Raw genomic sequence first — 57,671 nt, 5'->3', positions numbered from 1 at the left:
CCGCAGTCTCGCCGACGGCTACACCTTCCCCGGCTACCAGAAGCCCTGGCTGCTGGCCCTGGGCGGCAAGGGGATCGCGGTCAACATGGTGCTGGAGCTGAAGGCGTACGGCAGCGCCACCACCGGGGCCCAGACGTTCACCGTCGACGGGGTGACCTGGACGGTGCCGGCCCCGGCGATGACCATCCAGCAGCGTCCGGGCACGACCTGGCCGAAGGCGTACGGCTACGGCCAGGTGCTCGCCGGCCAGTGCGACGGGCTGCTCGCGCGGGCCCTGTCGCAGTACCGGACGATGGGCTTCGGGGTGAACATCCAGCTCGCCGCCGAACTGGACACCGACCACGAGTTCGGCACCACCGAGTCCGGGGTGCCGTACACCTGGGCGGAGTCGGACGCCCGGTCGGTGCAGGCGATGACGTACGTCGTCAACTGGTTCAGGGCGCGTGGACTGCCGGCCGGCACCACCTTCTCGGTCGGCTCGGGTGGTTTCGACCGGGCCTGCTACCAGCGCACCCACCCGGAGGCGCTGATGTCCAGGCTGGACTTCCTCCAGTGGAACGTCTACGCCACCGACCCCGCGGACACCGCGTTGGGCCGGTTCCGCCGGACGAGGGACTGGGCGGTGGCCGACCTCGGGCCGGTGGCCCTCTCCCGTCCGGTGATCGTCGCCGAGTGGGGGGTGCGGGTCGCCGAGTTCCCCGACCAGGCCGCCTGGATCGCCACCGTGCCGCCGGCCATCGCCCAGCTCAACGCCGAGCGGGGACCCCGGATCGTGCGGACGAACTACTTCAACTCCGGCTGGGGCACGCTGTCGCCGAAGGCGACCGGGCTGGCCGCGCTCCGCGCCGCGTACCGGACCCGGCCGTACGGGTGACGGCGTGGGGCCGGGCGTCGGCCCCTCACCGACGCCCGGCCCTCCCGGTGCCGGACCCCTCCCCGGCCCCGGACCGCGCGCTGACCGTGCACCCCGCCCGGGTCCGTCAGCGGCGGTTCCCGGCCCGCCGGCCGAGGGGGCGCGGCTGCCCACCGGCCGTCCGGAGGAGACGGTGACCGGCGGGCGACCGGTCAGTAGGCCAGCTCCACCGGCCGACCGAGCAGCCGCGCGCCGTTGCTGGCCAGCCAGCCCTCGGCCGCCGCCGCGTGCTGGGCGAAGGTGTGGATGTCACGGAACCGGCGCTGGAGCACCGACGAGTCCCGGGCCGCCCCGCCGCCGGCGGCCCGGTAGCAGGTGTCCACCGCCGCCGCGCAGACCTCGGTCACCCAGGGCAGCGCGGCGGAGACCGTGGGGTGCAGGTCGGGGATCGCCGCCGGGTCGTCGGCGCAGGCGGCCCAGAGGTCGTCGGCGAGCGCGTGCAGCAGCGCCCGGGCCGCCCGGACGTTCAGGTCGGCCCGGCCGAGCCGTTCCCGCACGGCCGGCGAGTCGGCCAGCGGGGTACGGGCGTAGAGGCGCTGCCGACCGTCGGCCAGCAGGGCGGTGGTGTCGTCCAGGGCGCCTCGGGCGATGCCCACCGCGACCGCGCCCAGGTGCAGGACGAAGTGGACCAGCGGTGCGACGAACCCCGGCCCCGGCACGCACGGGGTCCCGGTGAACAGGTCGAAGCTCTGCTCCGCCGGGCAGAAGGCGTCGTCGACCAGCACGTCGTGGCTGCCGGTGCCGCGCAGGCCCAGCACCTGCCAGGTGTCCAGCACGGTCACCCGGGAGGCCGGGAAGAGCATCGACCGGGTCGCCGGGGGACGGCCGTCCTCGCCGGGCAGCGGTTGCCCGTCGACGGTCAGCAGGCAGTTGCCGAAGATCCAGTCGGCGTGCCGGGAACCGCTGGCGAACGCCCACCGCCCGTTGACCCGGTAGCCGCCGTCGGCCGGCTCGGCCCGTCCCTGCGGGGCGAAACCGCCGGCCACCACCACGTCCGGGCCGTCGGCGTAGAGCTTGTCGAAGCGCTCGCGGGGCAGCAGGGCCAGCAGGTGCGGGGTCTCCGCGCCGATCATCACGGTCCACCCGGTGGACCCGTCGGCCCGGGCCAGCGTCTCCAGCACCGTCAGGCCGGTACGCAGGTCCGCGTCGTACCCGCCGTGCTCCCGTGGGACGAACATCCGGAAGCAGCCGGCGGCGCGCAGCGCGTCGAGCAGGTCGGCGGGGATCTCCCGGGCCTGCTCGATCTCGCCAGCCCGAGCGGTCAGCTCCGGCGCCAGCCGGCGTACGGCGTGGAGCAGGTCGGCGCGCTGCCGGTCGTCCATCGGGCCTCCTCGGTCACGGTGTCGGTTCACCCTGGACGACGGGGTGTCCCGACCGCCAGGGACATCGGCACCGACCGGCCGGGACATCGCGCCGGGTCCGGGTCACTCCTGGTCGAGCTGGCGTCCCCGGGTGTCCAGGTGGGTGGTCCACATCCGCCGGTACGGCTCCAGCCAGCCGTCCACCGCGCGGAACGCGCGGACGTCGAGACGGTAGATGCGGTGCTGCGCCGCCGGCCGGCAGGCGACGAAACCGGCCTCGCGGAGCACCCTGAGGTGCTTGGAGACGGCCGGTTGGCTCACCCCCAGCGCGTCGACCAGCTCACTGACGCTGCGCTCGGCGTGCCGGAGCGTGTCGAGGATCTGGCGGCGGGTCGGGTCGGCCAGGACGGTGAAGGCGTCGACGGGCACCACCGCAATATGCTCCTCAGGGGATAATTCTGTCAAAGAGTACGTCAGGAGTTGGCACCGGGCGCGGGCCGCCGGCCGGCTCCCTATGCTCGGGGCATGGAACTGCGGATCTTCACCGAACCCCAGCAGGGCGCCAGCTACGAGGAGCTGCTCGCCGTGGCCCGCACCGCCGAGGACGCCGGCTACGGGGCGTTCTTCCGGTCCGACCACTACCTGGCGATGGGTGCGGTGTCCGGTGAGCCCGGCCCGACCGACGCCTGGACCACCCTGGCCGGGCTGGCCCGGGAGACCTCCCGGATCCGGCTCGGCACGCTGATGACCGCCGCCACCTTCCGGCTGCCCGGCCCGCTCGCCATCACCGTCGCGCAGGTCGACCAGATGAGCGGCGGCCGGATCGAGCTGGGCATCGGCGCCGGCTGGTACGCCGACGAGCACACCGCGTACGGCATCCCGTTCCCGTCGGTGGGGGAGCGTTTCGACCGGCTGGAGGAGCAGCTCGCCGTCGTCACCGGGCTGTGGGAGACGCCGGCCGGCAAGACCTTCGACCACGCCGGGCGGTACTACCCGGTCAGCAACTCCCCGGCGTTGCCCAAGCCGGTGCAGCAGCCCCGCCCGCCGATCCTGCTCGGCGGCATGGGCCCCCGGCGTACCCCACGGCTGGCCGCCCGGTACGCCGACGAGTTCAACGTCCCCTTCGCCTCGGTCGAGGACACCGTGACGCAGTTCGACCGGGTCCGCGCGGCCTGCGCGGCGGTCGGCCGCGACCCGGGCACCATGCGCTGGTCCAACGCGCTGGTGCTCTGCTGCGGCCGGGACGACGCCGAGCTGGCCCGGCGGGCCGCCGCGATCGGCCGGGAACCCGCCGAGCTGCGGGAGAACGGCCTCGCCGGCACCCCGGCCGAAGTGGTCGACACGATCGGCCGGTACGCCGCCGCCGGCAGCGAGCGGATCTACCTCCAGGTGCTCGACCTGGCCGACCTGGACCACCTGGAGCTGGTCGCCGCCGAGGTGATGCCCCGGCTGTGACGGTGGCCGGCGCGGTCAGCGGACCCGATCCGTGCCGCCCGGCTCAGGCAGCACCGTGTCCGGGCGGCCGTCCCGGTCACTGTCCGGCATGGTCGGCTCCGGGTACGCCGCCGGTGGGTCGCTCGCCGGCTCCAGGCCGACCCCCGTCGGGTCGATCTCCTCTTCCGACGGGTAGACGTCACCGTGCAGGATGGGGTCGCGGTAGCTGCTCATCGAGCCATGATTCCCCGGGGAATCCGACGTCAACCGTGCCGGACGGCGCAGCGGACCGCTCTCACGGACGGGGGAGACGACGTGGAGCTGCATCGGGAACCGGGGCGGCAGGTGCTGCCGGCGGTCTGCGTCCTCGCCGGGGTCGTCCTGCTCGCGGTCGGCGGCGGGCTGCTGCGCACGCTGGTCGCGGTCGGCGGCATCGCGCTCGGGGTCGTCGGCCTGGTCGGCACCCTGCGACCGTTCCGGTTCGTCATCGACGCGGAGGGCCTGACCGTCCGCTCGCGCGGCCTGCGCCGCAGGTTCGGCTGGGCCGAGCTGGACCTGGTGGTGCTGGACCGTCCGCCGCCCGGCACCGGAGCGCCCCGGCTGCTCGCGGTGCCCGCTCCCGGCACCACCGCCGGGCTGCCGTTGGGTGCCCGGTTCGACGGCCGGCCGGCGATCGAACTGCTCGACCTGGCCCACGTCCGGGAGAGCCCGGAGAAGATCGCGGCGGCGCTGGCCGGGCACGCGGGCGGCCGGTTCCGCGACGCGCGACGCGACGACGGATTCCCGGTCCCCGACTTCACCACCGTGCTGCGCGGGTACAGTCCCGACGTGGTGAGACCGCTGGTGGACCGCGCCCGGGCGGCACTCGACTCGGGCGACCCGGCGCAGCGCCGGGCGGCCCGTGCCGAGCTGACCGAGGCCCGCGCGACCGGCCTGCCGGTCGCCCTGCGCGGCTACGACGTGGTGCAGGTGGACGAGACGCTGACGGCCCTGCACGCGGCGCTGGCCGCCGAACCGACCGACCGGGCCGTGTCGTGACCGCCGCACCGGCCGACCGGGCCACCTCGTGACCGCTGTCGCGCGGCGCAACTGGGCCGGCAACGTCCGCTACGCCGCCCGCGCCTTCTACCGCCCGACCTCGGTGGACGAGTTGCGCCGGCTGGTCGCCGGCAGCGACCGGCTCCGGGCGGTCGGCAGCGGCCACTCCTTCAACCGGCTCGGCGACACCACCGGTGACCTGGTCTCGCTGGCCGGGCTGCCGCCCACCGTCGAGATCGACCGGGAACGCGGCACGGTCACCGTCGCCGCCGCGCTGCGCTACGGGGACGTGGCGACCCGGCTGCACGCCGAGGGGCTGGCCCTGGCGAACCTCGCCTCGCTGCCGCACATCTCGGTCGCCGGGGCGGTGGCCACCGGCACCCACGGCTCCGGGGACGGTAACCGTAACCTGGCCGCCGCGGTGGCCGGACTGGAACTGGTCACCGCCGACGGTGACCTGCGCACCGTGGGCCGGGCCGACGGCGACCGGTTCGCCGGCATGGTGGTGTCCCTCGGCGCGCTCGGCGTCGTCACCCGGGTCACCCTGGAAGTGGTGCCGACCTTCGCCGTCCGGCAGTACGTCCGGCAGGACCTGCCCGCCGCGTCCCTGGACGCGGCGTTCGCCTCGGCGTACAGCGTCAGCGGCTTCACCTCCTGGCGGTCGTCCCGGATCGACCAGGTGTGGCGCAAGCAACTCGCCGACCGGCCGCCGCCGGAACAGGACTGGCTCGGCACCACCCCGGCCGACCGGCCGGCGCATCCGGTGCCCGGCATGGACCCGGTCAACTGCACGCCGCAGCTCGGTGAGCCCGGCCCCTGGCACGAGCGGCTGCCGCACTTCCGGCTGGGCTTCACCCCGAGCAGCGGCGACGAGTTGCAGTCCGAGTACCACCTGCCCCGCGCGGCGGCGGCCGGAGCGCTGGCCGCGCTGGACGGCATCCGGGACCGGATCGCCACCGTGCTCCAGGTCTGCGAGCTGCGCACCGTCGCCGCCGACGAGCTGTGGCTCAGCCCCAACCAGGGGCGGGACACGCTAGCCGTCCACTTCACCTGGACCGACGACGCGGCGGCGGTGGAGCGGGTGGTCGCCGAGGTGGAGGCGCGGCTCGCCCCGTTCGCCCCCCGCCCGCACTGGGGCAAGGTCTTCACCCTCGACCCGGCCACGGTGGCCGCCGCCTACCCCCGGTACGCCGACTTCACCGCCCTGCTGACCGAGTGGGATCCGACCGGCACGTTCCGCACCGAGCGGTTGGACCGCTACTTCCCCCGCGCCTGACCCACCCACCGCAGCATCCCCGGCCCGGTCACCCCGACCGCAGCGGGCACCGGAAGTCGGGTCTGGCCGTTCCCGGCTGCCTAGCGTGGAGTACGCAAACAGGAAGGAGACCAGGTGCTGGAACGGCTGAACGACGCCCTGGCGCACGTCGAGCGCCACCTCGACGAACCGGTCGAAGTGGCCGACCTGGCGCGGATCGCGCTCACCTCGGAGTACCACCTGCGGCGGCTCTTCTCGGCGCTGGCCGGGATGCCGCTGTCGGAGTACGTCCGCCGGCGGCGGCTCACCGTCGCCGCGGCCGAGGTGCTGGCCGGCGAGCGGACGCTGCTCGACGTCGCCGTCCGCCACGGGTACGGCTCCACCGAGGCGTTCACCCGGGCGTTCCGGGCGATGCACGGGGTCGGACCGGGCGAGGCGCGGCGCACCGGGGCCGCGCTGAACTCCCAGCAACGGTTGTCCTTCCGGCTCGTCGTCGAAGGGAGTGGCAGTATGCGATACCGGATGGTGGAGAAGCCGGCGTTCCGGCTGGTCGGCCGGCGGGCCCGGGTGCCCCTGGTGCACCAGGGGATGAACCCGGCGATCGTGGAGTTCGTCCGCAGCGTCGACCAGGAGACGGCGGCCCGGATCGCCGCCCTGTCCGACCAGGAGCCGGCCGGGATCGTCAACGTCAGCGACGGGCTCGGTGACGACCGGTCCGAGGGGGTCGAACTGGACTACTGGTACGGCGCGGTGACCGGGGCGGACGCCCCGGACGACCTCGACTCGACCGAGGTGCCGGCGGGGACGTGGGCGGTCTTCGAGACCTCCGGCGAGTTCCCGGCGGCCGTGCAGTACCTGTGGCGGGACGTGTTCACCCAGTGGTTCCCGTCGAACCCGTACCGCAGCCGGCCGGGACCGGAGATCTCCCGTACCCGGATCTCCGCGGACGGCACCCACGCGGACGCCGAGCTGTGGGTGCCGGTGGAGCGGGTCGCCGGCTAGCCGCGCCCGCCACCGGCGAACTGGTCGCGGAGGCTGCCGCGCTGCACCGCGCGGCTGATGTCGCTGGGCGAGACGATGCCGACCAACTGCTGGTCGGTCACCACCAGCGCCCGGCCGTCGGCGCACTCACCGAGCCGGGGGAGCAGGTCGTTGAGCTGCTCCTCCGGCCGGGCCAGCACCAGCTCGTCGGCCCGGCAGGCCACCTCGGCCAGGGTGGTGGTGGCGCGTCGGTCGGCCGGGATGCCGCGTACCCGGTCCAGGGTGACCAGGCCGACCGGCCGGCCGTCCTCGGTCAGCGGCAGCGCCGTGTGCCGGTAGGCGAAGAGGTAGTGGTCGACGAAGTCGGCGACGGTCATCTCCGCCGAGGCGGTCTGCGGCTGCGGGGTCATCACGTCGCCCACCCGGACGCCGGACAGCGCGCTGCCCATCCGGGCCTGGCGTTGCTCCACCCCGGCCGCGCCGATCAGGAACCAGCCGATCAGCGCCAGCCAGAGCCCACCCACCCCGAAGCCGGTCAGGAACTGCCAGATCCCGACGCCGATCAGCAGGACGCCGAGAACCCAGCCGGCGCGGGCGGCCACCACCGACGCCTTCGTCCGGTCACCGGTGGCCTTCCAGACCGCGGCACGCAGCAGCCGGCCGCCGTCCAGCGGGGCGGCCGGCAGGACGTTGAAGACCGCCAGCAGCACGTTGATGCCGGCCAGCCAGGCCAGCGAGCCGAGCAGTAGCCCGTGCCCACCGGCGAGGGAGACCACCACCGCGATCGCGCCGAAGAAGAGCCCGATCAGCAGGCTCACCAGTGGCCCGACCCCGGCGATCCGCAGCTCGGCCCCCGGGTCCCGGGCCTCGCCCTTCAACTGGGAGACCCCGCCGAACAGCCACAGGGTGATCCCCTCGACGGCGATCCCGTTGCGCTTGGCGACCACCGCGTGGGCGACCTCGTGGGCCAGCAGGCCCACGAAGAAGACCACCGCCGCGGCCAGGCCGGCCAGCACGTACGCCCAGGTGGGTCGGTCCGGGTACGACCGGGGAAACTGGTTGGCCGACAGTGCCCACGCGATCAGCAGGAAGATGACCAGGACGCTCCAGTTGACCCCGACGGGTACGCCCGCGATCCGGCCAAGCCGGAAGCTCGCCCTCATGCCCTCGGCATACCCCGTGCGACGTCCGTCATGCCGGGAGTGCCGTGTGCCTGTGGAAGTGCCGGCCGCGTCAGCGATGACATGGGCGGACGGCGGACCGGTATGGTGCGGTGGCTGAGCCGTGAACATGGGTGCTGCCAGAGATGGAGGGGTCGGTGCATGCGTGAGGATTCGCCGCGCTGGGAGCAGATCAACGCCAGCTCCTACGTCCACGAGCAGGACGGGCTGCGGGACCTGGCGAGCTACCTGCCCGACGCGGACCCTTACCATGTGTGGGCGAATGTCGAGTTCGTCGGTGCCGACGGGACGATAAACGAGGTCGACGCCCTGGTGCTCACCCCGAGCGGGTTGTACGTGCTGGAGTTGAAGCACTGGCGGGGCGAGATCCGGGGCGACGGCACCCAGTGGGTACGGCGGATGGACAACAGCCGGCTCATTCCGGAGGACAACCCCTACATTCTGGCCAATCGGAAGGCGAAGCGGCTGGCCAGCCTGATCCGCTACTACGCCCGGCAGCACGGCCAGGAGGCCGAGGCCCCCTACGTCGGAGCGGCGGTGTTCCTGCACGCCCGAGGGATGCGGGCGAGCCTGGACGCGATCGGCGGGCAGCACGTCTACGGCCTGCACGGGCACGACTCGGGGCTGCCCAGCCTCAAACAGGCGCTGACCGCCCCGGCGCGTAACCCGGCGCACCGGGTGGACGCGGCGCGGGGCAGACAGATCGTCGAGCTGGTACGAGGCGCCAAGATCCGGCCGTCGGTGGCGGACCGCAAGGTCGGCCAGCTCCTGCTGTACCCGAAGCCGTTCGCGGAGGGCCTCGGCTGGCAGGACTTCCTGGCCGGGCATGTGCTCGACACCTCGCTGGTGCGCCGGGTCCGGTTCTATCTGACCAGCCGGGCCGCCGAGCACGAGGTGCCGGCGATCCGTAAGGCGGCCGAGCGGGAGTTCCGGCTCTTGCAGGGCATCCACCACCCCGGCGTGGCGCGGGCGCACGACCTGGTCGAGCACCCGTGGGGACCGGCGGTCGTCTTCGACCACCAGCCGGACCGGGTACGCCTCGACCAGTGGCTGCTGCGCCGTGGCGACACGTTGACGCTGGCCCAGCGGTTGCAGTTGGTGCAGGATCTCGCCGAGATCATCGACTACGCGCATTCGCGCCGGTTGGCCCACCGGGCACTCGCCCCTCGGGCCATCTACGTGGGCGAGCCGGACGGTTCCCGTCCGACGCTGGTGGTGACCGACTGGCAGACCGGTGGGCGGTTGGCCGGCAGCACCCAGCTCACCCGGCTCGGCCCGTCGAGCGACCCGGCCAGCCTGGAGTTGTTCTTCGACGACGAGGTGCGGCGTTATCAGGCGCCGGAGGCGGGGGGTGCCGCCCGGCTGCCCGGTCATCAGCTCGACGTGTTCTCCCTCGGCGCGCTGGCCTACCGGATCTTCGCCGGGGTGGTGCCCGCCGCGACCCCGGAGGAGTTGGTCGACGCGGTCCGCGACAGCGGCCTGCACCTCGATGCGGCAGTCGACGGCATGCCGGACACGTTGGTGACACTGGTGTACGACGCGACCCGGGGCGATCCCGCGCAGCGGCTCGCCGGGGTGTCGGACTTCCGTGCCGGCCTGGAGAAGGTCTGGGAGGAGCTGACCGCCCCCGAGCAGGATCCGGTGGCCGATCCGCTCGCCGCCCACCGGGGTGACCTGCTCGACGGCGGTCTGGAGGTGAAGGACCGGCTCGGCTCCGGTGCCACCGCCGTCGCGTTGCTGGTCAGCAGGGCCGGGGAAGCCCGGGAACTGGTGTTGAAGGTGGCCCGCGACGAGCAGCACGAGGAGCGGTTGACGGCGGAGGCGCGTACCCTCGCGGGGTTGAAGCATCCCCAGGTGGCCGCGCTGGTGGACGGCCCGGTGCGGGTCGGCGGCCGGACGGCCCTGTTGATGGAGAGCGCTGGCTCGCGGACCCTCGCCGAGGAACTGCGCGGGGGTCGGCTCGCGCTGGACCTGCTGGAGCGGTACGGACGGGACCTGCTCGACATCGTCGACTTCCTGGACGGCCAGGGCGTCTGGCACCGGGATCTGAAGCCGGCGAACCTGGCCGCCCGGCCCCGACCGAAGGACAAGCAGCCGCACCTGTGTGTCTTCGACTTCTCGTTGTCGTCGACGCCGGCCGACCAGCTCGCCGCCGGTACGGTCGGCTACATCGACCCGTTCCTCGGCTCCGCGCGGCGGTTGCGTTACGACGCGGCGGCGGAGCGGTTCGCCGCCGCCGTGGTGCTCCACGAGATGGCCACCGGGACGCTGCCCCGCTGGGGTGACAACGCGAACCCGGCGGTGATCAGCGACGAGGTGACCCTCGATCCGGCGGCGTTCGATCCGGCGGTCGCCGACCGGCTGGTGGAGTTCTTCGCCCGTGCACTGGCTCGGGACGCGGCGGCCCGGTTCGACACCGTCGACGAGATGACCGACGCCTGGCGGGCCATCTTCCAGCAGGTCCCGCAGCCGGCCGTGACGCCGGTCGGGCCGGTGCCGGCGGCGGTGGGGCTGACCCGTGGGTCGCCGCTGGAGGCCACCGAGCTGACCGCTCGGGCCCGCTCGGCCCTGGAACGGCTGGGCCTGCACACCGTCGGCGACCTGCTGGACGCCGAGCCGTCGAGGCTGACCCGGGCGAAGGGGGTGCCGGACGCCACCCGCAAGGAGATTCTCGCCCAGGCGCGGGCGCTGCGGGCCGTGCTGCCGGGAGCCGGCGAGCCGGCGGTCGCCGAGGAACAGCCGCTGGCCCAGGGCGTCGAGGCACTCTGCGCGACACTCCTGCCCGCCACGACGTCCCGTAATCACCGGGCACTGGCGGTGCTGCTCGGGCAGGCACCCACCGCCGACGGCACATTCCTGTGCTGGCCGGCGCAGACGGAGGCCGCCCGGGCCACCGACCGGACCCAACCGCAGGTGTCCAAGCTGCTCAGCACGCAGGCCCGCACCTGGCTGGGCCTGCCGGCGCTGGTGGCGGTGCGCAACGAGATCGTGGCGCTGCTCGATGCCCGGGGCGCGGTGATGTCGGCCGAGGAACTGGCCCAGGCACTGATCGCCGCGAGGGGCTCCTACACGTCCGCGCCGAAGCGGCTGCCGCAGGCGGTCGGGCTGGTGCGCGCCGCCGTCGAGGCCGAGCTGAGCACCGGCGGTGACGCCCGGGTGGCCATGCACCGGTTCCGGACGTCGGGCACCGTCCTGGTCGGCCGGGAGCCGGACGATCCGGCGTCCGCGGTGACCGCCGCCGACTTCCTCGGGTACGTGGTGGAGTTGGGTGGCCGGGCCGCCGAGCTGGCCGCCGCCGATCCGCTGCCGACCCGGCAACGCGCCGTCGAGGAGTTGCGCCGGCTGCCGGTGCCGGCGGGGATGCCGGCGGTGGCCGACCTGCGGCTGTTGCAGCTCGCGGCGGCCGGGAGCAACGACCGGGTGGACGTCAACCCGCAGGGGCAGCTCTATCCGGTGGGGATGCCGGCGGAGCGGGCGCTGCGGCTGTCGGTGGGCAGCCTGATCGGCCAGCGGCTCGGTGCCCAGCAGCTCCGTGACCGGGTGCACAGCCGCTTCCCCCGGGCAGAACGGGTGCCCGACCGACCCACGCTGACCGACCTGCTCAAGACCGCCGAGGTGCCGCTGACCTGGCATTCGAACGACCGGGTGTACGGCCCGAAGCTCACCGCGGCGTCGGTGACCGGTACCCGGACCGGCACCGAACACGCGCCGTTGCTCGGGCTCACCGCCGTGGACGAGGTGGGCGACCGGCTGGCCTCGGCGCTCGACCGGCGGGCCTTCCTGGCGGTGCTGGCGCCGTGGCGTCGGCTCGCCCCGGCCCGGCGGGCGCTGCTGGCCCGGCTGCCGGTGACCGAGGTGGACGTCACGGCGATCCTGCTGGAGCGGCTGCGCACGCTGGGCTTCCCGTGGGAGGCGATCCTGGCGGCCGACAACGGCGTGCCGCTGGACGCGGATTTCCGCAGCCTGGTGGATCTCGTCCGGCATCAGGTGGTCCCGGCGATCGGCGCGGCGATCGACGCCGCCGACGGGCCGGTGCTGATCACCGAGGCCGCACCGCTGGCCCGGTACGGGCAGCTCGGGCTGCTCCAGCAGTTGGCCGATCCGACCCGGCCCCGCCCGGCGGCCCGGCTGCTGCTGGTGCCGGCCCGCCGGCTGGACCCGGCGGTGCTGGACGGGGTGCAGTTGCCGCTGACCTCCCCGGCCAGCCAGGCGCTCTGGCTCGCCGACGAGTGGATCGAAACGGCGGGGGAGATGGGGTCGAGGGTCCGCTGATCAATCCGCGGTGTCGAGGAGGTAGGACGCCCGACTCACGCTGCGTCCGGCGTCGCCGCGGGCTGCCCGGTCAGGCCGGGCAGCCCGCCGCTCTTGAGCCAGTCGGCGAACTCCCGCCGCTTCTGCCGGTCGACGGCTGCTTTCAAGGCGGCGTCGACGGTGGCCTTTCTGGTAGTGGTGCCGAAGATCTTCGCTGCCGTGACCAGCAGTTCGTCGTCGATGTCGATGATGGTGCGGGACACGGGGTCTCCTCGTCTGCCGGCCCGAGTGACGGTATCAAGTTCATGCTGATTCGATAGCAAGCCAAGTTTGGAATCGTGCCCTGTCGCGTTGCCGACACCTTGTGGGGCGGTTCCTGCCCCGGTGCGCTGCTAGAAATATGTGAATGCCCCTCAGCAAGATCGTGCTGGAGAACTACCGCTGCTTCCGGGACCGGCAGGAGATCGAGCTGGCCCCGGTGACGGTGGTGCTCGGCAAGAACAACTCGGGCAAGAGCGTGCTGACCCGTGCCCCACTGGTCATCGCCACCGGCTTCGACACCGCCAGCACCGCGCCGCTCGACCTGGACCGGCTCGGGCCGGACATCGTCGACGACTTCCGAGAGCTGTTCCACGACCACCTGACCGGCCGGCCGATCAAACTCGGCGTCACGGTCGAGAGCAAGGCGCGGTTTGCCCTTGAGGCCGAGATCCAGTACGTCGACAGCATCAACAGCGCGGTGGTGTCGAGCCTCGACCTCCTGTCTCCGCAGCTCAGGGCCATGATGGTCTCCTCTCGGCTGGTGGGCGCGGGCCGTAACGAGACGCCGGACATCGACGGGATCGCGGTCACGCCGCTTCCGCAGATCCGGCGGGGGGAGGAGTTGGAGTACGAAATCCGAAGGGTCGGGAAGTCTCCGGTCGTCCATCGGGTCGGATTCCGGGGGTTGGTGCCCGACCTGACCACCGTCCGAGGGCTCCGGGACCTGGGTGGCCTTGATCTGAGCCTGGGGCCGATCCGCTATCTGAGCCCGTACCGGGAGCGTGTGTCGCGGCAGCATCGGCTCCCCCTGGGGTCGCCAACCCAGTTGGGTGTGCAGGGTGAGGGGATGCCGGGCATCCTCGCCGACGACTCCAAGCGGGCGGGCGGCGCGGTGGTCGCCCGGGTCAATGAGCTGTTGGCCGCCATCGTGCCGGGTTGGCGGATCGCCGAGATCCCGGCGGGTCCCCTCTGGTCGACGGTGTTGACCCGCCGGGGCAGCGAGGTGCGGGTGAACCTGGCCGACGCCGGCACCGGCCTGGTCCAAGTCTTGCCGATCCTGGTGCAGTGCGCCCTCGACGAACTGCGTGGGGAGCCTGAGCACGCGCCGTTGCAGATCGTCGAGGAGCCCGAGATGCACCTGCATCCGACTGCGCAAGCCGAGCTGGCCGATCTCTACCTGAACACGGCGCTGGCGACGAAGACCCGGTTCCTCATCGAGACGCACAGCGAGACCCTGCTGCTGCGGCTTCGTAGACGCATCGCGGAGCCTGACAACAGGATCACCTCCGACATGGTGAAGGTCTACGTCGTCGAGCAGCAGGACGGCGCGTCGGTGGTGCGTCACGTCGACATCGACGAGTTGGGGAACCTCGACGACAGTTGGCCGGACGGCTACTTCTCGCAGGACTACGAGGAGGTCCGCAAGCTGGCGGCGGCCCAGATGGAGCGGCTCGACGATGCTTCTTGAGATTGACATCGAGGTCTTCGACGGTGGCGATCACCTGCCGGTGATCGAGATCCTCAAACTGGTCGCCCGGGGTCGTCATGACTGGCTGCCCACCGCGCCGGAGGCGGTACGCGCCGAGGCGTTCGTGGCGAAGCTGTACGCCGCCAGGGTGAAGGCGCCCGACTTGAAGCTCTGGGCACAGAAGGCGATGGTGGCGGCTGCCGACCGGGGTGGCCAGGCGCCTACTCGATCGGGCGGTGCGCAGCCCGTCAGGGTGACCCAGGCCAACGTGGGACCGGCCGCCGATGACCTGGGAAAGCCGGCCGTGCTGGTCGTCGAGAACAAGGTTGGCGACGGCGGATTCGTCCGGGCGGTGGCCGACGCGCTCAACGACGAGCGGGTGGCCCACGCGCTCAGAAAGCGGTGGCTGAAGTTCTGCCACAGCGGCGGTACGGGCCAGATGGCCGACCTGGCGGTGGACGAGTGCGTCGACTTCTCCGTGCTGGTCCGGGTCGCGATGCTCATCGACAGTGACCGCGCCGACGCCACCAGGCCCAGCCCGAACGACGGCAAGGTGCGCAAGGCCCTGGACGGCGGGGTGCCGCACGTCCACATGCTCACCTGGCGGATGGTGGAGAACTACGTGCCGTTCCGGGTGTGGGAGCGACACTTTCCATACAAGACAGCGAAGATCAAGGATCTTCGCAACGGGATCCCGCAGCAGCGGGGATACCAGCATCTCAAGCACCACTTTGTCGGGAAAGACGGCAGTATGCCGGCACCGTTGATGCCGGTTGGCATGACCTTGACAGAGCAGGACTTCCACGAGCTGGGTCCCGATGTCGTCGCCGAGCTGCGGCAGGTGCTCGCGATGATCCACAAGATCCTGTAGGACACTGGCGGGATGCTGAGCGAGCGAGGCGAGAGCCGCCTGGAGCCACTCGTCCTTCATCTGGACATGGTCCTGGAGGACATCGGCAGGGGCGTGTTGCGGGTGCCTGCCTTCCAACGCCCGTTCGTCTGGCGTCCTGAGCAGATGCTCGACCTGTTCGACAGCATCGAGCGTGGTTATCCGATCGGCAGCGTGCTGATCTGGGAGACGGTGGAACCCATCCAGTCTCTCAACTCAGTGGGCGACGTTGCCGTGGATGAACCACCCCCGGGCGAATCCGTAGCCTATGTACTCGACGGGCATCAGCGGCTGTCCACGCTCTTTGGAGTGCTGCGTCGGTTGGGGCGTCCGCCCCGGCCGGACGACCAGCGGGAGTGGAAGTGGCGGATCTACCGTGACCTGTCCCCCAAGAGCGATACGGAACGCTATCGCCATCATCGGGCGGCAGGCAGCCCGCCAGCTCCGGCTCCGGATCACTACCTTCCTGTTCGCTCGGTGGCCAGCACTCTCGACTTCCTGAACTTCTCGCGCAATCTGGAATACCGGGTAGGGCGGGACAGGGCGGATCGTCTGGTCCGGGAGGCCGATCGGGTCCTTCAGCGGATCAAGGGCTACAAGCTCAGCCTCATCAAGATCAAAGGCGGTGATCTTGAGCGGGCGGTGGAGGTCTACACACGGCTGAACCGCAAGGGCGTCCGGATGGACGCCGACCAGGTCATCTCCGCTCTGACTCACCGTCCAGGGCAGCGCACACTCGCCAACCGGGTCGACGACATCGTCGCGTCGGTGGCGAGCACCGGCTTCGGTGAGCTGCCACGGCTGGCCGTTTTCCGGGTGGTGCTGGCGGTCGCCGACGAGCCGGACGTGATGACGCCGAGGTGGGAGGCTATGGCCCGGCGGCTTCAAAACCGGTTGGTCGATGCCGTGCCGGCGGCTGAGCAGGCGGTGCACCGGGCGGTCGAACTTCTGAATTGGTCCGGTCTGCCGTTGGCGCGGCTCCTGCCGTATGCGCACCAACTCGTGGTGCTGGCGAAGTTTTTCCACCACTGCCCGCAGCCGGACGATGGTCAGAGATTCGAGCTGAGGCGTTGGTTCTGGGTCACCTCCTGGGCTGGCACCTTTGCCGGCGCGAGTTCCACGCTGCTGCGTTCGGCACTTGCGCAGATGCGCGAGTTCGCCGACAGACGTTCTCCGCTGAGCCTTGACGTTGGTGCTGTCCAGCCGATGCCCGACACCTTCAATCTGAACAGTGCCCGCACCCTGGCCTATGTCGCGTGGGAAGCCACCGACGGGCTGCCCGATCGACTGGACGCTCTTGGTCAGCCGTTCGATGTGATTCGGCTGCTGGCCTCCAGCGTGACCCAGGCGTACCGCTCGGTGCTGTCCAACGACTCTCGACCGGCCAACAAGCTGGTTCTACCCACAGTCGCCGGAATCGGGTTGGAGAAGTCGCTGACCGATCTGGCGGTCGACGGCGGTGGACTGTTCGATGACGGCGGCAAGAGCCCCTACTCGTCGGCGGGTGCGCGGCGCATCATCGAGAGTCATGGCATCCCCGTCTCGGCCTGGTACCGCCTCAAGGAGGAGAACGGCGAGTTGTTCGTCGCGGACAGGACCGCGTACCTGGGGGAGCGGCTGCGGGTCTTTGCCGAGGGCATCGGGGTGCGGCTGGGCGACAACCTGGAAGGCGTGGCCGACGACGACTCGGAGTAGTGGTGGTCAAGGCGACAGACCATAGAATCTGGCGGTGATCGAGCTGAAGGCGTTGCAGGCGCAGGTCAGGACCTTGGTGGATGATCTGCGGGGGCAGGTCGCGGAGGCGCCGGGCCTGCGGGCGGAGCTGCGCCGGGAGCACGACCAGGCCAAGGATGCCGAGCGGGTCGCCGCGAGTTTCGAGACCTGGCTCGACGACGTGCTCGACCAGGCGGCGGTGGCCTGGGTGCTGGGCTGCGTGTTCGTCCGGTTCTGCGAGGACAACGAACTGGTCGACGGGCTGTGGATCGGCGGTGCCGATCCGGCCGCGCCGGCCGACCGGGCGGTGCAGCACCGGCAGGCGTACCTGATCAAGAACTTTCGGGACAACGACCGCGACTGGCTGCGGCAGGGGTTCCGGTATCTGGCCGGGTTGAAGGCCACCGGCAAGATCTTCGACCAGCACAACCCGGTGTGGCGGTTCGACATCTCCGGCCCGGCGGCCGAGGAGTTGAGCGACTTCTTCCGCCGGGGGGCCGGGCAGGAGTCGCTGCGCCGCGACGACCTGAACACCCGCTTCCTCGGTGACCTCTACCAGGACATGTCGATGCACGCCAAGAAGACGTACGCGCTGTTGCAGACCCCGGAGTTCGTCGAGGAGTTCATCCTCGACCGCACCTTCGAGCCGGCGGTCAAGGAGTTCGGCCTGCCTTCCACCAGCGTCATCGACCCGACCTGCGGCTCCGGCCACTTCCTGCTCGGCGCGTTCCACCGGCTGCTGCGCAAGTGGCAGGACCGCGAGCCGGCCACCGACGTGCGGGTGCTCGCCGAACGGGCACTCGGCCAGGTCACCGGCGTCGACATCAACCCCTTCGCGGTGGCGATCGCCCGCTTCCGGCTGCTGATCGCCGCCATGAAGGCATGCGGGCTGACCAAACTGGAACGTACCCCCGCCTGGCCGATCCGGGTAGCGACCGGCGACTCCCTGCTCCCGTGGGGGGCGTTCAGCTCGCGCGCCCAGGGCGACCTGATGAAGGTGCTGGAAGCGCAACTGGCGGAGCGCGGCGAGGCAGGGGCCGAGGAGCAAAAGCAGATCTTCGCGTACGAGAGTGAGGACGCCGATCTGCTCAAGGACTACCTGGCGGAGAACCAGTACACGGTGGTGGTCGGCAACCCGCCCTACATCACCGTCGCCGACAGCGCCCGCAACGGCCTCTACCGCAGCATCTACAAGACCGTCTGTCACCGGCAGTACGCGTTGACGGTGCCGTTCGCCAAGCGCTTCTTCGACCTGGCGAAATGGTCCGACCAGGACGGAGACGGCGCGGGCTACGTCGGCCAGATCACCGGCAACGCCTTCATGAAACGAGAATTCGGCAAGAAACTCATCGAGAACTACTTCGCCCACGAAGTCGAGTTGACCGAAGTCATCGACACCTCCGGTGCCTATATCCCGCATCACGGCACGCCAACCGTTATCTTGGTTGGGCGGGCTAAAAGAACCCGCCGTTCGTCTACCCTGCGTGCCGTTCTCGGGTTGCGTGGGGAGCCGTCAAACGGAAGTAATCGACCGAAAGGAGTTGTCTGGCAGGCAATTGTAGACCAGGTTGACCATCCCGGATCTGAGTCCGATTGGTTGGGTGTCACTGATTTGCCTCGTGCCCAATTTGCAACTCATCCCTGGAGTCTTGCTGGTGGTGGCGCGATTGACCTCATGATGGCCTTGAGGTGGGGGGGATCGCGTCTCGGTGACGCTATCTCGGAAATGGGATTGGCGGTAATCACGGGAGAGGATTCGGCCTATCTTGCAGAAGATAATCGTGCTGTGCGTTCCAAGGTAGATAGATTGGAAGCTGCGGTCGAGGGGTCCGAGATTCGCGATTGGTTAATTCAAAGGCCGGTTTGGCTGATCTCGCCATATATCGATGGGTGTGCGTTTAATGAAGTTCTCATCGAAAAGACCAGGCGGTATCTCTGGGGGTTGAGAGAGGTGCTCTATCTACGGAAGCGCTTCAGCGTATCTCTTCGCGACCGAGGTGTATCCTGGCTCGAATGGCGTGAAGTATACCAGTCGAAGATCGATGCTCCGCTGGTGATATCATTTCCTCTGGTTGCCACCCATAGCAGCTTCTGTTTGGATCGTTCAGGGCGCGTGAACAAGCATTCGGTGACTGTGATTACGCTTCCGGATGGGGCGACGGAGGACGATCACCTGTGGCTGCTCGGGGTGCTGAACAGTTCGACCGCCTGCTTCTGGCTGAAGCAGGTCAGTCAGAGTAAGGCGGGTAGCGGAATCGGTCGAGGAATCCAGCCAGAGGCGTGGATGGACCGGTGGGAGTTCACCGGTACCAAGCTGGAGGAGTTTCCGCTGCCGGAGACGTACCCGTTGGGGAGGGCGCGGGAGATTGACTCGCTGGCGCAGCGGTTGTCCAGCTTGAGCCCGGCGGCGGTGGCCGCTTCGGGGGTGCCCAGTCGGCAGCGGCTCGCGGAGGCTGAGGCGGAGTACCACTCCGTGCGGGCGCGGATGATCGCGCTTCAGGAGGAGTTGGACTGGGAGGTCTACCGGCTCTATGGGCTGATCGACGAGGATCTGACCTGCGACAACCCACCGGAGTTGGCGTTGGGGGAGCGGGCCTTCGAGATCGTGCTGCACACCAGTGGAGCGCGGACCGAGTGGTTCAACCGGCACGGGTCCAAGCCGATCGACCGGCCGAAGGCGGAGTGGCCGCCGGAGTACCGGGCGCTGGTGGAGCGGCGGATCGCCGCCATCGGGGCCAACCGGCACATCGGGTTGATCGAGCGGCCGGAGTGCAAGCGGCGCTGGTCCACCGACGGGTGGGAGAAGATGCAGTCGGCCGCGCTGCGGGACTGGCTGCTCGACCGGTTGGAGGCCCCCGAGTTGTGGGATGCAACGCCCACACCGCTGTCGGTGGCGCAGCTCGCCGACCGTCTGCGCGCCGATCAGGACTTCCGGGCGGTGCTGGATCTGTGGGTCGGGCACGACAGCTACGACCTGACCCGGACGTTGGGCACGCTGCTCGCCGACGAGCATGTGCCCTACCTGCCGGGGCAGCGGTACAAGCCGTCCGGGCTGCGCAAGCGGGCGCAGTGGGAGCGGACGTGGGCGTTGCAGCGCCGGGAGGACGCGGGGGAGCAGGTCACGATCGAGGTGCCGCCGAAGTACACCTCGGCGGACTTCGCCCGGCCGTCGTTCTGGAGGGCGCGCGGGAAGCTCGACGTGCCGAAGGAACGGTTCATCTCCTACCCGCAGGCGGATCGGGACAGCGACGGCAGCGGGCTGCTCGGCTGGGCCGGATGGGACCACCTGGCGCAGGCGCAGGCGCTCGCCACCGTCTATCTCGACCGCAAGACGCAGGAGGCGTGGCCGGCGCACCGGCTGCTGCCGTTGCTCGCCGGGCTGGCGGAGATCGAGCCGTGGTTGCACCAGTGGCACACCGACGAGCAACCGGCCTACATGGGATCACCGGCCGCCTTCTTCACCACCTTCATCGACGGCGAGTTGTCGCAGCTCAGCTCCGACCGGTCGGCACTGACCCTGTTGCGGGGTGTGCCCGAACTTCCGTGATTGGACCGGCGGGCCGGTCACGTCTGCCGGCAGGGGCGAGTGCCGCATCGGGCTGCCTTGGGTCGTCGTTGTTCCCGGTGAACTGAACCCCTGGATTGACAAGACGGATGGAGATGGGGTTGCTTATCACCGAGCCGAACGCTTTCCAACGCCTCTTCGAGGACTTTTGCCACGCTGCCTTCAAGCTGGAGGTCCGCCGTTCATACGGCCTGCCGTCCGAGGACGAGTCGTTCCAGACGTTCCTTGCCGGGGGAGATCCGGGGATCGAGTGGCTTCGGTCGTGGCTCGATCTGATGCAGGCCGAGACGTCGACGGGCAAGAGGGTGGAGCGGGTCCGGGTCATCGACGAGCCGCCGAGCGACTACCTTCGGTTCGAGATTTCGGTGACACCGCACAACCTGGCGGTGGGCGAGGACATCCGCTATCTCGAACGCGAACGGGCGGCTGAACTGACCCTGCCGCAGTACGACTTCTGGCTGTTCGACTCGCAGGTGGTGGCGTTCCTGCACTTCACCGACGACGATCGCTTCATGGGTTTCAGCACCACCGACGATCCGGCCGAGGTGTTGAAACACTGCCAGTGGCGGGACGCGGCCTGGACGAGAGCCGCCCGATTCTCGGAGTTGCCCGCGACCGTCACGGCAGTGAACTGATCGGCGTTCCCGTGCTGTCCCGGTGGTCGGCCCGACCACGGCAGCGAGTGGTTGGCGGCGGTGACGGTGTGTGGGGCCTATCCGGTGGGCAGGCCGGCGCGGTCGAAACGGTCCATCAGGCTGGGCTTGCGCTGGTGTGCCTGACGCAGTAGCTGGACCCGCTTTGCGAACTCCGGCTGCCGGCCGTCGCGCTCGCCGAGGGCGGCAAGCTCGGTCAGTAGCTTGACCGCGGCGTCGTACTCGCGTGGTTTCTTCGTCTCGATCAGCGCGGTCACCTGCTGCCACGCCTGCTCCGGCGCGGCGGCCAGTTGGATCAGGCGGCGCTCGCGGGCCGCCTGCTCGGCGCGTTCCTGGCGGCCCTGCTCGGCGGCGCGCTGTTGCTGGGCGACGCGCTGACGTTCCGTCCACCGTGTACCGGCGGCCTTGCGGAGCTGACCCGCCGTCCGGGTGTCGGCCGGGTCGTCCGTCGGTGCGCCGGCAGGGTGGGCGGCCCGAAACCGCCGCCGCAACTCTGCCCGTACGGGTACGTCCCCGTCGTGCATCACGCGCAACAGGAGTTCGTCCTTCTTGCCGGTCGGCAGGCCGTGCAGCCAGCGGCGCAGTTCGGCCGGGGGCGGCTCCGACCGGGTCAGCGGCGGGCTCGTCTCGGCGGCGGCGGCGAGCAGGTCGGTGTCGATCCGCAGGAACTTCACCAGGCTCGCCAGTGACGCGGGCAGCGTGCCCAGGCCCGGCGGCACCGGCGGTTCCGGTTCGCCGTCCTCGATCTCGTGTCGCCCCACCGCGAGCAGCCAGGCCAGATAGAGCAGCCGCAGGTCGCCGTCGGCCAGGTCGGCGCGGGCCGGGATGATCGAGGCGAGTCGTCCTTCCCCGTCCTCGTCCCACCCCCACTCGCCCTCCTCGTCATCGTCGGTGAGATCGATGACGATCCGGTCGCCGGCCTTCCGGGCGGATGCCGCCTCGGAATCGCAGTACCGCTGCACGGTTGCCAGGTCAAGTGAGCCGGCGGGAAGCCGGATCATGAGCTGGCGGGTGCCCCAGTTGGCCAAGTAGAGAAAGGCGTCGTAGTAGTTCGCCACCAGCCGGTGCGGATCGCCCCGGAAACTGCCCCATTCATAGGTGTTGACGAAGCTCGTCGAGGTGATCCGAGCCCGGGTCGACAGCGACCGCACCTGGTCCAACTCGTGGGCGGTCAGCGGCCGATCGACCGCCAGGAACTCGTAGTACTGGTACTCGCTCACTACCCGTGCTGCCCTTCGGACCCGTCCCGTTGGTCAACCAGCACCGTATCGGGTGGCAGGGCAGCCGGGCTCGGCCGGTCCCGCTCAGCCTTGGGACGGCTGCTGCTTGATGCCCTGGACGAAGATTGCCCAGGCGTTCGGGGCGAAGGTGAGGGTGGGGCCGGTCGGGTCCTTGCTGTCGCGGAGCCCGACGACGGCGGGAAGGTTGTCGGCGACCTCGACGCAGTCGCCGCCGTTGTTGCTTCGGGTGGACTTGCGCCAGATGGCATCGGTCAGGTCAGGCACGGGCGTACTCCTCTGCGATCTGCCGGATGAAACTCTTGGACTGGGACTCGTTCAACGCTCGGTCTGCCATATCGGCCCAGATGCTGTTGTAGGCGGAGATCTCGTGCGGCTTGTCGAGATAGATAGCCCCGGTTGCGGCCTCAAGGTAAGTCACCGGTGGCTCTACCTCCTTGCCGCCTCCGTCGAGGGGGAAGTCCATGATCGAAAATTGTCCGGTCATCGCCCCGGCATGCAATCCCGCAGAAAATTTCAGCACACGTACGGTTACGTTCGGTAGTTCCGCAGCCTTCAGGATCTGGTGTAGCTGCTCGACCATGATCGTGGCGCTGCCGACCGGACGACGCAACACTGCCTCGTTCATGATTACGCTAAGTTGTGGTGCGGCGAACCGGGTGAGCAGCCCTTGTCGTTCCACTCGGAGTTGGATCGCGCGCTGCTGCTCGTCACGGTCATCGGCGTCGATCGACCCGCCGGGCATCTGGAAGACCTGCTGCGCGTAGGCGCGCGTCTGAAGTAGGCCGGGCACCAGTTCGGGCTGGTACTTCCGGATGCTGGATGCGGCAGCTTCGAGTCCGATGTAGAGCTGGAACCAGCGGGGCAGGCCGGAGCCGATGTAGTCGTGCCACCAGTTCTTGTTCTCCCTGGTGGCGGCTGCCATGGCGAGCACCAGTTCGGTGTCTTCGTCGCTCGCACCGTAGAGCGTGAGCATCTCCCTGACGTCCGCCGCGCGAAAGCGGACGTTCTCAGCGCCGTTTTCGATCCGGTAGAGGGTCGCCCGCGCCCGGTCCAGTTGCTCGGCCGCTTGTTCCATCGTCAGCCCGGCAGCTTTGCGGAGGGCTTCGAGTTTTCTTCCGAGTTGTCGCCGGAGCATCGTCGATCCCGCTACCGCCTGTGACACCGGTGCCTCCGTGTTCAGTCATGGCTGACGTGTGCTCCGTCCAATTAGACGCTAATTCTGTATCAGAAACAATAGACGCGTCACTGAGTGTTTGATTTCGGAGGTCAGATCTCCAGAGAGTGAGTTCTGTTAGACGTTGCATTCAATCTGGACGTAGTGCTTGACTGCCTCTGCGGTCACTGTGGAGTTCTCGCTGCTCAGCGGCCATGTGTGCCCTGCTGTCGTACTGCTGATCGGGGCTGCGGTGGTGGGTGCCGGGGCGGGTCCGCCGGTGCGCGGCGGGCCGGTGGACCCACCCCTCCACAGGTCAATCTCGATGAAAGGCAGGTCCTGTCATGCGCGACTTCTTCCGCCGCCGGATTCCAGGCGGCCGACGACCGGTGCAGGTGTCGATCGAGCGCCGCGTGGCCGTACCCCGTCGGTTGCTGCCCTGGCAGGTGCGGGAGCGGCGGTTCCGGCCGGCACCGCTCGGGCGGCGCGGGCTCGACCCGCAGGAGGTGCGGGAGTTCCTCGACCAGGTCGCCGAGGAGTTGGCCACCGTCTACGACGCGCTCGGGCAGAGCCGTCGGGAGACCAGCCGGATCAGGATCGCACTGTGCCACCTGCAGGCCAAGCGGACGCACGCCCGCAACGAGCGGGAGTGGGACCGGTGACCGAGCGCTTCGTCATCCACCTGCCGGTGGTCGCCAACGACCTGCTCTCCGCGCAGCGGCTGGCCCGGGTGGTGGCGCACTGGACGCACGTCCTGCCGCAGACCGACCCGGGCGGCACCACCGTCTCCGCCGAGGACGACCAGAACGTCCGCCACTGGGTGTTCTGCGACCGGTTGCTGACCGGCGGTCGGCGCTGCCTGCTCCGCCCCGACCACGACGGCGAGTGCTCCCGGCGGCGTCCGTGGCGGTGACCGCCGCCCGCTGCCGGTCCGCCGTCCCGCCATGCCACGAGCGTCCAACAGGCGGAATGCCTGTCCGAATCGTTCGGACATAGGATCGTCGGGTCTCCGGTGACGCCGGGGTGACGGGGAGCAGTGAGTGCGAGGAGCGGCGATGACCCTGCTGCGGGACGTGATCGACATTCCGACCTCGGTCGGAGACGGTGATTTCGTCGTCCGCGCCGCCGAGGGTGCCGACCTGCGCCGGTACGTCGTCACCGACCAGCTCCGGGAGAACTTCGCCGAGGCGCTGCGCCGGGTCGGGCACGCCGTCACCACCGGCCGCTCCCAGGCCATGTTCCTGCACGGCTCGTTCGGCTCCGGCAAGTCGCACTTCATGGCGGTGCTGCGGGAGATCCTGGCGCACAACCCGGAGGCCCGCGAGGTGCGGGGGCTGGCCGAGCCGGTCCTCGCCGCCGACCCCTGGCTGCGCGACCGGAAGCTGCTCACCCTCACCTTCCACATGCTCGACGCCCGCTCGGTCGAGCAGGCGATCCTGGAGGGCTACCTCAACCAGATCACCGCGCTGCACCCGGACGCGCCGGTCCCCGCCGTACACCGGTCGGATGCGCTGCTCGACGACGCCGCGCGGCTGCGCGACCGGATGGGCGACGACGCCTTCTTCGCCGCCCTGCGCGACGGTGGCGGCGCACCGGCAGGCGGCGGTGGGCTCGCCGCCCAGATGGCGCGGGCCGCCGGCTGGACACCGGACAGCTACGCCGACGCGGCGGCGGCAGCCCCCGGCACCGAGCAGCGTGACGGGCTGGTCAGCGCGCTGACCAGCGCCTTCTTCACCGGTGCCGTGCGCAGCGGGGAGTACCTCGACCTGGACACCGGCCTCGCCGTGATCACCCGGCACGCCAAGTCCCTCGGGTACGACGCCCTGGTGCTCTTCCTCGACGAGCTGATCCTCTGGCTCTCCACCAAGATCAGCGACCACACCTTCGTCAACACCGAGGGCGCCAAGCTCAACAAGCTCGTCGAGTCGGCCGACGCCACCCGGCCGCTACCGCTGATCTCGTTCGTCGCCCGGCAGCGCAACCTGGAGGACTTCCTCGGCCCGCAGGTCGGCGGCACCGAACGGGAAGCCCTGGCGCACGTCATGCGCAGCGTGCAGGGCAGGTTCGGGGAGATCGCGCTCGCCGACACCAACCTGCCCGAGATCACCGAGCGGCGGCTGCTCAAGCCGATCGGCGACGGCCGGGCGGTGCTCGACAACGCCTTCGCCGCCGTCCGGGGCAACCGTGAGGTGTGGGACGCGCTGCTGCTCGGCGCGCAGTACGGCGACGCCGGCATCGGCTCCGACGCCGCCGCCTTCCGCAAGCTCTACCCCTTCTCGCCCGCGCTGGTGGCGACCCTCGTCGCGCTCTCCCAGGCGTTGCAGCGCGAACGCACCGCGTTGAAGGTGATGACCGAGCTGCTCGTCGCGCGCCGGGACACCCTGCGGGTCAACGACCTGATCGGGGTGGCCGCCCTCTTCGATCCGCTGGTGCTGCACGGCGAACTGCCCGACCGACCCAAGCTCAAGCAGCTCTTCCAATCCGCCCGCACCCTCTACACCCAGAAGCTGCGCCCGATCCTGCTGCACCTCAACGGCATCGCAGCCGAGCAGGCCGCCACCCACCCGCAGTTCCAGCTCGACGACAAGCTGATCAAGACGGTGCTGCTCGGCGCGCTGGTGCCCGACGTGCCCGCCCTGCACAACCTCACCGCAGGCAAGCTGCACGCGCTCAACTTCGGCTCGATCAGCTCGCCCATCCCCGGCTACGAACGCACCATCGTGCTCAACCGGCTCAACCGGGTCGCCGACGCGGCCGGTGAACTGCACCTCACCACCACCCCCGACCCGGTGGTCTCCCTCAAGCTGCACACCGTCGACTACGACAAGCTGCTCGACCTCGTCCCCGAGGGGGAGGCCACCACCACCGGCGTCCGGCAGCAGCTCATCCGGGAACTGGTCACCGCCGAGATGGGCATCACCGGAAGCGAGGGCCAGCTCGGTGAGCTGCTCTACTCCCGGGCCTGGCGGGGCCGGTCGCACACCGTCCAGGTCAAGTTCGGCAACGTCCGCGACACCGACACGATGCCCGTCGCCGCGCTGCTCGCCAGCGGCGAAGCGTGGCGGATCATCATCGACTACCCGTTCGACCCGCAGCGCTTCGAACGCAGCGCCGACCGCTCCCGGATCGAGAGCCTGGAACGCGGCTCCCGGACGGTCTTCTGGCTGCCGTTCTATCTGACCGACGAACTGATGGACAAGGTCGGCCAGCTCGCCAGGATCAACTACCTGCTCGGCAACGGCAGCGGCGACCGGCTCAACTCGCTGGCCGCCGACTGGCCGCTCGCCGACCGGCAACAGGGCCGGGTCTACCTCCAGCAGCGCCAGACCCAGCTTCGCGGCTCGCTGATCAGCGCCCTCATGCAGGCGTACGGGTCGGCCACCTCACGCGGGACCGACGTGCAGGACGACAGCATCGGCGTCCTGCACACCCTCGCCGACGGCCTGCACGTCGGCGACCCGCGCGGCGGCACCCTCGCCGAAGCGTTCACCAACCTCACCGGGGAACTGCTCACCTGGTCCTACCCGGGCCGACCGGCCCTGCCCGACGACGAGAAGCCGATCACCCGCGGCGAACTGACCAAGATCCTGGAGTACGCCAAGCAGGCCGCCGCCGACCCGGCCCGGGGCGTCAGCGTGCCCAACCCGGCCGACCAGCGCACCCTCCGCCGGGTCTGCAACAACCTGCGCCTCGGCGAACTGACCGACGGCCGGTACGTCCTCAACACCTCCACCTGCCGGTGGAGCCAGCACCTGCTCCAGGCCGCCGCCAACGAGGGCTACACCGACCACTTCCCGGTGCACGTGCTGCGCCGTCTCATCGACGAGCCGGCGGCGTTCGGCTTCGACCGGGAACTGCAAAACCTGATCATCATGGTCTTCGGACTCGAACAGCAGCTCGCCTGGTACCAGCGCGGTGGCAAGGTCGATGTGACCCAGCTCGCCCTCGTCCGGGACGAACTGGAGCTGCGGCACCCCCCGATGCCCGACGAGGACGCCTGGATCGAGGCGGTGCGACGGGGTGCGGCGCTCTTCGGTGCGGTGCTGCCCGCCTGGCGTACCCCGGCCAACCTCGGCGAACTCGCCGGCACGCTACGGCAGTCGGCGAAGGTACGGCAGCGAGCAGCCGTCGACCTCGTCCAGGCGCTCGAAGCTCACGCCGAGGAGCTGGGTCTGGACTCCGCCGCCACCACCGGCCGGCTCGCCACCGCCCGGCGTGCGGCCCGGCTCGTCACCGAGATGGCTGCCGAGCGCGACGACGTGGTGCTGGTCGAGACCACCGCACGGGCCGACCTCGGCGACGTCGATGACCAGGCCGTCGGTGAGGTGCTCAGCGACGCCGCAGAGATCAGCGGCGTGCTGGTCCGAGCCCAATGGCCGATGCTCCGGGCGATCGCCGCCCGCGCGGCCCACGACGACCAGGCCCGCACCATCATCGGACAGTTGCGTGCCGTCGCCCGACACGAACAGCACGGACAGGATCTGGTCGGCGCGCTCCAGACGGCCGTCGACGCGGCGGCGGCGCTGCTCGCCGCCGCACCGGCGGCGGCACCCGGCACCGCACCCGCCGATCCGACCGCCGCCGCGACCGACCCCGTGGTGCGATCGGCCTCGGCCACGACGGACCCCGGAGGGCTGGCCTCGGGTGCGGCGACCACGGATCATTCCGCCGTGCCGCCGCCGAGGACGCCGACCGGCCACGATGTGGCCGGGCTGCCGACCGGTACCCGCCCGGACGACGGTGCGGCTGCCCGGCCCGTCGGCGTCGGGTCGGGCGGTACTGCTCTGGCAGATCCCGGGCCGGGCGTGCTCGCCACCCGGCGCGAGGTCACCGACGCCGACACCTGGGAGAAGGTCTCCGCCGAGATCGCGGCCGAGATCTCCGCCGGGCGACGGGTCGTCGTCAGTTGGGAGATCCGGTGACCGGCCAGGTGCTCGGCGTCCGACGCGGGCAGGCGGGAACATGAGCGTTCCGGTGAGCGTGGCCCAGCCGGACGCGGTCCGGCGCAAGGTCGAGGCATGGCTGGGCGAGGATGATCCGGCGTACGTCATCGCGTTGACCGCCCGTCCCGAATGGCCGACCGAACCAGTGCTGAGCATCAACGGCCGCCAGGTGCGGGTCGTCCCCTGCCATACGCCGCTGGCCGCCCGCGCCGCCCTCTACGACCGGGTCGACGGTGAACGCCTGGTGCTGCTGACCGAGCTGACCGACTCGGAACTCGGCGACGGGCTCCTCGCCCACCTCAGCAGGCAGAAAGTCCGCAAGATCGATCCGTGGGACCTGGTCCGGCAACTGTTCGGCGGGGTGACCGCGCTCGACCCCACCCTGGTCCGGGTCGGACGCTGGGTCGCCGACGCCCTCACCGACTACTCGCCCGCCGACGGTTGGCCCGCCCCACCCGGCGCGATCCTCACCCGCGACCACGCCCTGCGCAGCCTCACCGCGGAACTCCTCAGCCTGCCCGCCGCCGAACTCGACGACAGCGGCCTGGTCCAGTGGAGCGCCGACGCGTGCCGACAACTGGGGTTCAGCACGCTCCCTGACGACGTCGCCGAAGGGATCACCACACACCTCGTCCGGACCGCCGGTCCCGTCGCCGTGCCGATCATGGCCGCCGTACGGGCCGGTCACGGAGTGGACGTCATCCCGCTGGGGCTGCTCGCCGGGCTGCTCTGGCCCGCCGGCAGCGATCGGGCCGCCGAAGTGGCGGCGGCGATCGGCCGGACCCGGCTCGAACCACGATTCGGCGGACTGCGGCTCGACCCGCCGCAAGCCGAATCCCTGCACCGGGCCGCCGAGGCGTGGGTCTACCGCACCGTCGACTCCGGTGACGACGGTCGCGACGAGGCGATGCGGATGCTCCGCCGCGCCGAGAACATCGCCGCCGAGATCGGCATCACCGGGCTACTCGGCGCGTCCGCTGTCCTGCCCAGCGGGTTCCTCCAGCGGCTACGGTCCTTCGCCGACGCCGTACGGCTGGCCGTACCGGCTGGCGGGACGGCGCTGCCCGCTGCCGTCGCCCGCGCCCAGTCGGCGCTCGCCACCGTGGAGGCGCACCGCGCCGCGGAACCACGTCGGCTGGAAACCGCCCGGATGGCCGTACGGCTGCTGCGCTGGCTCGGCAGCCCGGACGGCCCGCCACCGGCCACCCTGCTCGACGCGCTGCACCGGCAGGTGCGCCAGGACGGCTGGGTCGACCGGGCCCGGCTCGACCTCTTCGCCGGTGACGCCGACCCGCAGGTCGCCGAGGCGTACCGGCTGCTGCACCGGGCCGTGGACGCCCGCCGAAGCCGGCACGACCAGCAGTTCGCCACCCTGCTCGCCGTCGCCACCAGCGCCGAGACGGCACCGGGCGCGTTGCTGCGCGTCGAGGACGTGCTCGACCGGGTGGTGCAGCCGATCCTGGATCAGGGCCGACGGGTGTTGCTGCTCGTCCTGGACGGGATGGGCGTGGCGGCGGCCACCGAACTGGCAGAGTCGATCACCCGTACCGGCACCTGGCTGGAACTCACCCCCGACGGAGGACCCCGCACCGGGGTGCTGGCGGCCCTGCCCACCGTCACCGAGGCCAGCCGGTGCAGCCTGCTGAGTGGGCGGATCGCCGCCGGTCGGCAGCAGGCCGAACGTACGGCATTCCAGCAGCGCTTCCCTACCGGCCGGCTGCTGCACAAGGCGGCCTTGCGGGCCGGAGCCGGGGCCGCGCTCGATTCCGAGGTGCTGGCCGCGCTCAACGATCCGGCGACGCCGGTGATCGCCGCCGTGATCAACACGATCGACGACGCCCTCGACCGCAGCGAGCCCGGCGTCACCGTCTGGGGCGAGGACACCATCACCGCAGTGGGTGACCTCCTGGCCTCCGCCGCCGACCGGGTGGTGGTCGTGGTCTCCGACCATGGGCACGTCGTCGACCGGGGGCCGGAGTCGATCGTCCTGCCCAGCACGAGCAGCGAGAACCGGTGGCGTCCGGCGACCGAACCGGCCGGTGACGCCGAGGTCGCCGTGTCCGGCAGCCGGGTGGCGCTCGGTGACGGCAGCATCATCCTGCCCTGGCGGGAGGAGGTCCGGTACGGGCCGCGTAAGGCCGGCTACCACGGAGGTGCCGCACCGGCGGAGGCGGTGATCCCGCTGCTGGTGCTGACCGCCGGCGACGATGCCGCCCTGTCGGGCTGGTCAGGTGGCCCGGTGGCCAGCCCCGACTGGTGGCGGGAACCACTGGCCGAACCGTCGCCCCCGTCGGCATCCGCCACCACGAACCGGCGTCGGCCACGCCGCCCCGTGGAGCAACAACAGCCCGCGAGCCTGTTCGACCTGACAGCTGTCCCTGCTGCCCAGGTCCCGCCGCCGGCACCGGCCCCGCCCGACCTGGTGGCCGCCCTGCTGGCCAGCGAACGGTACGCCCAACGACGCGACCCGAGGACACCGTTGGCGCAGGAGCGGGTCGCCTCGCTGCTGGGCACCCTGCTCGCCGGAGGGGACCGGGCGACCCTCGACACACTCGCCGCTCGCGCCGGGATTCCGGCCCACCGCATCACCGGAACCGTCACCGCCCTGCGTCGACTGCTCCAGGTCGAGGGCTACCCGGTTCTCACCCTCGACCCGGACGGCCGCACGGTTCACCTCAACCGGGCGTTGCTGATCGAGCAGTTCGAACTGGAGGCGCGGTGACGGTCGAGCTGTCGGCCCGTCGTCGCCGGGACATCATCGACGCGCTGCGCCGTGGGGTCGTCCCGACCAACGGACTCGACGCGCTCGCGGTGGGGCTGGACCGGTTCACCGCCGCCCTCGACGAGGATCTCGAGCGGGTAGCCGGCGGTGGCAGCGTCTTCAAGGCCGTACGCGGCGAGTACGGCGCCGGCAAGACGTTCTTCACCCGGTGGCTGGCCGAGCACGCCAAGCGGCGCGGCTTCGCCTCGGCCGAGGTGCAGATCTCCGAACTGGAGACGCCCCTGCACCGGATGGAAACCGTCTACCGACGGCTGGTCGAGCACCTCGGCACCGAACAGTTCGCACCGAGCGCCTTCCGGCCCGTACTCGACGGTTGGATCTTCGCGTTGGAGGAGGACGTGCTCGCCGCCGGCTCGGCCGCCGAGGACGACGCCGATGCGCTGGAGCGGGCCGTCGGCGAACTGCTGGAACGCCGGCTCGGCGACATCTCGCGTAGCACCCCGGGCTTCGCCGCGGCGCTGCGCGGCTACCGGGCCGCCACCGCCGCCGGAGACCACCGCGTCGCCGAAGGGCTGGCGGCCTGGCTCGGCGGGCAGCCCCACGTCGCGGCGTCCACCCGCCGGGCCGCCGGGGTCAAGGGAGACCTCGACCACTACGCCGCGCTGAGCTTTCTCCGGGGCCTGCTCACTGTGCTTCGGGACAGCAACCACCAAGGGCTGTTGTTGGTGCTCGACGAGGTCGAGACCCTGCAACGAGTGCGCTCCGACGCACGTGACAAGGCCCTGAACGCGCTGCGGCAGCTCATCGACGAGATCCACGCGGACCGTTTCCCCGGCCTGCTGCTGGTGATCACCGGGACCCCCGCGTTCTTCGACGGACCCCAGGGCGTCCAACGACTCGCCCCACTCGCCCAGCGGCTCGCCACCGACTTCGGTCCGGACCCCCGCTGGGACAACCCGCGCGCCACCCAACTGCGGCTACCCGGATTCACCGTGGATGCCCTGGTGGAACTCGGCCGCCGGGTCCGGGACATCTACGCCAGCGGGCAGGTCAGCGCACGGGTGGACGACGAGTATCTGGTCACGTTGGCGCGGGCCGTCACCGGCGCGCTGGGTGGTCAGGTCGGCGTCGCGCCCCGCGTGTATCTCAAGAAGCTCGTCGCGGACGTCTTCGACCGGGTGGACCAGTTCGCCGACTGGGACCCACGGCGGCACTACGAGATGACCCTGCGGGCCGATGAGCTGACGGAGGTCGAACGTAACGCCGCTGCTTCCCCTGCCGCCCCTGCCGCCTCCGCTGTCGACGACATCGAACTGTCGATCTGAGGTGCCGGCGGACCTGGACCCGGTCCTGGTGTACCACCTCGTCAACACCCTCGGGTGGCGTGACCTGCGGGAGTTGCAGCGGGCCGCCATCTCGCCGGTCAGCGACGGCCTGGACGCGCTGCTACTGGCACCGACCGCCGGTGGCAAGACCGAAGCTGCGCTCTTTCCGCTGCTCACCCGGATGGCCGAACAGCGGTGGACCGGCACCTCCGTGCTGTACCTGGCCCCGTTGAAGGCGCTACTCAACAACCTCCACCCGCGCATCGAGCGGTACGCCGGTTGGCTCGGCCGTCGGGCCGGGGTGTGGCACGGGGACGTCGGCGCTTCGCGTCGACGGGCGATGCTCCACGAGCAACCCGACCTCCTCCTCACCACGCCCGAATCGCTCGAATCCATGCTGGTCAGTACGAAGGTCGACCACCGGCTCTTCTTCTCCGGCCTGCGGGCGGTCGTGGTCGACGAGGTGCATGCCTTCGCCGGGGACGACCGAGGGTGGCACCTGCTCGCGGTACTGGAACGCCTGGCCCGCCTGGCCGGTCGGCCGCTGCAACGGGTCGGACTCTCCGCCACGGTCGGCAACCCGCGAGAGCTGCTCACCTGGTTGCAGGGCTCGGGGGCAAGTCTCCGTCCGGCCCAGGTGGTGGCACCCGGAACGGTAGTCGCTGTCGACCAGGCACCACCAGGCGACATCGTGCTGGACTACGTCGGTTCGCTGGCCAACGCCGCCACGGTGATCTCTGGCCTGCACCGGGGCGAGAAACGGCTGGTCTTCTGCGAATCCCGGCAGACGGTCGAAGAACTCGGTCAGCTACTGCGGGAGAAAGGGGTGACCACCTTTCTCTCGCACGCGTCACTGTCCGCCGACGAACGCCGTCGAGCCGAACAGGCGTTCGGTGCGGCCCGAGACTGCGTGATCGTCTCCACCAGCACGCTTGAGCTGGGCATCGACGTGGGCGACCTGGATCGGGTGATCCAGATCGACGCGCCAGCCACCGTGGCGTCGTTCCTGCAACGGCTCGGTCGGACCGGACGACGCTCGGGGAGCAGCCGCAATTGTCTCTTCCTCACTCTGAGCGGAAAGGCGCTGGTCGAGGCGGCTGCCCTGCTGCTGCTCTGGTCACGGGGGTGGGTCGAACCGGTGGTCGCGCCGCCCGAGCCCCGACACATCGTCGCCCAACAGATTCTCGCCCTGTGCCTACAGGAACACCAGGTCGGTGACCAGTTGTGGGCGCACGCCTGGAACGGGCTCCAGCCCTTCGAGGGGAAAGCCCAGCCGATCGTCCGACATCTGGTCGAGCAGGGCTACCTCGATCAGGACGGCGGCATGCTGTTCATCGGACCGGCTGCTGAGGAACGCTTCGGCCGGCGGCACTTCATGGAGATGACGGCCGTTTTCACCGGCCCCCCCGAGTTCACCGTGCTGCTCGGCCGCAGCGAGTTGGGACGGATCGATCCCAGCCTCCTCACCGAGGAGGTCAAGGGTGAGCGTCGACTCCTGCTCGGCGGGCGGAGTTGGCGGGTCACCTACATCGACTGGCGTCGCCGGCGGTGTTTCGTCGAGGCCGCCGACAGCGGCGGACGAGCCCGCTGGTCCGGTGGAGGGTGGGCGTACCTCAATTTCGAGTTGGTCCGGGCAGTTCGTGAGGTGCTGCTCGGTGCGGAGCCTCCGATAGCACTCACCCGTCGGGCAACGGAGCGATTGGCACGAGAACGCGAGGAGAAGCTGCACGTCGTACACCCGGGTGGAACCCTCATCGTTCCCGACAGGAAGGGCGATCTGCGTTGGTGGACCTGGGCGGGCTTCCGGGCGAATGCCACACTCGCCGCCACTCTGGGCGAGGTGATCGATCCGGTCGAGCGTTTCGATGACTGCAGCATCCGACTGCGGGAGAACGTCACCCCCGCTTCCTGGCGGGTAGCCACCGCCGACGCTGCTGACCGTCTCTGCCTGCCCGAGATCCATGACAAGGCCCTCGGCGGTCTGAAGTTCAGCGCGGCACTGCCGAGGCGCCTGGCCGCTGCCACCCTCGCCGCTCGTCTCGCGGACGTCGACCGGGCGGCAGCGGTGCTCGGCGAGCCGACCCGGTTCGTCGTCACCTGACTCAGCGGCGGGGGGTGCTTCCTGCCGATACCGACGTACTTGTCGTCTCCACCGCCCACTCCAGCGCGTAGTCGGCCACCGCCTCCCAGCCCGGCGCGCCCACCGTGAAGTGCGACCGGCCGGGGAACTCGTGGTACGCGGTCACCGCCCGGGACTTCTGGTAGAGGCCCGCGTTCGCCTTGACCAGCGAGGGTGGGGCGACGTGGTCCTCGCCGCCGGCGATCAGCAGCAGCGGCGGCCGGTCGTCCCGGCCGGTGTCGACGGTCGCGGCGGAACGCGGGTCGAGGTTGGCGAACGCCCCGTCGAAGAGCACCCGCCCGACCGCCGGCACGGCGTACCGCTGCCAGGCCCGGTCGGACTCGTCCGGGGGCAGGGTGTTGCCGAAGGCGTACCGGAACTCGTCCGGACTGATCTGCACGGCCCGGTGCCGGTTGGCGGGGCTGTGCAACACCGGGTACGCCGCGCGCAGCGTGCTGATCGGCAGTCGCAGCACCCCCTTGACCGGCGCGGGGGCGACCGCCACGGTGGCCGCGCCGAGACCCCGGTCCGCCAGCACCTGGGCGGCCAGCCCGCCGTACGAGTGGCCGATCACGATTGGCGGGTGCGGCAGGTCGCGGACCACCGCCGCGTAGTGGTCGATCACCTGACCCAGGGTCGTCCCGGCCATCGGCCCCGGGTCCTGGCGCAGCGCCTCCACCTCGCGGTCGAGGCCCGGCCAGGCCGGGGTGAGCACGTGGAAGCCACGGGCGCGGTACCGGCCGGCCCAGCCCTCCCAGCTACGCGGTGTCATCCACAGCCCGTGGATCAGCACGATCGTGTCGACCCGTCCGGTCGGCGCGGTTGCCATGGTGTCCTCCCCGGTGTCGTGTACGCGCGGACGCCGCCGCTTACCCTCCGGACGCCGCCCGATTCCCCCGGGCCGCAGGTGTCCCGGTGGGGGGTGGGGTGGCGAGCCTGTCGACGACGACCAGTTCGGTGCCCGGGAGAACCTCGGCGAGCAGTTCGCGCTGGGCGCTGCGGGTGAGCCGGATGCAGCCGTTGGTGACGTCCTGGCCGAGGGTGTCGTCGTCCTGCCAGCTATGCAGGCCGATGTGCGCGCCCCGCAGGCCGGTGGGCACCGCGTCCGGGTCGTCGGGGACGGCCCCGAGGGCGAAGACGTCCACCCCGCCGTAGACCTCCTCGGGTGGCGGGGTGCGGCCGAGGATGAAGGTCCGGCCCAGCGGGGTGGCCTGGCCGGGCTGGCCGAGGCTGACCGGCCAGGAGCGCAGCGGCTGGCCGTGGCGGTACCAGGTGAGTCGGTGCGCCCGGCGCTCCACCACGATCTGGTCGCGCAGGGCGGCACCGGTCCAGCCGCCCTCGGGCAGCCAGGCCACCCGGCGGCTGGCCGAGGGCAGCAGGACGGCCGTCCAGCCGGTCCGGCGTGTCACCACCGGCATGGTCAGCCCGACGCCGTTGATGGTCGGGGCGAGCAGGGCCCGGGGCCGTCCGCCCGGTGCGTCGTACGCGGCGATCTTCCGGGTGGGGGTGAGCCCCTCGGTCAGCGGGGTGACGTCCAGCGGGTGCGGGTCGGCCGGGAAGCCGGCGGGCGCCGGGTCGTAGTCGATCACGGGCAGGCCGGCGGGGGCCGGCGCGGCGGCCGGCACCGTCGGGTCGGCGGCGTCGGTGGTGGGCGCCGGTGGTGCGGCGGCCTGCCGGGCCGGTGCGGGCGCGTCGTGCCGCAGCGCCGCCCCGACCAGCAGGGCGAGCACCAGCAGCGCCGGTACGCCGAGGACGGCGGCGAGCGGGCCGCGCCCCCTGCGCTGACTCAATCGGTCGAAAAGCACCAAACAACTCTAAGCGGCAGGGCCCTCGTCCGGTGTGATTCGCCCCGGACGAGGGCCCCGAGGGTCGGTGCGGGTCAGGACAGCCTGGCTCCGACGTGGATGGCGATCGCGTCGTGTGCGGCGATGTTGGCGGCGAACCAGCCGGCGGAGTCCACCGTGACCACCGGCCCGGTGCACGAGCCGCCGCTGAAGTCGCCGTGGATCACGTCGCAGTACCGGCCGGCGGGCAGCCCCGCGTAGTACGACCGGCCGTTGACCGCCGCGTCCTCGTCGTTGATGGTCAGGTAGCCCTTGCCGGTCCGGCTGAACGCGATGTGCTGGTAGCCGTTGTCGTACCAGTTGGCGACCGCGGCACCCTGGGTGGCGTTGTTGAAGCCGACCATGTTCTGCACCACCCGCCAGCGGTGCTCGCACTCCCAGCCCGAGTAGCAGGTGGTGTTGAGGGTCTTGTTGCCGGCGTCCGAGGGCGGCCCCTGGTCCTTGTTGCCGAAGGTGTAGCTCGACATCACCGTCGGCGAGCCGTACGGCCAGGCCAGCATGAACGCGTTCGCCAGCGCGTACGCGGCCCCGTTGCGGTAGGTCAGCACCCCGCCCTCACGCTGGGTGTCGTGGTTGTCCACGAAGACCGCCGCCGAGCCGCCGGGCAGGTAGCCCCACGCCTCGCCGAAGTTCCGCAGGTACGCCAGCCGCTCGCTGTTGAACATCCGGGCCAGGTCCTTGCCGTACCGGAACTCGTGCACGTCGCCGTTGCCGGTGTACTCGGTCGGCTGGATCGGCTCACCGGCGCCGTAGATGACCTCCTGCACCAGGTACGCCGAGCGGGAGAGCTTGCCCTTGATGGCGGCGATGTCGGCCGCCGGCATGTGCTTGCTGGCGTCCAGCCGGAACCCGTCCACCCCGAGGGAGAGCAGGTCGTTGAGGTATCCGGCGATCTTCGACCGGACGTAGTCCGACTCGGTCTTCAGGTCCGACAGGTTGACCAGTTCGCAGTTCTGCACCTCGTACCGGTCGTTGTAGTTGGCGATGTCGTCGCCGCCGTTGCGACCGCAGTGGTGGAAGTCCTGGGTCTGGTAGATGCCCGGGTAGTCGTAGTGTCCGTACGTCGAGCCGGCCCAGCCGGTGCCGCCGGCGTCCTGGCCGGACATGTGGTTGATCACCGCGTCGACGATCACCTTGACCCCGGCCGTGTGGCAGGCGTTCACCATGGACTGGAACTGCGCGCGGGTGCCCTTGCGCGACTCGATCCGGTAGCTGACCGGCTGGTACGCCACCCACCACTGGTTGCCTTTGACGTGCTCCTGAGGTGGGGAGACCTGGACGTAGCCGTACCCCTTGGGGCCGAGCACGGTGGTGCACTCGGTGGCCACCGAGGGCCAGTTCCACTCGAAGAGGTTGGCGATGACCTTCTTGGTGCCGGACGGCGCGGCGGCGGCCGGGGGTGCCGCCACGGCGATGGGTGCGAGCAGACCGGCGAGCGCGCCGAGGGCGAGGATCGCCGAGCGGCATCGACGTCGATGCATCGGTACTCCTGGGGGTCGGGGGGATGGTGGCAGCGCGGGGGAGGGCTCCGACTGACGGGTTCTTGCAGTCGGGGCTGAAAATTTTCGGAAAGGTTACAAGCGTATTGCAGGAGCTGTCAACGGATGTACATGCGTCGTTGCGCTGGGCGCTACACGTGCGCCGGGGCGGGACGGTTCGACGGATCCGTCGAGAAATTCGCCACCCACACTGATCCGTACGCGCCGGACGTCCGTACTGGAGGTGGGAGCAGGGTCGGCCGGTGGTGGCGCCGCCGTTAGACGATCGAGGAGCAGATGGCCCGGGCAAAGCAGAACGAGAAGGCGGCGACCGTCCGGACCACCACCAGCAGCCGTGGTGTCCGGACCGTGTCGAAGTCCGCCATGGCGCTGATGGTCGGGTCCGCGTTGGGCCTGCTCTGGGCCGGGGTGGAGATGACCGGCAACGGCGCGGCGATGTACGCGTACGGCTTCTTCTTCACCGAGTTCTTCGCCGGCGTGGTGGCCCTGGTGTCGCTCAGCCTCACCGTGATGATGGGCCTGCTCGCCACCGACCGGCTGGTCCTCCTGATCCGGCACCGGGTGCTGCTCCAGTCCGCGCACCGGGCCACCGGCATCCTCGGCATCGCCGGCCTGGTGTTCCACGTCATCACCAAGGTCGCGATCGGCCGGGCCGGCCCGACCGACGCCCTGGTCCCGTTCATCGGCGGCAGCGGGCTCTACGTCGGACTCGGCACGGTGGCCGCCTTCCTCATGGTGAGCGTGCTCTGGACCGGCCTGGTCCGGGTCCGCTTCGCCGGTGTCGGCCCGAAGTGGTTCTGGCGCAGCCTGCACTCCCTGGCGTACGTCTCCTGGCCCTTCGCCCTGGTCCACGGCCTCAACGCCGGCCGTACCGCGCAGTCCTGGGTGGTGCTCAGCTACCTGGCCTGCGTGCTGCTGGTGGTGGTGGCGCTGATGGTGCGGTTCTCCGTCTACCTCGGCAAGCGCACCCGGGAACAGCAGCAGGCCGCCGCCCTGAACAAGGCGATGACCGCCAAGGCGACCGACGAGGGCAAGGGCCGGTCGCTGCTCGGCGGGCTCGGCCGCCGGAAGGACGAGGAGACGACGGAGAGCCGGGGCGGCTGGGCCGAGACCGCGCTCGCGCCCGCCTGGAACGGGCCGACCGGCATCGCCCGGCGACGCGACCCCGACCGGTTCACCGTCCCGGTGGTGCCCGAGCCGGGCACCCTGCGCGAACCGGTCCGGGGCGGCCGTCGCCGCGACGCCGAGGAGGCGGAGCCGGCCCCCCGCCGCGAGCGCGACCTGGAACCGGCCGCCCGCCGCCGGGCCGACGAGGACGTCGCGCCGGTCTCCGGCAGCCGCCGTCGGGACGAGGCCATCGCGCCGGTCTCCGGCAGCCGGCGGGCCCGCTACGAGGACGACGTCGCGCCGGTCTCCGCCGGCCGCCGGGCCCGGCTCGACGACGAGGACGTCGCCCCCGTCTCCACCGGCCGACGGGCCCGCCGGGAGGACGACGACGACCTGGCCGCCCGCTACTCGGCACCGCCCCGACGGCGCACCGAGGAGCCCGAGGAGCCGTGGGACAGCCCGCGCCGCTGGGAGTCCAGCCAGCCCGTCTCGGCCGAGCCGATCTCCGCCGTCCCGCGTAGCGGGTCCGGCCGGCACAGTGTCGAGGAGGACGTGCCGGAGGAGCCGGACTACTGGCGACCGCCGGCCCGGTACGTCGCCGACGACCTCCCGGTCGACGACACCCCGACCCTGGTCGACCTGGCCTCGCGCCGGGCCATGCGGGCCACCAGCGAGGGCCGGGGCCGGCGCAAGGGCAAGGCCAACGCGGACGCCGTCGACGGGGCGTACTGGGCCGGGCTGCGGGGCGAGGCCAAGTGATGCGGACCAAGGTGCCCCCGGTGGCCTGTGTCGGGGAGCCCCGGCTCACCGCCGGGTTCGCCGAGTTCGGCCGGCTCGACCTGATGGCACACGAGATGACGCACGGCCCGATCGGGCCGATGGAACCGGCCAACCTGCTCCGGCTGGCCGAGAGCATCCAGCTCAAGGGCAAGGGCGGCGCGGGTTTCCCGTTCTTCCGGAAGTTCAAGGCGGTGCTGGAGTCCTGCGAACGGCAGGACCTCCCGGCCGTGGTGGTGGTCAACGCCACCGAGGGGGAGCCGGCGAGCTGGAAGGACAAGGTGCTGCTCACCCGGGCGCCGCACCTGATCCTCGACGGCGCGGCGCTGGCCGCGTACGCGCTGGACGCGGAGGAGATCGTGCTCTGCGTCGCCGACGACCTGGTCGGCCGGGACTCGCTCACCGAGGCCCTCGCCGAACGCCGGATGCCGGTGCCCACCAGCATCGTCACCGTGCCGCACCGGTTCATCTCCGGCGAGGGCGGCGCGCTGGTCAACGGCATCAACGGGCTGCCGCACATCCCGCCGGGCACCAAGAAGCGGTCCAGCGACTCGGGCGTGCGCAACCTGCCCACCCTGCTCTCCAACGCCGAGACGTACTCCCAGGTGGCCGTCGCCGCCCGGCTCGGCCCGTACGAGTACGCCGCGCTCGGCACCGACGACGAACCCGGCACCGTGCTGCTCACGGTGACCGGCCAGGCCAAGCGCCCGGCGGTGGTGGAGTGCGCCGCCGGCACCCCGCTGCGGGAGATCCTCGAACTCTGCGAGGTGCCGGAGGGGCCGGGCATCCTGATGGGCGGCTACCACGGCCGGTGGATCACCTGGGAGGCGGCGCAGCGGGCCGAGGTCACCCGCAGGAGCCTCACCAAGGTCGGCGGCACCCTGGGCGCCGGCATCATCGTCCCGCTCGGCAAGGACACCTGCCCGCTCGGCGAGGCCGCGCAGGTGGTCCGCTACCTGGCCGGGGAGTCCGCCGGCCAGTGCGGGCCGTGCAAGCGGGGCCTGCCCGACCTGGCCCGCGCCGTCGACCTGGCGGTCTCCGGCAGCGCGCCGGTGGAGGTCGTCCGGGCCGCCGCCGGCGACGTCAAGGGTCGCGGCGCGTGCAGCCACCCCGACGGTACGTCCCGGTTCGCGCTCTCGGCGATGGAGGTCTTCGCCGAGGACCTGAAGCAGCACACCACCGGGGAGGGCTGCGGCAAGCGGGTCAAGGGCGTGATGGGGCTGCCCGGCGCCCCGGACGCCAACCCCCGGAAGCTGACCCTGGACTGGTCCCGCTGCGACGGGCACGGGCTCTGTGCCCACGTCGTGCCGGACTTCATCCGGCTGGACGGCAACGGCTATCCCGCGTTCCCGTCCACCCCCGTGCCGACCTGGCTGAAGGAGGGCGCGATGAAGGCGGTGAAGGTCTGCCCCGAACTCGCGCTGCGGCTGGTCGAGGCCAAGTAGCCCACCGAGAGGAGACGCGGATGCGGTCGTCGTACCCGCACAGCCGACCGGGTGGCCGGCTCGCCGCCACCGCCGTGCTGGTCGGCGCCCTGCTGACCGGTTCGGCGTGCGCAGTCGGTCCCGCACCGGGGCAGCCGGCCGCCGAGGTCGCCGTCCCGGTCGGCACCGCCGCGCCGCTGCCCGCCGGCACCCCCGCCGGGCCGGGCGCACCTGCCGCCGTGCCCGAGGTGCTGCGGTTCACCGGGAAGACCCTGGACGGCGCGGCGTTCTCCGCCGCCACCCTGGCCGGCCGGCCGGTGGTGCTGTGGTTCTGGGCGCCCTGGTGCGCCACCTGCGCCAGCCAGGCGTGGTCGGTGGCCGAGATCGCCCCCAACTACCGGGACACCGTGCCGATCGTCGGGGTGGCCGGCCTGGGCGAGCAGCAGGCCATGAAGGACTTCGTCACGGAGTTCGACCTCGCCGGCACCCCGCAGCTCGACGACCGGGCGGGCGCCCTCTGGCGCCGGTTCGAGATCGTCGAGCAGAGCACCTTCCTGATCATCGATCGGGACGGGAAGGTGGTCCACCAGGGCTTCCTCGACGGTGAGGAACTGACCCGCCGGGTCGCCGCGCTGGCCGGCTGATGACCGGCCCGCTGCTGCTCGCGCTGACCGCCGGCATGCTCGGCGCGGTCAACCCGTGCGGGTTCGCGATGCTGCCGGCGTACCTGTCGCTGCTGGTCGCCGGCCCGGCGGACACCCGGGGCGCGATCGGCCGCGCGCTCACCGCGGCGGCCGGCCTGACCTGCGGGTACGTCGTCGTCTTCGGTGCCTTCGGGCTGGCCGTGGCGCCGCTGGCCGGCTGGCTGCGCCCCCGGCTGCCGTGGCTGACCGTGACCCTCGGGCTGGGCCTGCTGGCGCTCGGCTGCTGGCTGCTCGCCGGTCGGCGGCTGCCCACCCCGGGCCCGGCGGCCCGCGCCCCCCGGCTGACCCGCTCGCTGCCGTCCATGGCGCTGTTCGGGATGGCGTACGCGCTGGCCTCGCTGAGCTGTGCCAGCGCGCCGTTCCTGGCCATCGTGGTGACCAGCCTGCGGGCCGGTTCGACGCTGCGCGGGCTGGCGCTCTTCGTCGCGTACGCGATCGGGATGGGCCTGGTGGTGGCGGTGGCCGCGCTCGGCGTGGCGCTGCTGCGCGGCCGGGTGGTGGCCGGGCTGCGCGGCGTCGCCGCGTGGATGCCCCGGCTCAGCGGCCTGGTGCTGCTCGTCGCCGGCGGCTACGTCGCCTGGTACGGCTGGTACGAGGTCCGGCTCGCCCAGGGCCGGTACGACGCCTTCGGCGACCCGGTGGTGGTCGGCGCGGCCCGGCTCCAGCGGGCGTTGGTGGCGACCCTGGACACCGCCGGTCCGCTGGTGCTCGCCGGGCTGCTGGTCGTGCTGCTCGCCGTGGCGGCGTTGCGTCGTCGCAGCCGGACCCGCGAGGACGACCCCGGGCGGGCGTAGCGCGGCGGCCGAGGCCGGATGCGGGGGCGCGGCCGTCGCGGTGCCGTGCGGTGGGCGGCGGCAGCCGGTAGCTCCCGGTTGCCGCCGCCCGGCCGACGGGCGGGACAGTCAGCGGATCGGCGTGAGCCGGTCGGTGCCGAGCCGGTCGCGGAGCACCTCGGGCACCAGCACCGAGCCGTCGGGCTGCTGGAACTGCTCCAGGATGGCCGGGAAGAGCCGGCTGGTGGCCAGCGCCGAGCCGTTGAGGGTGTGCACGAAGCGGGTCTGCTTGCCGCCCGGCTCGCGGTAGCGGATGGCCGCCCGGCGGGCCTGGTAGTCGCCGGCCCAGGAGACCGACGAGACCTCCTTGTACTTGCCGGTGCTCGGCATCCACACCTCGATGTCGAGGGTCTTCTTCATCGAGGCGCTGGCGTCACCGGCGGAGAGCAGGCTGCGCTGGTAGTGCAGGCCCAGCCGCTCGACCAGGCTCTCGGCGTGGGCGAGCATCTCCTCCAGCGCCGCGTCGGCCTGCTCGGGCAGGGTGAACTGGAAGATCTCCACCTTGTTGAACTGGTGACCCCGGACGGTGCCGCGCTCGTCGGAGTGCGAACCGGCCGCCTCCCGGCGGTAGCAGGGGGTGTACGCGAACGCCTTCAGCGGCAGCTTCGGCGTCTCCAGGATCTCGTCCTGGTACGCGCCGAGGATGGCCGTCTCCGAGGTGGGCAGCAGGAACTGCCCGCGCGGGGCGGACTCCCGGTCGAGGTGGTAGACGTCGTCGTAGAACTTGGGGAACTGGCCGGCGGCGAAGCCGGCGGTGTCCAGCAGCAGGTGCGGCGGGAGCAGGAACTCGTAACCGGCCCGGACGTGCTCGTCGATGAACCAGTTGAGCAGTGCCCACTCCAGCCGGGCGCCCAGGCCGGTGTACATCCAGAAGCCGGAGCCGCCGAGCTTGACGCCCCGCTCGTGGTCGACCAGACCGAGCGCGCGGCTCAGCTCCACGTGGTCGCGGATCTTCTCGATGACCGGCGGCTCGCCGAACGTCTTCACCACCCGGTTGGCTTCCTTGCCGCCGGGGACGACGTCGTCGGCGGGCAGGTTGGGCAGCTCGCTCATCGTCCGCCGCAGCCGGGCCTGCACCTCGTCGAGCTGGGACTCCAGCTCGGCGAGCTGCTTGCGCTCGGCCTCCGGCGCGACGGACTCCGGCGTGCTGCCGGCCCGCTTCGCCTGCGCGTACGCCCGGGCCTCGGCCTTGCGGCGCTGCCGCTCGGCGTCGATCTCCGTGATCAGGGCGCGGCGTTCCTGGTCGAGCCGCTGGATCTCGTCCAGCACCCGATTGACCTCGGCGGGATCCAGCCGCTTCGCCAGCGCGGTCGCCACCGCCTCGCGATCCTTCCGGATCAACTCCATGTCGAGCATGCTGCTCCGTACGCCTCCGTCCAGGCAGTCAGGTGAGACCCCCAGATGCTACCGTCGCGGCCTTTCGCCCCCGGCCCGGCCCGGCGGAGCCGTCGATGTCGACGTCCCCACCGGGCCGGCGCTCGTCACCTTCCGTGACGGCCCCGGGAGGGCACGCCAGCCCGGTCCCGACCTTCGCGGGTCAGAGCCGGATCGGCATCAGGATCGAGAAGGTGTCCTCGTCGCCGGGCCGGCGCACGGCCAGCGGGGCGATCGGGCCGTCGAGTTCCAGCACCAACTGCGGGCCACCGGCGGCGTCCAGCGCGTCGAGCAGGAAGTCGCCGTTCACCCCGACCAGCAGGTCGTCCCCGCCCGGCCCGGCCAGTTCGGCCGCGTCGACCAGGCGCAGCCCGTTGCGGTCGTCCACCCCGAGCACGGTCACCGGCAGCGCCACCCCGTCGTGTACCCGGGTGACGGTGTGGGTGCTGGCCCGCAGCGCGGCGCGCAGGGTCGCCACGTCGACCGGGACCTGCCGGGCCGGCGCGCCGGTCGGCCGGCGCAGCAGCCGGCGGTAGTCGGCGAACTCGTACGGCAGGACCGTCGCGCTGGCCACGGCACCGGCGACGGTGACGGTGACCCGGCTCTCGGCGACCGTCAGGTGCGCCTCCGCCGTCAGCCCGGCGCCGGTGTCCAGCAGCGCCCGGATCTCGTCGATCGACGCCGCCGGCAGCAGCGCCCGGACCGCCGGGCCGTCCACCCGGCCGGCGGCCCGGGCCACCGCCAGCCGGTACCGGTCGGTGGCGACCAGCCGTACCCCGTCCGGCTCCACGTCGAGCAGTACGCCGGCGAGCACCGGCAGTTCGGGGTCGCTGCCGACGGCGAACCGGACGGCGTCGACGGCGGCGGCCAGTTCGGCGCGGGACAGGACGATTCGGGTGGTCATCGGGTTCTCCTCGGGATCGATCAGGGCGCGGATCCGGGAGAGTTCACGGCGGGCGTCGGCGAGACCGTCCTCCAGCCGGCGAAGGTGCGCGTCGAGCAGTTGCCCGACCTGTGCCGGCTCGTCCCGCAGCCGCAGCGCGGCGGCGATCTCCGCCAGCGGCATGCCGACCCGGCGCAGGCCGGCCACCAGCCGGGCCGGTGCCACCTGCGCGTCGGCATACCAGCGGTAACCGGTCAGCGGGTCGACCACCGCCGGGGTCAGCACCCCGCACCGGTCGTAGAACCGCAGCGCGCTGACCGTCAGGCCGCTGGCCCGGGCCAACTCGCCGATGCTCCGCAACTCGCTCTCCACGCCCCTGATGCTGTCGCCTCAACCAGGTCGAGGGTCAAGCCGCCGGTCGCCCGCCGTTCACCTCGCCCGCCGCCCGTCGCGTCGGTCAGCCCCGCGACTCCAGCACCCGGAACGTCATCCCCGCCCGCACCAGCCGGTCCAGCAGCGCGTCGCCCATCGCCGTCACCGGCGTCACCTGCCCGGACGTCACCGGGAGGTCGTCGTGGGCCAGGCAGAGCGCCGACTCGGCGAGCATCTTCGCCGTCTCCTCGTACCCGGGGTCGCCGCCGGAGACCTCGGTGCGGACCGTGCGGCCCCCGCCCTCGCCGACGAACCGCACCCGGAACCACGACCTCGCCCGCTGCTGCGCGCTCGGCCCCTGCCCGGAGGCGAGCCGGCCGAGCAGCCAGCGCCGGGTCGGCGGCAGCTTCACCAGGGCCAGCACCCCGGCCATCCCCGCCCCGGCGAGCAGCACCGTCGGCAGCCGTTTCACCGCGGCGAAGTGCCGGTAGCGGAAGTCCGGTCCGTACTCCGGGCGGGCGGCGGCGGACCGGCGGACCACCTGCGGGTCGATGGTGGGCAGCGGCACCGCCCACATGCCGGTCGCCGCCGACCGGCCGACCTTGCCGGGCACCGCGCGGACCCGGCGTCCGGCCGGCCGGGGCTCGACCGCCCGGCGGGCCTTCGCGGCCCGGCCCGCCTCCCCGGTACGGGAGAACGCGGTGAGCGCCGAGTGGTACGTGCCGGCGGAGAACCGCCCGCCCGCCCGGACGAACCCGTCCACCGTGATCGGCGCGTCGGACGGCAACTGCTTGACGGTGTACCAGGTGCCCAGGTCGTGCGGGACCGAGTCGAACCCGCACGCGTGCACCAGCCGGGCGCCGGTGCGTACCGCCTCGGTGTGGTGTCGCACGTACATCAGGTCCACGAACTCCGGCTCGCCGGTGATGTCGAGGTAGTCGGTGCCGGCGGCGGCACAGGCGGCGACCAGCGGCTCCCCGTGGTGGACGTACGGCCCGACGGTCGTCGCCACCACCCGGGCGCTCTCCGCCACCACCCGCAGCGACCCGGCGTCGGTGACGTCGGCGGTGAGCAGCGGCAGCCCGGCCAGGGCCGGGTCGAGGTCGGCCAGCCGGTCCCGGACCGCCGCCAGCTTCGCGGGGTTGCGGCCGGCGATCGCCCAGCGCAGCCCCGCCGGGGCGTGCCGGGCCAGGTACTCGGCGGTCAGCCCGCCGGTGAAGCCGGTCGCGCCGAACAGGACGATGTCGTACGGGCGGTCGTCGCGCATCCGCCGAGTGTGCCACCCGCGACCGGTCCTCACCCCTGTGGCGTGAAGACCGCCCGGACGCAGCCGTCCGCCCGGTCCCGGAACAGCGCGTACCCGGCCGGCCCCTGTTCCAGGGGGAGCCGGTGGGTCGCCAGGTGCTCGGTGCGCAGCTCGTCGCGGGCCATCCGGTCCAGCAGCATCGGGATCCACCGCTGGCCGTGCTGCCGGGCGCTGCGCAGGGTCAGCCCCTTGTTCATCACCGCGCCCAGCGGGAAGGCGTCGACGAAGCCGGTGAAGGTGCCGGTGACGAAGACCGTGCCGCCCTTGCGGCAGGCGTGCACCGCCTCCCGGACGGCGAGCGGGTCCTCGACCACCCCCGCCCGGCCGGTGAACCGGTCGGCCAGCGACACCGGCCGCCCGCCACCGTCCGCCACGCCGACCGCCTCCACGCACACGTCCGGGCCCCGGCCGCCGCTGCGTTCCCGCAGCTCGGCGGGGACGTCGGTGTGTTCGTAGTGCAGCGTCTCGGCCCCGGTGTGCAGTTCGGCCATCCGCAGCCGCTCCGGGTGCCGGTCGATGACGATCACCCGGTCCGCGCCGAGCAGCGTCGCCGCCTGCGCGGTGAGCTGACCCACCGCGCCCGCGCCCCACACCGCGACCACGTCACCGGGACGGACCTCGCCCAGTTCGGCGCCCATCCAGCCGGCCGGGGCGGCGTCCGAGGCGAAGACCGCCCGGTCGTCGCTGACCGTCTCGGGCACGGCGAACGCCCCCACGTCGGCGTACGGCACCCGGACGTACTCGGCGTGGCTGCCGGCGAAACCGCCCGTCGCCCGGGGCTGGCCGTAGCAGCCGCCGGTGGGCTGCCCCCACGCCGACTCGGTGACCGCCGGCGCGGTCCCGCCGTTGTCGCAGCAGGAGTGCAGCCCCTGCCGGCAGTACCAGCAGTTCCCGCAGGCCACCGCCGCGCAGACCACCACCCGGTCGCCGACCCGGTGCCGGCGTACCGCCGGGCCGACCTCGGCCACCTCGCCGAGGAACTCGTGGCCGAGCACGTCCCCGACGTCGAGCAGCGGCTGCCGGCCGGCGAGCAGCGGCAGGTCGGCCCCGCAGGTGGCACTGCGCCGGACCCGGACGATCATGTCGTGCGCGTTGCGCAGCTCCGGGTCGGGCACCTGGCGTACCGCGAGCCGGCCGGCGCCTTCCCAGCACAGCGCCCTCACCCGGGCACCGCCGGGCGGTCCACCGGGGCGCGATCGGCCCGCAGCACCTCGCCCGTCTCGGCGAGCTGCTTGACCTGGCGCAGCACGTTCCGCAGGTAGCCGCCCGGGTCGTCGCCGACCAGGTGGGCGGCCATCCCGGGCAGGGTGGCCACCCCGCCGAGCGGCCGGACCGCCAGTTCGGTGCCGCGCCGGCCGGGCGCGGGCCGCAGGTACAGCTCCACCGCCCCGTCGAGCGGGCGCAGCGGCACCGGCCACCGCCCGTCGGGGAGCAGCTCCGCCGCCGGTACGCCGACCGTCACCACCTGCCAGCGGGCCGGTCTCGGGTCGTCACCCGCCACGCGTGGCCGGCGTCGTCGCCGGGGTACGACCACCGCGCGCGCCGCCACCGCGCCGAGCGCCGTGCCGGCGAGGGCGCACCCGCCCCGGGCCAGCCGTCCCATCCGTACCACCTGCCTCTCGCGCCGCGACCGGTGTGCGGGCGGCCGGTCACGCGCGTCCGGCCGCCCGAACGACCATCGTCGGCGGGGGCGGGGTGAACCGGGCTCGTCCCGAAGGGGTGAACCGGGCCGCGCCGGGTAACCGCCGCCGACCGGGGGAGGAACGCGCCGACTGGGGGTGGGACGGGTGCCGCAGCAGCGCAGCAGCGACGGGATCGCCGAGGCGTCCGCCGGTCCGCCGCTGCTGGCGTCCCGGCTGGCCCCGCCCGCGCCGCCCGCGCCGGTGCTGCTCCGGCCCCGGCTGCTGCGCCGCCTCGACGACGCGGTGGCCGGGGCGCTCACCCTGGTCCGGGCCCCCGCCGGCTGGGGCAAGACCACCCTGCTCGCCACCTGGGCGCGGGCGGCGGGCGAGGAGTCGCCGGCCTGGGTGCAGGTCGAGCCGGGGGACAGCGGGCAGCGACTCTGGGCGTACCTCGCGGCGGCCCTGCGCGGCGCGGCGCGGGGCGAACCGGACGCCCCGGTGCCGGCCGCCCCGCCCCGCCCCGACCAACTGGAACTGCTCGCCGCCGCGCTGGCCGCCCGGGACCGCCCGGTGCGGCTGGTCCTGGACGACCTGCACCGGGTCGCCGACCCGGCGGTGCTGACCGGCCTGGAGTTCCTGCTGCGGCACTCCGCCGGGCGGCTGCGGTTGGTCGTCGGGGCGCGGGTCGACCTGCCGCCGGTGCTGCACCGGCTACGGCTGGCCGGCGACCTGTCCGAGGTGGGCCCCGACGAGCTGGCCTTCACCACCGACGAGGTGGCCGACCTGCTGGTCGCCCACGGGGTGCCGCTGCCCGCGGCGGCGGTCGCCCGGCTGGCCGAGCGGACCGGCGGCTGGCCGGCCGGGCTCCGGTTCGCCGCGCTGGCCGCCCGGGGACGTCCCGAGCCGGAGCGGTGGGCGGAGCGGTTCGGCGGGGACCACCCGGACGTCGCGGCGTACCTGCGGGCGGAGGTGCTGGCGGGGCTGCCGGCGACGGCCCGGGACCTGCTGCGGCGGTGCGCGGTCGGCGGGGCGGTCCGGGCCGACCTGGCCGACGCGCTGACCGGGGGCACCGACGCCGGGCAGTTGCTGGCCGGGCTGGCCCGGGACGGCGGTTTCCTGCACCGCGACGACAGCGAACCGCCCTGGTACCGGCCGCACCCGTTGCTGGCCGACCTGCTCCGCGACGAACTCGCCGGGCTCGCCGAGCGGGACCGGCGCGACCTGCACCGGCGGGCCGCCGACTGGTACGCCGACCACGACCGGCCGGCCGAGGCGCTGCGCCACGCGCTCACCGCCGGGGAGTGGGACCGGGCCACCGGGCTGCTGCTCACCCACTGGCCGGAGCTGGTCCCGTACGAGCGGGCGGCGTCCGCCGGCCCGCCGCCCGCGCCGCCCCCGGCGGAGGCGGTCCGCCGCGATCCGGAGCTGGCGCTGGCGGCCGGCGTCGAGCGGGCGTACGCGGGGGACACGGCGGCGGCGACCGCCCGGTTGCGGGAGGCGATGGCGGCGGCCCGGTCGCTGCCGGCCCCGCGCCGCGACCGGTTCCGCCGGCTGGCCACCACACTGGAACTCACCCTGGCCCGGTTGGCCGGCGACCACCCGGAGGTACGCCGGGCCGCCGCCCGGCTGCTGGCCACCATGGCGGCCCGGGTGCCGACCGGCGACGGACCCGGGGACGACCCGACGGCGGGCCGGCGACCCGACGGGCCCGGCCCGGACCCGGGCCTCCCCACGGACGACGACCCCCGCACCGGGGAGGACGCCGACGTGCGGGCGGTGGCCGGTACGGCGCTCGCCCTGACCGACCTGGCCGAGGGGGACCTGCGGGCGGCCGGGGCGCGGTTCGCCGGGGCGCTGGCGGCGGCGCGGCAGGCCGACCGGCCCCGTACCGAGCTGGTCGGCGCGGCCCGGGCGGCCCTGCTGCACGCCGTCGCGGGTGACCTGGTGCCCGCCGAGGAGACCGCCCGGGCCGCCCTGGCCATGCCGCCCTGCCAGGGCTGGTCGAGCCGGACCGACTGCGGGTACGCCCACCTGGCGCTGGCCCTGGTGGCGGTGTACCGGGACGAGCCGGCGGAGGCCACCGCCGAGCTGGCGGCGTCCGGACCGGCGAACGGCGGGCCGGCGGTCGGGGCGGTGGCCGCGCTGTGCCGGGCGGCCCTGCTGCGCGACGCCGGTGAGCCGGCCGCCGCCATCGAGGTGGTGCTGCGGGCCCGCGAGGAGCTGCCCGGTGGCGGGGAGCTGGCCGACCGGCTGCTCGCCCTGGAGGCGGACCTGCGGGGCGAGCAGGGCGACCTGGACACCGCCCGGCGGCTGCTCGCCACCGGGGCACCGGACCCCGCGCCGGTGCTGGCGTCGGCCCTGGCCCGGGTGGAGCTGCGGGCCGGTGACGTCCGGGCCGCCGGGTACGCGCTGCCCGACTGGGACGCGCCGGACGCCGCCGGCTGGCCGCTGCCGGTACGACTCGGCGCGGGCGTGCTGGCGGCGGTGCTGGCCGGGCGGGCCGGCGACGACCGGCGCGCCGGACGGCTGCTGGAACGGGTGCTCGACCTGGCCGGCCGGCAGGGCCACCGGCGGGTCTTCACCCGGGCCGAACCGGCGGTACGGGACCTGCTCGCCGCCCACCTCGACTCGGGGACGGCGCACTGGCCGGTGGTCAGCGAGCTGACGCGTGGTGGCGGGGACCCGGCCGAGCGGTCGCCGGGCGGGCCGCAGCGGGCGCTGGACGAGCCGCTCACCGAGCGGGAGCTGACCATCCTGCGCTACCTGCAGAGCATCCTGTCCAACGTGGAGATCGCCGGTGAGCTGTCACTGTCGGTCAACACGGTCAAGACGCACGTGCGCAACATCTACCGCAAGCTGGACGCCACCCGTCGCCGGGAGGCGGTCCGGCGGGCCCGCGAGCTGCGGCTCATCTGAGCCGGGCCGCCGCCCGGGGGTGCGACCGGGCGGCGGGGCCGGTGGGTTCAGGCGCCGGCGGCGGCGTCGACGGCGGCGAGCAACGCGGGCAGGTCGTACCCGCCCTCGTGCCGGTCGTCGTTGACGAACAGGGTGGGGGTGCCGTTCACCCCGCTGCGGATGCCACCGACGAAGTCGTGCCGTACCCGGTCGCCGTAGGCGTGCCGGTCGACCTCCGCGCCGACCTCGTCCGGCGGCATGTCCCGCTGCGCCACGCCGAGCGACAGGTGCACCGGGTCGAGCTGGTCCTGGTGCTCGTAGAGCCAGTCGTGCATGTCCCAGAACCGGCCCCGCCGCCCGGCCGCCTCGGCCACCTCGGCGGCGTTCTCCGCGTACGGGTGGATGTTGTCGATCGGGAAGTGCCGGTAGACCAGCCGTACCGTGTCGCCGCGCTGGCGCAGCAGCTCCGCCAGGTTCGGGTACGCCGCCCCGCAGTACCGGCACTGGAAGTCGCCGTACTCGACGATGGTGACCGGCGCGTCCGCCGCCCCCCGGATGTGGTCGACCTCGGTCACCGGCACCCGTAGTCGGGCGGTGACCTGCAACGGCGTGCTCATCCCACCACCACCTGCCGGCCGCGGAACTGCCCGGGGCCCGTCCGTCGCCCGTCCGGGATCGCCGGCAGGGTGAAGTCGGGGGCCGGGCTCCCGTACCGGATCAGCCCGTCGGAATCAGTCATGTCTCCCACCCTCCCGCCCGGCCGGGTGACGGCGGATCACCCGGCCGGGGTGGTCCTCAGCGGGCCACCGTCAGGTGGTTGTGCACCTCCCGGACACCGGGCGCGGACCAGACCACCCGCTCCACCTCGTCGCGCTCCGGCACGGAGTGGACCAGGCCGTCCAGCAGCACGGTGTCGCCGTACACCCGGACGCTGACCCGGTCCGGCTCGACGGCTCCGCTGCGGGCGAGCGCGTCGACGATCCGTTCGGGCAGTTCCACGCCGGTGGGGGCGGTGGCCGGCCGGACGGTCAGACCGTTGCCCACCCCCCGTACGCCGGTCAGCCGGCCGACCGCCCGCTCGGCGGCCCGGCGCTGGTACTCCCACTCCACCGCCCCGCGCAGCGTCACCCAGCCGGCGGCGACGGTGACCTCCAGCTCCTCCACCGGCACGAAGGCGTCCCACTCCAGGGCGTGCTGGGCGGCGGCGGCGAGTTCGGGGTCGGTGCGCTCGGCCGACGGGCCGATCCGGACGGTGAGGTCGTTGGCGACGGCCCGGACCCGGGCCACCCGGTGGGCGGCCCGCTCGGCCGCCCACTTCGCGGCGTAGCTGTCCAGCCACCCGGTCAGCGTCACCACCCCCTCGGTGACGGTGACTCCGACCTCGGTGGGGCTCACCCGGGGATCCCAGGTCAGCTCGTCGAGCACGTCGGTCTGGATGTCCTGGTCGGTACGGGTCACGGTGATCGCGCCGGCCATCGGCGTCCCTCCTCCCGCTCACGGGGACGGGCGGTTACGGCCCGCCAGCCGCGATGCTGCCGCCGGCCGGGGTGAGTCACCCCCACCCGACCCGGGTGATCCGGGTCGGGTGGGGCAGACCCGGCGGGGCGTCGACAAGCGGACCGGACTCGGGCACTCTGGCGGTCGGCGAAAGGCGGGGGCGGACAGATGGGAATCGATGGGATGCGGGTCGCGGGCCGGCGGGTGGCGGCGGTGTCGTGGCGGCTGGCCCGGCACGAGTGGACCCTCGCCGGGCTCGCCGCGCTGCTGCTGGCGGTGGCGCTGACCTGGCCGACGCTGCGCGATCCGGCCGGCACGATCCCGCAGGATACCGGCGATCCGACGTTGCAGGCGTGGCAGGTGGCGTGGGGTGGGCACGCCCTGCTCACCGACCCGCTGCGGCTCTGGCACTCCAACACGTTCTTCCCCGAGCCGTACACCTACGCCTACTCGGACACCCTGCTCGGCTACGCCCCGTTCGGCCTGGTCGGCGAGGGGCCGGTGGCCGCGGTGGTCCGCTACAACCTGCTCTACGTGCTGACCCACGCGCTGGCCTTCGTCGGGGCGTACGCGCTGGCCCGGCAGGTGGGGGCGGGGCGGGCCGGGTCCGCGCTGGCCGGGGTGTCGTTCGCGTACGCGCCCTGGAAGCTGGCCCAGGCCGGTCACCTGCACGTGCTCAGCGTCGGGGGGATCGCCCTCGCGCTGGCCATGCTCGCCCGCGGGCACGGCTGGTCGCTGCGGCACGGCCACCGGCCCGACCGGGTCCGGCCCGGTTGGGCGGCGGCCGGCTGGGCGGTCGCCGCCTGGCAGGTCACCCTCGGCTTCGGCATCGGCCTGCCCTTCGCGTACGTGCTGGCGCTGCTCTGCCTGGGCGGCGCGGCGACGTACGGCTGGGTCTGGTGGCGGCGGCGGGTCCGGCCGCCGGTGCCGCGCGGCCTGCTCCTGGCCGACCTGGCCGGGGCGATCGCGTTCGCCGGGGTGACCCTGGCGATGGCCGCGCCGTACTTCGAGGTGGTGGCCCGGCACCCGGCCGGCCGGCGGACGGTGGAGCAGATCGCGATGTTCTCCCCGCCGTGGCGGGGGTTCGTCACCGCCCCGCCGGAGTCCTGGCTGTGGGGCCCCCGGCACGAGGCGGCCCGGGCCACGCTCGGCTTCGCCGGTGAGATGACCCTGCTGCCCGGGGTGGTGCTGCTGTCGCTGGCGGTGGCCGGGCTCTTCTTCTCCGCCTGGCGGCTGCGGTACCGGCTGGCGCTGGCCGGCGCGGCGCTGGTCAGCGTGGCCCTCGCGGCGGGCACCACGTTCGGCGGCGACGGCGAGCCCGGGTACGTGACCCTGGTCCGGTACGCCCCGGGCTGGGACGGGGTGCGCACCCCCGGCCGGCTGGTGCTCTGGACGACGCTGCTGCTGGGCCTGCTCGCCGCCGGGGCGTTGACCGTGCGGGACCCGGAGCCGGGGCCGGGTCGGGCGGGCCGTCGGGTCCGGCTGGCCCGCTGGGCGCTGGTGCTGCCGGTGGCGCTGGTGCTGCTGGAGGGGGTCAACCGCACCCCGCACGTGCCGGTGCCGGCGGAGCCGGCGGCGCTGCGCGGGCTGGCCGGCCCGGCGCTGGTGCTGCCCAGCGACGGCATCCGGGAGCTGCACGTGATGCTCTGGTCGACCGACGGGTTCCCGAAGGTGGTCAACGGGCTGGCCTCGTTCACCCCGCAGTCGCAGGAGCGGATCCGGGCGGCGAGCACCACCTTCCCGGACGCCGCCTCGGTGGCGTACCTGCGCCAGGCCGGGGTGCGCACGGTGGTGCTGCTGCCCGGCTACGCGCCGGGCACCCCGTGGGCGGACGTGGCGGCCCGACCGGTGGACGGGCTGGGGATCGGTCGCGAGAACGTCGGCGACGGCATCGTCTACCAGCTCTTCTGACCGAGTTAGTTGGGAGCGCTTCCTAATTCGCCGGGGCAGCGGTTACTGTTGATGCCTTCCTCGGCAGCGGGAGCCATGCGTGCCGGCGGGGAGCCAGGGCAGCTCTCCGCACCCGTCGACGTCCCCGGTTCGGGCGTCGCGTCCCCACCACCCTGGCATCCCGAGAGGAACCGCAGATGCGGAGAAGTCTCGTCGGCGCGGTCACATCCGTGCTGGCCGCCGCCACGGCCGTCGTGGCCGTCCAGTTCACCGTCGCACCGTCCACCCCGGCCGCCGCGGCGGCGGCCGACCCGTACAATTGGAAGAACGTCCGGATCGACGGCGGTGGCTTCGTCCCCGGCATCATCTTCAACCAGACCGAGAAGAACCTGGCCTACGCCCGTACCGACATCGGCGGCGCGTACCGGTGGGAGCAGGCCAGCCAGTCCTGGACGCCATTGCTCGACTGGGTCGGCGCCGACAGGTGGGGCTACAACGGCGTGGTCAGCCTGGCCACCGACCCGGTGCAGACCAACCGGGTGTACGCGGCGGTCGGCATGTACACCAACGACTGGGACCCGAACAACGGCGCCATCCTGCGCTCGACCGACAAGGGCGCCACCTGGCAGGCCACCGCGCTGCCGTTCAAGAACGGCGGCAACATGCCCGGCCGGGGCATGGGGGAGCGGCTGGCGGTCGACCCGAACCGGAACAGCGTCCTGTACTACGGGGCCGAGGGCGGCAACGGGCTGTGGCGCAGCACCGACTACGGGGCCACCTGGGCCAAGGTGGCGAACTTCCCGAACGTCGGCAACTACCGGGCCGACCCCAACGACGCCAGCGGCTACCAGAGCCAGAACCAGGGTCTGACCTGGGTCAGCTTCGACAAGAGCACCGGTGCGACGGGCAACGCCACGCAGACCATCTACGTCGGCGTGGCGGACAAGCAGAACCCGGTCTACCGCACCACCAACGGCGGCACCACCTGGGAGCGGATCGCCGGCCAGCCCACCGGCTACCTGGCCCACAAGGGCGTGGTGGACCCGGTCGGCGGCTTCCTCTACATCGCCACCAGCGACACCGGCGGCCCGTACGACGGCGCCAAGGGCGACGTGTGGAAGTTCAACCGGGCCACCGGCGCGTGGACCCAGATCAGCCCGGTCCCGTCGTCCAGCACCGACGCCTACTTCGGCTACACCGGCCTGACCATCGACCGGCAGAAGCCGAACACCCTGATGGTGGCCACCCAGATCTCCTGGTGGCCGGACGCCATCTTCTGGCGCAGCACCGACGGGGGCGCCACCTGGACCCGGATCTGGGACTGGGGCAGCTACCCGAACAAGACCAAGAAGTACACGATGGACGTCAGCTCGGTGCCGTGGCTGACCTTCGGCAGCAACCCGTCCCCGCCGGAGGAGACCCCGAAGCTGGGCTGGATGAACGAGTCGCTGGAGATCGACCCGTTCGACTCCAACCGGTTCCTGTATGGCACCGGCGCGACCATCTACGGCAGCACCGACCTGACCAAGTGGGACACCGGCGGCCAGCTCACCATCAAGCCGATGGTCAAGGGCCTGGAGGAGACCGCCGTACTCGACCTGGTCAGCCCGCCGTCCGGGGCGCCACTGGTCAGCGCGCTCGGTGACATCGGCGGCTTCCGGCACGCCGACCTCAACGCCGTACCGTCGATGATGTTCACCCAGCCGAACTTCACCAGCACCACCAGCCTCGACTACGCCGAGGCCAACCCGGCGACGATGGTGCGGGCCGGCAACTTCACCGACTCGGACCGCCCCAACGACAGCCACGTCGCGTTCTCCACCGACGGCGGGGCGAACTGGTTCCAGGGCAGCGAGCCGTCCGGGATCAACAACGGCGGCACCGTCGCCGCGGCGGCCGACGGCAGTCAGTTCGTCTGGGCCCCGGGCGACGCCGGCCAGCAGGTCGTCCGCTCGGTCGGCTTCGGCAACTCGTGGACCGCGGCGACCGGCATCCCGGCCAACGCGGTGGTCGAGTCCGACCGGGTCAACAAGAACAAGTTCTACGGCTTCAGCGGCGGGAAGTTCTACCTCAGCACCAACGGCGGAACCAGCTTCACCGCGTCGGCCGCCACCGGACTGCCGACCACCGGGAACGTGAAGTTCAAGGCGCTGCCCGGCAAGGAGGGCGACGTCTGGCTGGCCGGCGAGGGCGGTCTGTGGCACTCCACCGACTCCGGGGCCACCTTCGCCAAGCTGACCACCGTGTCGTCGGCGGTGAACGTCGGCTTCGGCAAGGCGGCCCCCGGGCAGACGTACCCGGCGTTGTTCACCGTCGGCACGGTCGACGGCAAGGCCGGCGTCTACCGGTCCGACAACGCCGGCGCCGGCTGGGTGCGGATCAACGACGACCAGCACCAGTACGGCAACGCGGGTGAGGCGCTGACCGGCGACCCCCGGGTCTACGGCCGGGTCTACCTCGGCACCAACGGCCGGGGCATCCTGGTCGCCGACCGACTCGGCGGCACGCCGACCCCGACCCCGACCACCCCCGGGCCCACCCCGACCACCCCCACCCCGACGCCCACCTCGCCGAGCCCGACGCCCACCACGCCCACCCCGACGCCCACCACGCCGGCACCGACCACCCCGCCGCCGTCCAGCGGCTGCGCGGCGACCTACAAGGTGACCGGTACGTGGCAGGGCGGCTTCCAGGGTGAGGTGACGGTACGCAACTCGGGCACCACACCGATCGCCGGATGGACGCTCACCTGGACGTTCGCCGACGGCCAGAAGATCAGCCAGCTCTGGGGCGGCACGTACACCCAGACCGGTGCCGCCGTATCGGTGAAGGACGCCGGATGGAACGGTGCGCTCGGCGCGGGGGCCACCACCAGCCTCGGTTTCCTCGCCAGTGCCACCGGCACCAACGGCGTCCCGCCGGTGACCTGCACCAGTCGCTGACGGACGGACCCCCGCCCGCCGGCTCCCTCGCAAGTCGGGAGCCGGCGGGTTCCGCGCGGAGACGCACCAAGGTCGTGCTCGATGCGGAGACGCACCAAGATCGTGCTCGACGCGGAAACGCACCAAGATCGTGCTCGATCCTGGATGTAGTGGCATCTTCGGGTGAGTGAGGCAACTACATCAATGATGTAGCACGATCTTGGCGCGGGGCGCGGGGCGCGGGGCGCGGGGCGCGGGGCGCGGGGCGCGGGGCGCGGGGCGCGGGGCGCGGGGCGCGGGGCGCGGGGCGCGGGGCG

The 57,671-nt window shown here is 72.3% G+C and carries 43 protein-coding genes (1 of these 43 running past the window's edge); 24 read left to right on the top strand and 19 right to left on the bottom strand.

Features of this window, described 5'->3' with window-relative positions; genetic code table 11:
• On the top strand, positions 1-874 hold the 3' portion of the coding sequence (locus tag ACIQG9_RS25005) for a hypothetical protein (RefSeq protein ID WP_400406797.1). It extends 164 nt beyond the left edge of the window; 874 of the gene's 1,038 nt are visible here — the last part of the coding sequence; the start codon falls outside the window, past its left edge; its stop codon occupies positions 872-874.
• A gap of 191 nt (positions 875-1,065) precedes the next feature.
• On the opposite strand, the gene ACIQG9_RS25000 is transcribed toward ACIQG9_RS25005, so the two are convergent.
• Both ACIQG9_RS25000 and ACIQG9_RS24995 read right to left on the bottom strand, forming a co-directional pair.
• On the bottom strand, positions 1,066-2,235 hold the full coding sequence (locus ACIQG9_RS25000) for an acyl-CoA dehydrogenase family protein (RefSeq protein WP_400406795.1): 1,170 nt from the start codon (positions 2,233-2,235) through the stop codon (positions 1,066-1,068).
• Positions 2,236-2,337: 102 nt separating this feature from the next.
• Entirely contained in the window at positions 2,338-2,643 is a 306-nt protein-coding gene (locus ACIQG9_RS24995; RefSeq protein ID WP_400406793.1) for an ArsR/SmtB family transcription factor, read from the bottom strand.
• A 96-nt stretch (positions 2,644-2,739) separates the two neighbouring features.
• On the opposite strand from ACIQG9_RS24995, the gene ACIQG9_RS24990 reads away from it, so the two are divergent.
• Positions 2,740-3,669 carry an LLM class F420-dependent oxidoreductase gene (locus tag ACIQG9_RS24990; protein WP_400406791.1) on the top strand — a complete coding sequence of 310 codons (930 nt, stop codon included), beginning with the start codon at positions 2,740-2,742 and terminating at the stop codon, positions 3,667-3,669.
• Positions 3,670-3,684: 15 nt separating this feature from the next.
• Here the strand turns inward: ACIQG9_RS24990 and ACIQG9_RS24985 are convergent, their stop codons facing one another.
• Complete coding sequence (locus ACIQG9_RS24985) at positions 3,685-3,882, bottom strand: hypothetical protein (protein WP_400406789.1); 198 nt, start codon at positions 3,880-3,882, stop codon at positions 3,685-3,687.
• An 81-nt stretch (positions 3,883-3,963) separates the two neighbouring features.
• Here ACIQG9_RS24985 and ACIQG9_RS24980 point away from each other — a divergent pair, with 81 nt between their 5' ends.
• From ACIQG9_RS24980 to ACIQG9_RS24970, 3 genes are all read left to right on the top strand, one after another.
• The gene (locus ACIQG9_RS24980; protein WP_400406787.1) at positions 3,964-4,686 is read left to right on the top strand and encodes a hypothetical protein; all 723 of its coding nucleotides are present in this window, start codon (positions 3,964-3,966) and stop codon (positions 4,684-4,686) included.
• Positions 4,687-4,714: 28 nt separating this feature from the next.
• Complete coding sequence (locus ACIQG9_RS24975) at positions 4,715-5,962, top strand: FAD-binding protein (protein ID WP_400406784.1); 1,248 nt, start codon at positions 4,715-4,717, stop codon at positions 5,960-5,962.
• A gap of 114 nt (positions 5,963-6,076) precedes the next feature.
• Positions 6,077-6,943, top strand: a complete 867-nt coding sequence (locus ACIQG9_RS24970; protein ID WP_400406782.1) for a helix-turn-helix domain-containing protein — start codon at positions 6,077-6,079, stop codon at positions 6,941-6,943.
• Here ACIQG9_RS24970 and ACIQG9_RS24965 read toward each other — a convergent pair.
• Complete coding sequence (locus tag ACIQG9_RS24965) at positions 6,940-8,085, bottom strand: site-2 protease family protein (RefSeq protein WP_400406780.1); 1,146 nt, start codon at positions 8,083-8,085, stop codon at positions 6,940-6,942. The genes ACIQG9_RS24970 and ACIQG9_RS24965 overlap by 4 nt on opposite strands.
• Before the next feature lie 159 nt (positions 8,086-8,244).
• Here ACIQG9_RS24965 and pglW point away from each other — a divergent pair, with 159 nt between their 5' ends.
• A complete protein-coding gene (gene pglW / locus ACIQG9_RS24960) occupies positions 8,245-12,375 on the top strand; it encodes a BREX system serine/threonine kinase PglW (protein ID WP_400406778.1) in 4,131 nt (1,376 codons plus the stop codon).
• A 35-nt stretch (positions 12,376-12,410) separates the two neighbouring features.
• On the opposite strand, the gene ACIQG9_RS24955 is transcribed toward pglW, so the two are convergent.
• Entirely contained in the window at positions 12,411-12,617 is a 207-nt protein-coding gene (locus ACIQG9_RS24955; protein ID WP_400406775.1) for a type II toxin-antitoxin system VapB family antitoxin, read from the bottom strand.
• Between the two features lie 143 nt (positions 12,618-12,760).
• Here ACIQG9_RS24955 and ACIQG9_RS24950 point away from each other — a divergent pair, with 143 nt between their 5' ends.
• The 5 genes from ACIQG9_RS24950 (at position 12,761) to ACIQG9_RS24930 (ending at position 20,885) form a co-directional block, all read left to right on the top strand.
• Positions 12,761-14,083, top strand: a complete 1,323-nt coding sequence (locus tag ACIQG9_RS24950) for a DUF3696 domain-containing protein (protein WP_400406773.1) — start codon at positions 12,761-12,763, stop codon at positions 14,081-14,083.
• The gene (locus ACIQG9_RS24945; RefSeq protein WP_400406772.1) at positions 14,073-14,954 is read left to right on the top strand and encodes a hypothetical protein; all 882 of its coding nucleotides are present in this window, start codon (positions 14,073-14,075) and stop codon (positions 14,952-14,954) included. The genes ACIQG9_RS24950 and ACIQG9_RS24945 overlap by 11 nt, the downstream gene beginning before the upstream one ends.
• 12 nt (positions 14,955-14,966) lie before the next feature.
• On the top strand, positions 14,967-16,667 hold the full coding sequence (locus ACIQG9_RS24940) for a DUF262 domain-containing protein (protein WP_400406769.1): 1,701 nt from the start codon (positions 14,967-14,969) through the stop codon (positions 16,665-16,667).
• Positions 16,668-16,701: 34 nt separating this feature from the next.
• Positions 16,702-20,232 (top strand): BREX-2 system adenine-specific DNA-methyltransferase PglX, encoded by a 3,531-nt coding sequence (gene pglX / locus ACIQG9_RS24935; RefSeq protein WP_400406767.1) that lies wholly within the window; start codon positions 16,702-16,704, stop codon positions 20,230-20,232.
• A gap of 119 nt (positions 20,233-20,351) precedes the next feature.
• Complete coding sequence (locus ACIQG9_RS24930) at positions 20,352-20,885, top strand: DUF6879 family protein (protein ID WP_400406765.1); 534 nt, start codon at positions 20,352-20,354, stop codon at positions 20,883-20,885.
• A 77-nt stretch (positions 20,886-20,962) separates the two neighbouring features.
• On the opposite strand, the gene ACIQG9_RS24925 is transcribed toward ACIQG9_RS24930, so the two are convergent.
• From ACIQG9_RS24925 to ACIQG9_RS24915, 3 genes are all read right to left on the bottom strand, one after another.
• Entirely contained in the window at positions 20,963-22,123 is a 1,161-nt protein-coding gene (locus ACIQG9_RS24925) for a hypothetical protein (RefSeq protein WP_400406763.1), read from the bottom strand.
• Between the two features lie 84 nt (positions 22,124-22,207).
• Positions 22,208-22,408, bottom strand: coding sequence for a DUF397 domain-containing protein (locus tag ACIQG9_RS24920; protein ID WP_400406760.1), 201 nt, complete (start codon positions 22,406-22,408; stop codon positions 22,208-22,210).
• Positions 22,401-23,279 carry a helix-turn-helix domain-containing protein gene (locus tag ACIQG9_RS24915; RefSeq protein WP_400406921.1) on the bottom strand — a complete coding sequence of 293 codons (879 nt, stop codon included), beginning with the start codon at positions 23,277-23,279 and terminating at the stop codon, positions 22,401-22,403. The genes ACIQG9_RS24920 and ACIQG9_RS24915 overlap by 8 nt, the downstream gene beginning before the upstream one ends.
• A gap of 362 nt (positions 23,280-23,641) precedes the next feature.
• On the opposite strand from ACIQG9_RS24915, the gene ACIQG9_RS24910 reads away from it, so the two are divergent.
• The 6 genes from ACIQG9_RS24910 to ACIQG9_RS24885 all read left to right on the top strand — a co-directional run bounded on the left by ACIQG9_RS24910 (position 23,642) and on the right by ACIQG9_RS24885 (position 34,388).
• Positions 23,642-23,959: a DivIVA domain-containing protein gene (locus tag ACIQG9_RS24910; RefSeq protein WP_400406757.1), complete on the top strand. Its 318-nt coding sequence runs from the start codon at positions 23,642-23,644 to the stop codon at positions 23,957-23,959.
• Positions 23,956-24,210 (top strand): hypothetical protein, encoded by a 255-nt coding sequence (locus tag ACIQG9_RS24905; RefSeq protein ID WP_400406755.1) that lies wholly within the window; start codon positions 23,956-23,958, stop codon positions 24,208-24,210. The genes ACIQG9_RS24910 and ACIQG9_RS24905 overlap by 4 nt, the downstream gene beginning before the upstream one ends.
• A gap of 142 nt (positions 24,211-24,352) precedes the next feature.
• Positions 24,353-28,219: a phage resistance protein gene (locus tag ACIQG9_RS24900; protein WP_400406752.1), complete on the top strand. Its 3,867-nt coding sequence runs from the start codon at positions 24,353-24,355 to the stop codon at positions 28,217-28,219.
• A 40-nt stretch (positions 28,220-28,259) separates the two neighbouring features.
• The gene (pglZ, locus tag ACIQG9_RS24895; RefSeq protein ID WP_400406749.1) at positions 28,260-30,962 is read left to right on the top strand and encodes a BREX-2 system phosphatase PglZ; all 2,703 of its coding nucleotides are present in this window, start codon (positions 28,260-28,262) and stop codon (positions 30,960-30,962) included.
• Positions 30,959-32,287 (top strand): BREX system ATP-binding protein BrxD, encoded by a 1,329-nt coding sequence (brxD, locus tag ACIQG9_RS24890; RefSeq protein WP_400406747.1) that lies wholly within the window; start codon positions 30,959-30,961, stop codon positions 32,285-32,287. Before pglZ ends, brxD begins: the two co-directional genes overlap by 4 nt.
• A 1-nt stretch (position 32,288) precedes the next feature.
• Positions 32,289-34,388, top strand: a complete 2,100-nt coding sequence (locus tag ACIQG9_RS24885; protein ID WP_400406745.1) for a DEAD/DEAH box helicase — start codon at positions 32,289-32,291, stop codon at positions 34,386-34,388.
• A 1-nt stretch (position 34,389) separates the two neighbouring features.
• Here ACIQG9_RS24885 and ACIQG9_RS24880 read toward each other — a convergent pair whose 3' ends face one another.
• The 3 genes from ACIQG9_RS24880 to ACIQG9_RS24870 all read right to left on the bottom strand — a co-directional run bounded on the left by ACIQG9_RS24880 (position 34,390) and on the right by ACIQG9_RS24870 (position 37,731).
• Positions 34,390-35,235: an alpha/beta hydrolase gene (locus tag ACIQG9_RS24880; RefSeq protein WP_400406743.1), complete on the bottom strand. Its 846-nt coding sequence runs from the start codon at positions 35,233-35,235 to the stop codon at positions 34,390-34,392.
• A 40-nt stretch (positions 35,236-35,275) separates the two neighbouring features.
• Positions 35,276-36,211: a L,D-transpeptidase gene (locus tag ACIQG9_RS24875; protein WP_400406741.1), complete on the bottom strand. Its 936-nt coding sequence runs from the start codon at positions 36,209-36,211 to the stop codon at positions 35,276-35,278.
• Between the two features lie 74 nt (positions 36,212-36,285).
• Positions 36,286-37,731, bottom strand: a complete 1,446-nt coding sequence (locus ACIQG9_RS24870; protein WP_400406738.1) for an alpha-amylase family protein — start codon at positions 37,729-37,731, stop codon at positions 36,286-36,288.
• A gap of 366 nt (positions 37,732-38,097) precedes the next feature.
• On the opposite strand from ACIQG9_RS24870, the gene ACIQG9_RS24865 reads away from it, so the two are divergent.
• From ACIQG9_RS24865 to ACIQG9_RS24850, 4 genes are read left to right on the top strand one after another with little or no spacing between them, the layout of a single operon-like run.
• A complete protein-coding gene (locus ACIQG9_RS24865) occupies positions 38,098-39,615 on the top strand; it encodes a hypothetical protein (protein WP_400406735.1) in 1,518 nt (505 codons plus the stop codon).
• A complete protein-coding gene (locus ACIQG9_RS24860) occupies positions 39,612-41,078 on the top strand; it encodes an NADH-ubiquinone oxidoreductase-F iron-sulfur binding region domain-containing protein (protein WP_400406733.1) in 1,467 nt (488 codons plus the stop codon). Before ACIQG9_RS24865 ends, ACIQG9_RS24860 begins: the two co-directional genes overlap by 4 nt.
• 20 nt (positions 41,079-41,098) lie before the next feature.
• On the top strand, positions 41,099-41,701 hold the full coding sequence (locus ACIQG9_RS24855; RefSeq protein ID WP_400406730.1) for a redoxin domain-containing protein: 603 nt from the start codon (positions 41,099-41,101) through the stop codon (positions 41,699-41,701).
• Positions 41,701-42,555: a cytochrome c biogenesis CcdA family protein gene (locus ACIQG9_RS24850; RefSeq protein ID WP_400406728.1), complete on the top strand. Its 855-nt coding sequence runs from the start codon at positions 41,701-41,703 to the stop codon at positions 42,553-42,555. The genes ACIQG9_RS24855 and ACIQG9_RS24850 overlap by 1 nt, the downstream gene beginning before the upstream one ends.
• A gap of 108 nt (positions 42,556-42,663) precedes the next feature.
• Here ACIQG9_RS24850 and serS read toward each other — a convergent pair whose 3' ends face one another.
• The 5 genes from serS to ACIQG9_RS24825 all read right to left on the bottom strand — a co-directional run bounded on the left by serS (position 42,664) and on the right by ACIQG9_RS24825 (position 48,132).
• The gene (serS, locus tag ACIQG9_RS24845; RefSeq protein ID WP_400406725.1) at positions 42,664-43,950 is read right to left on the bottom strand and encodes a serine--tRNA ligase; all 1,287 of its coding nucleotides are present in this window, start codon (positions 43,948-43,950) and stop codon (positions 42,664-42,666) included.
• Positions 43,951-44,131: 181 nt separating this feature from the next.
• Entirely contained in the window at positions 44,132-45,211 is a 1,080-nt protein-coding gene (locus tag ACIQG9_RS24840; protein WP_400406918.1) for a MerR family transcriptional regulator, read from the bottom strand.
• Positions 45,212-45,308: 97 nt separating this feature from the next.
• A complete protein-coding gene (locus ACIQG9_RS24835) occupies positions 45,309-46,490 on the bottom strand; it encodes a saccharopine dehydrogenase family protein (protein WP_400406722.1) in 1,182 nt (393 codons plus the stop codon).
• Between the two features lie 29 nt (positions 46,491-46,519).
• A complete protein-coding gene (locus ACIQG9_RS24830) occupies positions 46,520-47,692 on the bottom strand; it encodes a zinc-dependent alcohol dehydrogenase (RefSeq protein WP_400406719.1) in 1,173 nt (390 codons plus the stop codon).
• The gene (locus ACIQG9_RS24825; protein WP_400406716.1) at positions 47,689-48,132 is read right to left on the bottom strand and encodes a hypothetical protein; all 444 of its coding nucleotides are present in this window, start codon (positions 48,130-48,132) and stop codon (positions 47,689-47,691) included. Before ACIQG9_RS24825 ends, ACIQG9_RS24830 begins: the two co-directional genes overlap by 4 nt.
• Before the next feature lie 169 nt (positions 48,133-48,301).
• Between ACIQG9_RS24825 and ACIQG9_RS24820 the strand changes: the two genes are divergently transcribed.
• A complete protein-coding gene (locus tag ACIQG9_RS24820) occupies positions 48,302-51,067 on the top strand; it encodes a LuxR C-terminal-related transcriptional regulator (RefSeq protein ID WP_400406915.1) in 2,766 nt (921 codons plus the stop codon).
• Positions 51,068-51,114: 47 nt separating this feature from the next.
• Here ACIQG9_RS24820 and ACIQG9_RS24815 read toward each other — a convergent pair whose 3' ends face one another.
• From ACIQG9_RS24815 to ACIQG9_RS24805, 3 genes are read right to left on the bottom strand one after another with little or no spacing between them, the layout of a single operon-like run.
• Entirely contained in the window at positions 51,115-51,663 is a 549-nt protein-coding gene (locus ACIQG9_RS24815) for a DsbA family protein (protein ID WP_400406713.1), read from the bottom strand.
• The gene (locus tag ACIQG9_RS24810) at positions 51,660-51,785 is read right to left on the bottom strand and encodes a hypothetical protein (RefSeq protein ID WP_400406710.1); all 126 of its coding nucleotides are present in this window, start codon (positions 51,783-51,785) and stop codon (positions 51,660-51,662) included. Before ACIQG9_RS24810 ends, ACIQG9_RS24815 begins: the two co-directional genes overlap by 4 nt.
• Before the next feature lie 56 nt (positions 51,786-51,841).
• Positions 51,842-52,522, bottom strand: a complete 681-nt coding sequence (locus tag ACIQG9_RS24805; protein ID WP_400406704.1) for a BON domain-containing protein — start codon at positions 52,520-52,522, stop codon at positions 51,842-51,844.
• Between the two features lie 189 nt (positions 52,523-52,711).
• On the opposite strand from ACIQG9_RS24805, the gene ACIQG9_RS24800 reads away from it, so the two are divergent.
• Both ACIQG9_RS24800 and ACIQG9_RS24795 read left to right on the top strand, forming a co-directional pair.
• Positions 52,712-54,454: a hypothetical protein gene (locus tag ACIQG9_RS24800; protein WP_400406700.1), complete on the top strand. Its 1,743-nt coding sequence runs from the start codon at positions 52,712-52,714 to the stop codon at positions 54,452-54,454.
• 176 nt (positions 54,455-54,630) lie between these two features.
• Positions 54,631-57,375, top strand: coding sequence for a cellulose binding domain-containing protein (locus ACIQG9_RS24795; RefSeq protein WP_400406693.1), 2,745 nt, complete (start codon positions 54,631-54,633; stop codon positions 57,373-57,375).
• Positions 57,376-57,671: the final 296 nt, after the last annotated feature.

The organism is Micromonospora sp. NPDC092111 (assembly GCF_044755745.1).
GTDB lineage: Bacteria > Actinomycetota > Actinomycetes > Mycobacteriales > Micromonosporaceae > Micromonospora.
This window is presented reverse-complemented; position numbering and strand designations above follow the sequence as displayed.

Excerpts from the sequence above, each read along its gene's own strand:
- ACIQG9_RS25000 (WP_400406795.1), bottom strand. The coding sequence starts at position 2,235 with ATGGACGACCGGCAGCGCGCCGACCTGCTCCACGCCGTACGCCGGCTG.
- ACIQG9_RS24990 (WP_400406791.1), top strand. The coding sequence starts at position 2,740 with ATGGAACTGCGGATCTTCACCGAACCCCAGCAGGGCGCCAGCTACGAG.
- ACIQG9_RS24985 (WP_400406789.1), bottom strand. The coding sequence starts at position 3,882 with ATGAGCAGCTACCGCGACCCCATCCTGCACGGTGACGTCTACCCGTCG.
- ACIQG9_RS24965 (WP_400406780.1), bottom strand. The coding sequence starts at position 8,085 with ATGAGGGCGAGCTTCCGGCTTGGCCGGATCGCGGGCGTACCCGTCGGG.
- pglW (WP_400406778.1), top strand. The coding sequence starts at position 8,245 with ATGCGTGAGGATTCGCCGCGCTGGGAGCAGATCAACGCCAGCTCCTAC.
- ACIQG9_RS24950 (WP_400406773.1), top strand. The coding sequence starts at position 12,761 with ATGCCCCTCAGCAAGATCGTGCTGGAGAACTACCGCTGCTTCCGGGAC.
- ACIQG9_RS24945 (WP_400406772.1), top strand. The coding sequence starts at position 14,073 with ATGCTTCTTGAGATTGACATCGAGGTCTTCGACGGTGGCGATCACCTG.
- ACIQG9_RS24940 (WP_400406769.1), top strand. The coding sequence starts at position 14,967 with ATGCTGAGCGAGCGAGGCGAGAGCCGCCTGGAGCCACTCGTCCTTCAT.
- ACIQG9_RS24915 (WP_400406921.1), bottom strand. The coding sequence starts at position 23,279 with ATGCTCCGGCGACAACTCGGAAGAAAACTCGAAGCCCTCCGCAAAGCT.
- ACIQG9_RS24910 (WP_400406757.1), top strand. The coding sequence starts at position 23,642 with ATGCGCGACTTCTTCCGCCGCCGGATTCCAGGCGGCCGACGACCGGTG.
- ACIQG9_RS24900 (WP_400406752.1), top strand. The coding sequence starts at position 24,353 with ATGACCCTGCTGCGGGACGTGATCGACATTCCGACCTCGGTCGGAGAC.
- pglZ (WP_400406749.1), top strand. The coding sequence starts at position 28,260 with ATGAGCGTTCCGGTGAGCGTGGCCCAGCCGGACGCGGTCCGGCGCAAG.
- ACIQG9_RS24880 (WP_400406743.1), bottom strand. The coding sequence starts at position 35,235 with ATGGCAACCGCGCCGACCGGACGGGTCGACACGATCGTGCTGATCCAC.
- ACIQG9_RS24870 (WP_400406738.1), bottom strand. The coding sequence starts at position 37,731 with ATGCATCGACGTCGATGCCGCTCGGCGATCCTCGCCCTCGGCGCGCTC.
- ACIQG9_RS24855 (WP_400406730.1), top strand. The coding sequence starts at position 41,099 with ATGCGGTCGTCGTACCCGCACAGCCGACCGGGTGGCCGGCTCGCCGCC.
- ACIQG9_RS24850 (WP_400406728.1), top strand. The coding sequence starts at position 41,701 with ATGACCGGCCCGCTGCTGCTCGCGCTGACCGCCGGCATGCTCGGCGCG.
- serS (WP_400406725.1), bottom strand. The coding sequence starts at position 43,950 with ATGCTCGACATGGAGTTGATCCGGAAGGATCGCGAGGCGGTGGCGACC.
- ACIQG9_RS24835 (WP_400406722.1), bottom strand. The coding sequence starts at position 46,490 with ATGCGCGACGACCGCCCGTACGACATCGTCCTGTTCGGCGCGACCGGC.
- ACIQG9_RS24825 (WP_400406716.1), bottom strand. The coding sequence starts at position 48,132 with ATGGGACGGCTGGCCCGGGGCGGGTGCGCCCTCGCCGGCACGGCGCTC.
- ACIQG9_RS24815 (WP_400406713.1), bottom strand. The coding sequence starts at position 51,663 with ATGAGCACGCCGTTGCAGGTCACCGCCCGACTACGGGTGCCGGTGACC.
- ACIQG9_RS24810 (WP_400406710.1), bottom strand. The coding sequence starts at position 51,785 with ATGACTGATTCCGACGGGCTGATCCGGTACGGGAGCCCGGCCCCCGAC.
- ACIQG9_RS24805 (WP_400406704.1), bottom strand. The coding sequence starts at position 52,522 with ATGGCCGGCGCGATCACCGTGACCCGTACCGACCAGGACATCCAGACC.
- ACIQG9_RS24800 (WP_400406700.1), top strand. The coding sequence starts at position 52,712 with ATGGGAATCGATGGGATGCGGGTCGCGGGCCGGCGGGTGGCGGCGGTG.
- ACIQG9_RS24795 (WP_400406693.1), top strand. The coding sequence starts at position 54,631 with ATGCGGAGAAGTCTCGTCGGCGCGGTCACATCCGTGCTGGCCGCCGCC.